Source organism: Achromobacter sp. Bel, assembly GCF_012928505.1.
Classification (GTDB): domain Bacteria; phylum Pseudomonadota; class Gammaproteobacteria; order Burkholderiales; family Burkholderiaceae_B; genus Achromobacter.
Genome location: NZ_JABBJN010000016.1, coordinates 57,672 through 113,458, shown reverse-complemented (window position 1 = coordinate 113,458; position 55,787 = coordinate 57,672). Strand labels below are relative to the sequence as shown.

General features: G+C 63.7%; 56 protein-coding genes and 1 pseudogene (2 of these 57 cut by a window edge). 26 read left to right on the top strand and 31 right to left on the bottom strand.

The features are described 5' to 3' along the window. From HG262_RS12690 to HG262_RS12660, 7 genes are all read right to left on the bottom strand, one after another. Positions 1-11: the 5' portion of a CYTH and CHAD domain-containing protein gene (locus tag HG262_RS12690; protein WP_169271366.1), read on the bottom strand. The gene continues 1,648 nt to the left of window position 1, outside the view; 11 of the gene's 1,659 nt are visible here — the first part of the coding sequence; its start codon is at positions 9-11; the stop codon falls past the left edge of the window. A gap of 217 nt (positions 12-228) precedes the next feature. Further along, complete coding sequence (phnE, locus tag HG262_RS12685; RefSeq protein ID WP_169271365.1) at positions 229-1,053, bottom strand: phosphonate ABC transporter, permease protein PhnE; 825 nt, start codon at positions 1,051-1,053, stop codon at positions 229-231. Beyond that, entirely contained in the window at positions 1,050-1,934 is an 885-nt protein-coding gene (gene phnE, locus HG262_RS12680) for a phosphonate ABC transporter, permease protein PhnE (RefSeq protein ID WP_169271364.1), read from the bottom strand. The genes phnE (HG262_RS12685) and phnE (HG262_RS12680) overlap by 4 nt, the downstream gene beginning before the upstream one ends. After that, on the bottom strand, positions 1,931-2,701 hold the full coding sequence (gene phnC / locus HG262_RS12675) for a phosphonate ABC transporter ATP-binding protein (protein WP_006227608.1): 771 nt from the start codon (positions 2,699-2,701) through the stop codon (positions 1,931-1,933). Before phnC ends, phnE (HG262_RS12680) begins: the two co-directional genes overlap by 4 nt. Positions 2,702-2,707: 6 nt before the next feature. Further along, positions 2,708-3,706 carry a phosphate/phosphite/phosphonate ABC transporter substrate-binding protein gene (gene phnD, locus HG262_RS12670; RefSeq protein ID WP_169271363.1) on the bottom strand — a complete coding sequence of 333 codons (999 nt, stop codon included), beginning with the start codon at positions 3,704-3,706 and terminating at the stop codon, positions 2,708-2,710. A gap of 183 nt (positions 3,707-3,889) precedes the next feature. Continuing rightward, on the bottom strand, positions 3,890-4,705 hold the full coding sequence (locus tag HG262_RS12665) for an IclR family transcriptional regulator (protein WP_169271362.1): 816 nt from the start codon (positions 4,703-4,705) through the stop codon (positions 3,890-3,892). 12 nt (positions 4,706-4,717) lie between these two features. Next, positions 4,718-5,545: an HAD-IIB family hydrolase gene (locus HG262_RS12660; protein ID WP_169271361.1), complete on the bottom strand. Its 828-nt coding sequence runs from the start codon at positions 5,543-5,545 to the stop codon at positions 4,718-4,720. Between the two features lie 157 nt (positions 5,546-5,702). On the opposite strand from HG262_RS12660, the gene ribBA reads away from it, so the two are divergent. The 6 genes from ribBA (at position 5,703) to HG262_RS12630 (ending at position 10,219) form a co-directional block, all read left to right on the top strand. After that, positions 5,703-6,881, top strand: coding sequence for a bifunctional 3,4-dihydroxy-2-butanone-4-phosphate synthase/GTP cyclohydrolase II (gene ribBA, locus HG262_RS12655; protein WP_169271360.1), 1,179 nt, complete (start codon positions 5,703-5,705; stop codon positions 6,879-6,881). A gap of 10 nt (positions 6,882-6,891) precedes the next feature. Continuing rightward, positions 6,892-7,422, top strand: a complete 531-nt coding sequence (ribH, locus tag HG262_RS12650; RefSeq protein WP_006227613.1) for a 6,7-dimethyl-8-ribityllumazine synthase — start codon at positions 6,892-6,894, stop codon at positions 7,420-7,422. Beyond that, positions 7,391-7,888 carry a transcription antitermination factor NusB gene (gene nusB, locus HG262_RS12645; RefSeq protein WP_169271359.1) on the top strand — a complete coding sequence of 166 codons (498 nt, stop codon included), beginning with the start codon at positions 7,391-7,393 and terminating at the stop codon, positions 7,886-7,888. The genes ribH and nusB overlap by 32 nt, the downstream gene beginning before the upstream one ends. Before the next feature lie 207 nt (positions 7,889-8,095). Next, a complete protein-coding gene (thiL, locus tag HG262_RS12640; protein WP_169271358.1) occupies positions 8,096-9,061 on the top strand; it encodes a thiamine-phosphate kinase in 966 nt (321 codons plus the stop codon). Positions 9,062-9,146: 85 nt separating this feature from the next. Next, complete coding sequence (locus HG262_RS12635) at positions 9,147-9,653, top strand: phosphatidylglycerophosphatase A (protein WP_169271371.1); 507 nt, start codon at positions 9,147-9,149, stop codon at positions 9,651-9,653. Beyond that, a complete protein-coding gene (locus HG262_RS12630; protein ID WP_169271357.1) occupies positions 9,650-10,219 on the top strand; it encodes a CinA family protein in 570 nt (189 codons plus the stop codon). The genes HG262_RS12635 and HG262_RS12630 overlap by 4 nt, the downstream gene beginning before the upstream one ends. 51 nt (positions 10,220-10,270) lie before the next feature. Here HG262_RS12630 and pyrF read toward each other — a convergent pair whose 3' ends face one another. From pyrF to HG262_RS12615, 3 genes are read right to left on the bottom strand one after another with little or no spacing between them, the layout of a single operon-like run. Then, positions 10,271-11,089: an orotidine-5'-phosphate decarboxylase gene (pyrF, locus tag HG262_RS12625; protein WP_169271356.1), complete on the bottom strand. Its 819-nt coding sequence runs from the start codon at positions 11,087-11,089 to the stop codon at positions 10,271-10,273. Positions 11,090-11,097: 8 nt separating this feature from the next. Further along, a complete protein-coding gene (locus HG262_RS12620; RefSeq protein WP_169271355.1) occupies positions 11,098-12,417 on the bottom strand; it encodes an FAD-dependent oxidoreductase in 1,320 nt (439 codons plus the stop codon). Positions 12,418-12,465: 48 nt separating this feature from the next. After that, positions 12,466-12,864, bottom strand: a complete 399-nt coding sequence (locus tag HG262_RS12615) for a diacylglycerol kinase (RefSeq protein WP_006227620.1) — start codon at positions 12,862-12,864, stop codon at positions 12,466-12,468. Between the two features lie 175 nt (positions 12,865-13,039). Here HG262_RS12615 and HG262_RS12610 point away from each other — a divergent pair, with 175 nt between their 5' ends. The 9 genes from HG262_RS12610 to HG262_RS12570 all read left to right on the top strand — a co-directional run bounded on the left by HG262_RS12610 (position 13,040) and on the right by HG262_RS12570 (position 23,012). After that, complete coding sequence (locus HG262_RS12610; protein WP_169271354.1) at positions 13,040-13,753, top strand: FadR/GntR family transcriptional regulator; 714 nt, start codon at positions 13,040-13,042, stop codon at positions 13,751-13,753. A gap of 150 nt (positions 13,754-13,903) precedes the next feature. After that, positions 13,904-14,878, top strand: coding sequence for a sialic acid TRAP transporter substrate-binding protein SiaP (locus HG262_RS12605; protein ID WP_169271353.1), 975 nt, complete (start codon positions 13,904-13,906; stop codon positions 14,876-14,878). A 61-nt stretch (positions 14,879-14,939) separates the two neighbouring features. After that, a complete protein-coding gene (locus HG262_RS12600) occupies positions 14,940-15,584 on the top strand; it encodes a TRAP transporter small permease (protein ID WP_169271352.1) in 645 nt (214 codons plus the stop codon). 56 nt (positions 15,585-15,640) lie between these two features. After that, entirely contained in the window at positions 15,641-17,050 is a 1,410-nt protein-coding gene (locus tag HG262_RS12595; RefSeq protein ID WP_169271351.1) for a TRAP transporter large permease, read from the top strand. A 13-nt stretch (positions 17,051-17,063) separates the two neighbouring features. Then, positions 17,064-17,810, top strand: coding sequence for an SDR family oxidoreductase (locus HG262_RS12590; RefSeq protein ID WP_169271350.1), 747 nt, complete (start codon positions 17,064-17,066; stop codon positions 17,808-17,810). 33 nt (positions 17,811-17,843) lie between these two features. Next, on the top strand, positions 17,844-18,710 hold the full coding sequence (locus HG262_RS12585) for a fumarylacetoacetate hydrolase family protein (protein ID WP_169271349.1): 867 nt from the start codon (positions 17,844-17,846) through the stop codon (positions 18,708-18,710). Between the two features lie 40 nt (positions 18,711-18,750). Further along, positions 18,751-20,286: an altronate dehydratase family protein gene (locus HG262_RS12580; RefSeq protein ID WP_169271348.1), complete on the top strand. Its 1,536-nt coding sequence runs from the start codon at positions 18,751-18,753 to the stop codon at positions 20,284-20,286. Between the two features lie 142 nt (positions 20,287-20,428). Then, a complete protein-coding gene (locus tag HG262_RS12575) occupies positions 20,429-21,949 on the top strand; it encodes a mannitol dehydrogenase family protein (RefSeq protein ID WP_169271347.1) in 1,521 nt (506 codons plus the stop codon). A 10-nt stretch (positions 21,950-21,959) separates the two neighbouring features. Continuing rightward, complete coding sequence (locus tag HG262_RS12570) at positions 21,960-23,012, top strand: Ldh family oxidoreductase (RefSeq protein WP_169271346.1); 1,053 nt, start codon at positions 21,960-21,962, stop codon at positions 23,010-23,012. A 59-nt stretch (positions 23,013-23,071) separates the two neighbouring features. On the opposite strand, the gene HG262_RS12565 is transcribed toward HG262_RS12570, so the two are convergent. The 10 genes from HG262_RS12565 to HG262_RS12520 all read right to left on the bottom strand — a co-directional run bounded on the left by HG262_RS12565 (position 23,072) and on the right by HG262_RS12520 (position 32,754). After that, the gene (locus HG262_RS12565) at positions 23,072-23,782 is read right to left on the bottom strand and encodes an ABC transporter ATP-binding protein (RefSeq protein WP_169271345.1); all 711 of its coding nucleotides are present in this window, start codon (positions 23,780-23,782) and stop codon (positions 23,072-23,074) included. Beyond that, positions 23,779-24,567 (bottom strand): ABC transporter ATP-binding protein, encoded by a 789-nt coding sequence (locus HG262_RS12560; protein WP_169271344.1) that lies wholly within the window; start codon positions 24,565-24,567, stop codon positions 23,779-23,781. Before HG262_RS12560 ends, HG262_RS12565 begins: the two co-directional genes overlap by 4 nt. Next, on the bottom strand, positions 24,564-25,550 hold the full coding sequence (locus HG262_RS12555; RefSeq protein ID WP_169271343.1) for a branched-chain amino acid ABC transporter permease: 987 nt from the start codon (positions 25,548-25,550) through the stop codon (positions 24,564-24,566). The genes HG262_RS12560 and HG262_RS12555 overlap by 4 nt, the downstream gene beginning before the upstream one ends. A gap of 11 nt (positions 25,551-25,561) precedes the next feature. Beyond that, positions 25,562-26,482 (bottom strand): branched-chain amino acid ABC transporter permease, encoded by a 921-nt coding sequence (locus HG262_RS12550; protein ID WP_169271342.1) that lies wholly within the window; start codon positions 26,480-26,482, stop codon positions 25,562-25,564. A gap of 49 nt (positions 26,483-26,531) precedes the next feature. Further along, positions 26,532-27,707 carry an ABC transporter substrate-binding protein gene (locus HG262_RS12545; protein ID WP_169271341.1) on the bottom strand — a complete coding sequence of 392 codons (1,176 nt, stop codon included), beginning with the start codon at positions 27,705-27,707 and terminating at the stop codon, positions 26,532-26,534. A gap of 61 nt (positions 27,708-27,768) precedes the next feature. Then, positions 27,769-28,770, bottom strand: a complete 1,002-nt coding sequence (locus tag HG262_RS12540) for an amidohydrolase family protein (RefSeq protein ID WP_169271340.1) — start codon at positions 28,768-28,770, stop codon at positions 27,769-27,771. Between the two features lie 10 nt (positions 28,771-28,780). Continuing rightward, on the bottom strand, positions 28,781-29,332 hold the full coding sequence (locus HG262_RS12535; protein ID WP_169271339.1) for a 3-hydroxyanthranilate 3,4-dioxygenase: 552 nt from the start codon (positions 29,330-29,332) through the stop codon (positions 28,781-28,783). A gap of 453 nt (positions 29,333-29,785) precedes the next feature. After that, complete coding sequence (locus tag HG262_RS12530) at positions 29,786-30,742, bottom strand: LysR substrate-binding domain-containing protein (RefSeq protein WP_348984384.1); 957 nt, start codon at positions 30,740-30,742, stop codon at positions 29,786-29,788. A 99-nt stretch (positions 30,743-30,841) separates the two neighbouring features. Further along, positions 30,842-31,273: a RidA family protein gene (locus HG262_RS12525; RefSeq protein WP_105560377.1), complete on the bottom strand. Its 432-nt coding sequence runs from the start codon at positions 31,271-31,273 to the stop codon at positions 30,842-30,844. Positions 31,274-31,296: 23 nt separating this feature from the next. After that, positions 31,297-32,754 carry a 2-hydroxymuconic semialdehyde dehydrogenase gene (locus HG262_RS12520; RefSeq protein WP_169271337.1) on the bottom strand — a complete coding sequence of 486 codons (1,458 nt, stop codon included), beginning with the start codon at positions 32,752-32,754 and terminating at the stop codon, positions 31,297-31,299. 153 nt (positions 32,755-32,907) lie between these two features. Between HG262_RS12520 and HG262_RS12515 the strand changes: the two genes are divergently transcribed. After that, entirely contained in the window at positions 32,908-33,390 is a 483-nt protein-coding gene (locus HG262_RS12515) for a MarR family winged helix-turn-helix transcriptional regulator (RefSeq protein WP_169271336.1), read from the top strand. 7 nt (positions 33,391-33,397) lie between these two features. On the opposite strand, the gene HG262_RS12510 is transcribed toward HG262_RS12515, so the two are convergent. The 5 genes and pseudogenes from HG262_RS12510 to HG262_RS12490 form a co-directional block, all read right to left on the bottom strand. After that, complete coding sequence (locus HG262_RS12510) at positions 33,398-34,330, bottom strand: YihY/virulence factor BrkB family protein (protein ID WP_169271335.1); 933 nt, start codon at positions 34,328-34,330, stop codon at positions 33,398-33,400. A 221-nt stretch (positions 34,331-34,551) separates the two neighbouring features. Beyond that, positions 34,552-36,192, bottom strand: a complete 1,641-nt coding sequence (groL, locus tag HG262_RS12505) for a chaperonin GroEL (RefSeq protein WP_169271334.1) — start codon at positions 36,190-36,192, stop codon at positions 34,552-34,554. Positions 36,193-36,229: 37 nt separating this feature from the next. Next, positions 36,230-36,517, bottom strand: coding sequence for a co-chaperone GroES (gene groES / locus HG262_RS12500; RefSeq protein ID WP_054423089.1), 288 nt, complete (start codon positions 36,515-36,517; stop codon positions 36,230-36,232). 473 nt (positions 36,518-36,990) lie between these two features. Continuing rightward, positions 36,991-37,506, bottom strand: a pseudogene (locus HG262_RS12495) (nucleotidyltransferase family protein). Positions 37,507-37,726: 220 nt separating this feature from the next. After that, the gene (locus HG262_RS12490; protein WP_169271333.1) at positions 37,727-38,119 is read right to left on the bottom strand and encodes a uracil-DNA glycosylase; all 393 of its coding nucleotides are present in this window, start codon (positions 38,117-38,119) and stop codon (positions 37,727-37,729) included. Between the two features lie 669 nt (positions 38,120-38,788). Here HG262_RS12490 and HG262_RS12485 point away from each other — a divergent pair. Next, complete coding sequence (locus HG262_RS12485) at positions 38,789-39,325, top strand: dihydrofolate reductase family protein (protein WP_169271332.1); 537 nt, start codon at positions 38,789-38,791, stop codon at positions 39,323-39,325. Continuing rightward, entirely contained in the window at positions 39,322-39,882 is a 561-nt protein-coding gene (locus tag HG262_RS12480; protein ID WP_169271331.1) for a TetR/AcrR family transcriptional regulator, read from the top strand. Before HG262_RS12485 ends, HG262_RS12480 begins: the two co-directional genes overlap by 4 nt. Before the next feature lie 304 nt (positions 39,883-40,186). Here the strand turns inward: HG262_RS12480 and HG262_RS12475 are convergent, their stop codons facing one another. Beyond that, a complete protein-coding gene (locus HG262_RS12475) occupies positions 40,187-41,056 on the bottom strand; it encodes a LysR family transcriptional regulator (RefSeq protein WP_169271330.1) in 870 nt (289 codons plus the stop codon). Between the two features lie 110 nt (positions 41,057-41,166). On the opposite strand from HG262_RS12475, the gene HG262_RS12470 reads away from it, so the two are divergent. Next, positions 41,167-42,153 (top strand): zinc-dependent alcohol dehydrogenase family protein, encoded by a 987-nt coding sequence (locus HG262_RS12470; RefSeq protein WP_169271329.1) that lies wholly within the window; start codon positions 41,167-41,169, stop codon positions 42,151-42,153. A 264-nt stretch (positions 42,154-42,417) separates the two neighbouring features. Here HG262_RS12470 and HG262_RS12465 read toward each other — a convergent pair whose 3' ends face one another. After that, complete coding sequence (locus HG262_RS12465; protein WP_169271328.1) at positions 42,418-43,377, bottom strand: AraC family transcriptional regulator; 960 nt, start codon at positions 43,375-43,377, stop codon at positions 42,418-42,420. A 177-nt stretch (positions 43,378-43,554) separates the two neighbouring features. Between HG262_RS12465 and HG262_RS12460 the strand changes: the two genes are divergently transcribed. After that, complete coding sequence (locus tag HG262_RS12460; protein ID WP_169271327.1) at positions 43,555-44,934, top strand: NAD-dependent succinate-semialdehyde dehydrogenase; 1,380 nt, start codon at positions 43,555-43,557, stop codon at positions 44,932-44,934. A gap of 926 nt (positions 44,935-45,860) precedes the next feature. Here the strand turns inward: HG262_RS12460 and HG262_RS12455 are convergent. Continuing rightward, complete coding sequence (locus tag HG262_RS12455; protein WP_169271326.1) at positions 45,861-46,802, bottom strand: LysR family transcriptional regulator; 942 nt, start codon at positions 46,800-46,802, stop codon at positions 45,861-45,863. A gap of 125 nt (positions 46,803-46,927) precedes the next feature. On the opposite strand from HG262_RS12455, the gene HG262_RS12450 reads away from it, so the two are divergent. The 6 genes from HG262_RS12450 (at position 46,928) to HG262_RS12425 (ending at position 51,766) form a co-directional block, all read left to right on the top strand. Further along, positions 46,928-47,845 carry an alpha/beta hydrolase gene (locus HG262_RS12450; protein ID WP_169271325.1) on the top strand — a complete coding sequence of 306 codons (918 nt, stop codon included), beginning with the start codon at positions 46,928-46,930 and terminating at the stop codon, positions 47,843-47,845. A 59-nt stretch (positions 47,846-47,904) separates the two neighbouring features. After that, complete coding sequence (locus HG262_RS12445; RefSeq protein WP_169271324.1) at positions 47,905-48,834, top strand: alpha/beta hydrolase; 930 nt, start codon at positions 47,905-47,907, stop codon at positions 48,832-48,834. Next, entirely contained in the window at positions 48,834-49,472 is a 639-nt protein-coding gene (locus tag HG262_RS12440; RefSeq protein ID WP_169271323.1) for an SDR family oxidoreductase, read from the top strand. The genes HG262_RS12445 and HG262_RS12440 overlap by 1 nt, the downstream gene beginning before the upstream one ends. Before the next feature lie 13 nt (positions 49,473-49,485). Beyond that, the gene (locus HG262_RS12435; RefSeq protein ID WP_169271322.1) at positions 49,486-50,136 is read left to right on the top strand and encodes a hypothetical protein; all 651 of its coding nucleotides are present in this window, start codon (positions 49,486-49,488) and stop codon (positions 50,134-50,136) included. Between the two features lie 61 nt (positions 50,137-50,197). After that, positions 50,198-51,352, top strand: a complete 1,155-nt coding sequence (locus tag HG262_RS12430; protein WP_169271321.1) for an NADH-dependent flavin oxidoreductase — start codon at positions 50,198-50,200, stop codon at positions 51,350-51,352. 132 nt (positions 51,353-51,484) lie between these two features. Further along, entirely contained in the window at positions 51,485-51,766 is a 282-nt protein-coding gene (locus HG262_RS12425; RefSeq protein WP_169271320.1) for a hypothetical protein, read from the top strand. 352 nt (positions 51,767-52,118) lie between these two features. On the opposite strand, the gene HG262_RS12420 is transcribed toward HG262_RS12425, so the two are convergent. From HG262_RS12420 to HG262_RS12410, 3 genes are all read right to left on the bottom strand, one after another. Next, positions 52,119-53,651, bottom strand: coding sequence for an EAL domain-containing protein (locus HG262_RS12420; protein WP_169271319.1), 1,533 nt, complete (start codon positions 53,649-53,651; stop codon positions 52,119-52,121). Between the two features lie 605 nt (positions 53,652-54,256). Then, positions 54,257-55,006 (bottom strand): aspartate/glutamate racemase family protein, encoded by a 750-nt coding sequence (locus HG262_RS12415; protein WP_169271318.1) that lies wholly within the window; start codon positions 55,004-55,006, stop codon positions 54,257-54,259. Between the two features lie 17 nt (positions 55,007-55,023). Continuing rightward, positions 55,024-55,787 carry the 3' portion of a tripartite tricarboxylate transporter substrate binding protein gene (locus tag HG262_RS12410; RefSeq protein ID WP_169271317.1) on the bottom strand. The gene runs 226 nt beyond the window's last position, so the window shows 764 of its 990 coding nt (coding positions 227-990); the start codon falls outside the window, past its right edge; it ends in the stop codon at positions 55,024-55,026.

Below are 55,787 nucleotides of genomic sequence, written 5' to 3'. Positions count from 1 at the left end.
TGTTCCGACATGGCGGTGGGTGTCCAACGGCAAAAGCCGAGATCTTAATCAACCAGGAGGCGGGATTTGATGACCGTTCATATTTTGTTCACATTGAGCATAGACGTGAACGCAAGCTGTGGACAAGCCAGCGCGATGTGGCAAGCAAGAAAAAACGCCGCCCTGTTTCGAAGGCGGCGCCAAGGAGCGCTGGTCAGGGGAAACCGACAAGCGTAAACGGGGACGCGGCTAAAGGATGCGTTTGCGCGCCTGGGTGATGATGATTTCGGCCAGTACCACCACGACGAAGATCGCGGCCAGCACCAGCGCCACGCGGTCCCACTGGAACAGGTTCAGCGCGGTGTCCAGCGCCATGCCAATGCCGCCGGCGCCCACCAGCCCCAGCACGGCCGATTCGCGCACGTTGATGTCCCAGCGCAGCAGCACGATGGACCAGAACGCGGGGCGGATCTGCGGCCAATAGGCGTACCACAACACCGATGCCTTGCTGGCGCCGGTGGCGGTCACGGCTTCGATAGGGCCGCGCTGCGCCTCTTCGATGGCTTCGCCGACCAGTTTGCCCACGAAGCCGATGGAACGGAACGCGATGGCCAGCGTGCCGGCCAGGGCGCCAGGCCCAAAGATGGCGATGAACAGCAGCGCCCAGACCAGCGAATTGACCGAACGGCTGGATACCAGGATCAGCCGGGCCAGCATGTTGATGGTTTTGCTGGGCGTCAGGTTGTTGGCCGCCAAGAGGCCCACCGGCACCGCCATGAAAACGGACAGGATGGTGCCCAGCGTGGCGATGTGCAGCGTTTCGATCAGCGCGTTGTGCACGCCGTCCGGGTAGTAGGCCCAGTCGATCGGCCACATGCGGCGGAACAGGTCGGCCATCTGCTCGGGGGCGTCATACAGGAACTCCGGTATGACTTCCACGCCGCGGATGGCCTGGACGATGGCCGCGACGACCAGCAGGTATAGCGCGAAGCGCAGCAGCCGCTGGCCCATGCTGTAGCGCTGCCACACGCGCGGCGACCCCGCCGGATTCAACGTGGAGGTATGGACGTTCATTCTTCCACCTCCGCTTTGCGGGCCGCGGGGGGCTTGCTGGCACTGATGCCGCGCGCACCCGCGAAGCGGCCTTGCAGAATACGGTCGAAACCCAGGTTGTCCAGGAACACGGCGCGCACGAAGCCTGCGATGATTTCGCCCAGCATGATGATGGCGATCAGCGTCAGCAGGATGGCGCTGACGAAGTCATAGTCAAAGCGCTGGAAGGCCGAGAAGAGCGTGCCGCCCACGCCGCCCGCGCCCACGATGCCCACCATGGTGGAGTTGCGCAGGTTGGAGTCGAACTGGTAGGTCGCGAAGCCGATGAAGCGCGCGAACACCTGCGGCAGCACGCCGAAGATGATCACGTTGGCGAACGAGGCGCCGCTTGCGCGCACGGCTTCTACCTGCTTGAGCGAGATCTCTTCGATGGCTTCGGTGAACAGCTTGCCGATGAAGCCGATGGAGGCTACCGTCAGCGCCAGGATGCCGGCCAGCGCGCCGAACCCCACGGCCTTGACGAACAGGATGGCGACGATGACCGGGTGCAGGGCGCGGCACAGGGCCACCAGCGAACGCGCGGGCCACGACACCCAGGCGGGCATCATGTTGCGGGCGCCCAGAAGGCCGACCGGCAGCGCGAACAGGATGCCCAACACCGAGGCCAGCACCGCGATTTCCAGGCTTTCCGCGATGCCTTTCCACAAGGTCGCGGGCTTTTCGAAATTGGGCGGGAACATGCGCGAAAGAAACGTCGACGCGTGTCCCATGCCGGTTTCAAAGCGCGCCCAGCTGAAATCCAGCTGCGCGCCGGCGTAGATCGTGTAGATCACCAGCAACACCAGGCCCGCCTTGGCGCGCCCGGACATGGCGAAGGGGCGGTTGCCCCGGGGATGCGTCATTCCAGCCAAGACTCGCCTCCGTAGATCGTCTTGAGCATGGTCGCATCCAGGCCCTGGCCGTCACCGTCATACACCACGTGTCCGCCGGACATGCCGACGATGCGGGTGGCGTAGCGGCGGGCCAGTTCCACGTCGTGGATGTTCACGATGACGGGAATGCCGGTGGCGCTGCCCTGCACGGACAGCAGCTCCATGATTTCAACCGAAGTTTTCGGGTCCAGCGACGAGGTCGGTTCGTCCGCCAGCAGCAGCTGCGGGCGTTGCATCAGCGCGCGGGCGATGCCCACGCGCTGGCGCTGGCCGCCCGACAGCGCATCGGCGCGCTGGTCGGCAAAGCCGGCCAGGCCCACGGTATCCAGCAGCTTGTAGGCGTGCTCGATGTCTTCGGGTTCGAAGCGGCGCATCCAGGCCTTCAGGGCGGAGGTGTAGCCCAGCCGTCCGGTCAGCAGGTTTTCCATCACGGTCAGGCGTTCGACCAGGTTGTATTCCTGGAACACCATGCCGATGCGCCGGCGCGCGCGGCGCAGCGACGCGCCACGCACGCGGGCCAGGTCCACGGAACCATCCTTGGACTGCAGCACGATCTCGCCCTGGGTGGGTTCGATCAGCCGGTTGATGCAGCGCAGAAGCGTGCTCTTGCCGGTGCCTGAAGGGCCGATGATGGCGGTCAGGCCTTGGCCGGCGATTTCAAGGTTGATGCCATTGAGAACCGGCCGGCCGGCCCGGTATTCCTTGACCAGGCCGGAAATGCGTAGCGACGTCGTCATGCTGGATTACTTCTTGCTCTTGGCGGATTCGCGGTCGTAGGCGGCGCGGTTGAAGCTCTCGCCACCTGATTCAGCCACCTGGCGGACGATGGCCCAGTCTTTCTGGTAGGTCACCGGATAGAAGCGGTCGGCGCCGTCGAAGGCCTTGGACATTTCCGCCGGGAAGCGGTAGTCGTAGAAGCACTTGAGCATCTGGTCGCGGAACTTCGGCTCCAGGTCATGCGCGTAGGCGAAGGACGAGGTGGGGAATTTTTCGCTTCTGTAGATCACGCGGAAGTCGGCTTCCTTGACCTGGCCGCGTTCGACCATGCGCTTGAACACGTCCGAGGCCACGGCGGCGGCGTCATAGTCGCCCGAGTTCACGCCCATGACGGACTGGTCGTGCTTGCCCGAGAAGACCACCTTGTAGTCCTTATCCGGCGTCAGGCCTTCCTTGGGGAACAGCGCCACGGGTGCCATGTGGCCCGAGTTCGACGACGGCGCGGTGTGCGCCAGCTTCTTGCCCTTCAGGTCGGTCAGCTTCTGGTAGGGGCTGTCTTTCTTGACGATGACGATCAGGTTGTAGCCCTGGAAGCCGTCGGCATAGCCCTTGACGGCGAACGGCACGGCGCCGGCGATGTTCACGGCGAAGGCGGTGGGGCCGGTGGAGAAGCCGCCCACGTGCAGGCGGCCCGAGCGCATGGCTTCGATTTCCGCGGCGTTGCTTTGCACCTGGTAGAACACCACGCGCTTGCCGGTGCATTCCGACAGGTGCTTGGTGAAGGGCTTGAAGATGTCTTCGTAGACCGCCGGGTCTTCGACCGGCGTGTAGGTGAACACCAGGGTCGACGGCGTCTTCAATTTGGACGCGTCGGTGGGCGTATCGGCCACCAGGTCCTTGTTGTCGTCGCAATACATCTGGTCCAGGTCGCCCCGGTTCGAGCAGGTGTCGGCGGCCTGGGCGGTGGCGCCGCCAACGGCGAATGCGGCCAGGGCGGCCGCTTGCAATAGACGCATCGCGTGCATGGTTTGTCTCCTCTTGTGGGATGAATTTGAATATTTGCTGAATTCAACCACACAAGCGGGGACGGGCACACTTGGGAAAGTCCCTGCCTTTCTTTTCGTGTTTTGTTCGAATTGTTCGCTTTATGTTCGTTTGTTTGCGATCAATCGAACGGGTCCGACGCCGGACCCGAGCCAGACTCCGTGTCAGGCCCGGTAGCCGAGCTTGCGCGAGATCTCCTGCGCGCAGGCCAGCAGCGGCCGGGCAATGGCGCCGTCCCAGCTCACGTCGAACAGGCCCGTGGGCCCCAGGCTGGTCAAGCCCAGGACGATGTTGCCGGTGTTGTCGAACACGGGCACCGACAACGCGTCCACGCCGGGCAGCGGATTGCCCAGCGCGCGGGCCATGCCGTGTACGCGGATATCGGCCAGTTGGGCTTCGATGTTGGCCCGCGACGCCTTGCGCGGGGGCGGCACGCTGGCGATGACGGCCGTGTCGCCCTCTTCGCGGGCGATGTAGTGCTCGCTGACTTTCGGCGGCAGCCAGGCCGCGAATACCAGGCCGGTGGCCGTGTGCAGCATGGACATCACGGTGCCCTTGCGCATGTTCACGTGCACCGGGTAGCTGGCTTCGGTCATGTGGATCATGGTGGGCCCGTGCGAGCCCAGCACCGCGATGCCCAGCGTGTGGCCGATTTCGGATTGCAGCTTGGCGATCTCGGGCATGGCGATGCGCACCGGGTCCAGCCGTTGCAGGCTGACAAGCCCCATCTGCAGGGCGAAGGGGCCCAGTTCGTACTGGCCGGTGATGGTGTCTTGCTGCACCAGGCCGACACGGATGAAGCTGACCAGGTAGGGGTGGGCCTTGGCGGAGGTCATGCCGGCGCCCGCGGCCAGGTCGCGCAGCGTAAGGGGCTTGGCGGCGTCCACCAGGGCGGCCAGCAACGGCACGCCCACTTCGATGGACTGGATGCTGCGACGGCCGTCGTTGGCGGCGGGGGCGGGGGTCTTGGTGGTGGCCACGGTATGCGGACCTCAGGCCGATTGTGCTTGGGACGGCTTTGCGGCCTGGCGTGCCGCCAGCAGCCGGTCCGCCATTTCAACGAAGCCCGCGCCGCCATGGAAGGCCGCGACGAAGGCGGGGCGGTGGGTCAGGCGGTGCAGTTGGGCCTGGATGTTCGCCACGCCGACCGAAATAGGGAAGTACGCGAACATGGGCTCGTCGTTGGGCGAATCGCCGATGAATAGCGTGCTGTCCAAGGCAGTGGCCACGTCCGCGCCGAATTCGCGCTGGAACATCGTGCGGGTCATGGTCAGCTTGTCGTAGTCGCCGAACCAGCCGTTGACGTGGATCGAGCTGACCTTGGCCTGGGCTCCGGCGTCGTGGAAGATCTGGACGATCTTGCTGATGGCCGAGTCGGGCAGGGCGGGCACGTCTTCACAGAAGTCGATGGCCAGGTCGGCCACGCGGTAGTCCTGGTCGCTGGCGACGGCCGAGCCCGGCACCTCGGCCAGCACGCGGTCGCGGATGGCGTCCAGCTGCTTGCGGCTGGCCTGGCGCGAGGCGGCGTCCGTCCAGTAGTGGGTGGTCATGCGGCGGGCCTGGCGGTCATAGGCATAGTAGAACGCGCCGTTCTCCCCCACCACGGCGCGCACCGGCCACATGCGGGCGATGTGGTCGCACCAGCCGGCCGGGCGGCCGGTGATCGGCACGACCTGGATGCCCGCCTGTTCCAGGCGCTCCAGCGCGGCGTAGGCGTCGGCCGGCAAGCGGCCCTCGGTGGTCAGCGTGTCGTCGATATCGGTCAGGACGACGCGAACCGCCGCCGCGACGGTCAAAGGCATGGCCGCAAGGGCTTGCATGGTTTTTTTCCTCGATGGGGTGTAATTTTCAGGGCGATCTCCGGGCGAAAGTTTAACCGGACGCCCCCTGCGGCCAGCCGTTCTGGCGGCCCGATAGGGGATCTGCCGCCAGGGGCGCTAAAATCCGGGCTTTCCCGCCCTGGTTTGCGTGCCCGCCATGTCCGTCCAGTTGTCCTCTTTGCCCGGCTCCGAGCCGGAATCCTTCGGTATCGCTTCGGTTGCCGAGATCATCGCCGAGCTGCGCGCCGGCCGCATCGTCATCCTGGTTGACGAAGAAGACCGTGAAAATGAAGGCGACCTTGTCATGGCCGCCGAATTCGTCACGCCTGAAGCCATCAACTTCATGGTCACGCACGGCCGCGGCCTGGTGTGCCTGACGCTGACCGAAGAGCGCTGCCGCCAGCTGGAGCTGCCGATGATGGCGGCCCGCAATGGCACGCGATACGGCACCAATTTCACGCAGTCTATCGAGGCCGCAGTAGGGGTGGAAACCGGCATTTCGGCCGCCGACCGCGCCCGCACCATCCAGGTGGCGGTGGCGCGCGACGCCAAGCCGGCCGACCTGGTGCAGCCCGGCCACATCTTTCCGGTGCGCGCGGTGCCCGGCGGCGTGCTGGTGCGCGCCGGCCACACCGAAGCCGGCTGCGACCTGACCGCCATGGCCGGCCTGACGCCCGCCGCGGTCATCTGCGAGATCCTCAAGCCGGACGGCACCATGGCCCGCCTGCCGGACCTGGTGGAATTCGGCCGCCAGCACAACTTGAAGATCGGCACGATCGCCGACCTGATCCAGTACCGCAGCGAACACGAATCCATCGTCAAGCGCGTGGGCAAGCGCCCCATGCAGACGGCCTGGGGCACTTTCGAGGCGGTGGCCTATGAAGACGCGGCCACCGGCTCCGCCCATTTGGCGCTGGTGCATGGTAACGTGAGCCCCGACGTCGAAACGCTGGTGCGCGTGCACGAGCCGGCCTCGGTGCTGGACGTGCTGGACACCGGCGCCAGCCCGCACAGCTGGGGCGTGGCGCAAGCCCTGCAGGCCATTGCGGCGGCGCCGGCAGGGGTGCTGGTGTTGATGAACTGCCAATCGTCCACCGAGCACCTGTTCGGCCAGATCGCCGGCTGGAACGACCCGAAGGCCCAGGCCGACGCAGCCGCCAGCACCGACCGTTTCGGTCTGCGCACCTACGGCATCGGCGCCCAGATCCTGCGCGACCTGAATGTGGGCCAGATGAAGCTGTTGGCCCGGCCGCGCAAGATGCCCAGCATGGCGGGCTTTTCGCTGACGATTACGGGTTACGATTGCGACCCGCTGAATACTCCCGCAACACACTGAAGGCCGACACATGAACCCTTACATCCTTACCCCCGACCTGAACGGCGAAGGGCTGCACATCGGCATCGTACGCGCCCGCTTCAATGAAGAAATCGGTCAAGCCGAACTCGAAGCGTGCCTGAAGGAATTGGCCGAACTGGGCGTGGACGAACGCGACGTGATGGTCGCCACCGTTCCCGGCGCCCTGGAACTGGGCGTGGCCCTGTCCCACATGGCCGAAACGTTTGAATTCGACGCCTTGATCGCGCTGGGCGCCGTCATCCGTGGCGAGACCTATCACTTTGAAGTGGTCAGCAATGAAATGGCCATGGCAATCACCCGTATCTCCCTGGAAACCGGCATCCCCGTCGCAAACGGCGTGTTGACCGTCGACACCGACGAGCAGGCGCAAGCCCGCGCCGCCGGCAAGGGCCGCGATTGCGCTCAGGTGGCCGTTGAAATGGCCAACCTGGTGGCGGCGCTGGAACCCGAGGAAGAAGACGAAGACGACGAAGACGAGGACGAAGATTTTGACGACGAAGAAGACGACGACCAGCGCTGATAGCGCGGCGCAAGCCCGCGCCAATGCGCGCAGCGCCCGCCGCCGTGCACGCGAATTCGCGCTGCAGGGCGTGTACGCGTGGCTGCTGCGCGGTGGCGAAGGCACGCAAGACGCCGGCGAGATCGATGCCCACCTGCGCGACACCGAGGATTTTTCCGAGGCCGACGCGCAGTGGTTCAAGACCTTGCTGCACGGCGTCCTGCGCGAAGCGCCCGCGCTGCGCGAGCGGTTCACGCCTTACGTCGACCGCCCGCTGGCCGAGCTGTCGCCCGTTGAACATGGCATCCTGCTGATCGGCAGCTTCGAACTGATTCATCATGTCGAAGTGCCGTACAAGGTCGCCATCAATGAAGCCGTCGAGCTTGCCAAATCGTTTGGCGGCACCGACGGTTTCAAGTTCGTCAACGGCGTGCTCGACAAGCTGGCTGCCGACGTGCGCGCGACCGAGGTCCAGGCGAAGAGGTAGCCCCCCGAAGCGCTGCGCGCCCTCCCCCCAGGGGGGCGCGTCTGCGGCCCAGCGGAGCCGGCTCCACGCCGCCCGGATGGGGGCACCTGTTTCTTTCGACGCGTGGCTGGGGGGCTCCCTCTTCACGCGTGCGACGCATGATTTTGGGGACTGTGCGCCCCGTGTGGGCGTTAATGCCGGCCACTTGCGCCGGATAGCGGAGTCGCCGTGGCGTCCGAATTTGATCTGATCGCGCGCTATTTCACCCGAACCGCACCGGCGGGCCTGCTGGGCGTGGGCGACGATTGCGCGTTGTTTCCCGTGCCGCCTGGCGAACAGGTCGCCACCAGCACCGACCTGCTACTGGAAGGTCGCCATTTCTTTCCCGACGTAGACCCCCGTGCTCTGGGCCACAAGGCGTTGGCCGTCAACCTGTCCGACCTGGCTGCCATGGGCGCCCGGCCGATCGGTTGCGTCCTGGGATTGGCCTTGCCGCGCCTGGATGAGCCTTGGCTGGCCGCGTTCGCGGACGGTTTTCACGCGTTGGCCGATGCCCATGGCTGCCCGCTGATCGGCGGCGACACCACGCGTAGCGCGCACGACCTGGCGATCAGCGTCACCGTGTTCGGCGCCGTGCCCGCCGGGCAGGCGCTGCGCCGCGACGGCGCCCAAGCTGGCGACGACATCTGGGTGTCGGGCGAACTGGGCGCGGCCGACGTGGCCTACCGCTTGCTGGACGGCCAGTATCCGGCCGACGCGGCCTTGCTGGCCGCGACCCGTGGCGCGCTGGAATGGCCGCAGCCGCAGGTCGCGCTGGGGCTGGCGCTGCGGGGTATCGCGCACGCCGCCATCGACCTCTCCGACGGGCTGCTGCAAGACCTGGGCCACATCCTGGCCGCCAGCCGGGTGGGCGCTTGCCTGGAGTACGCCCGGATGCCGGCGGCCACGGCCCTGGCGGGCATGGACGAGGCACCGTTGAGCCGCGCAGTGCTGGGCGGGGGCGACGTCTATCAGTTGTGCTTTACCGCGCCTGCTGCCCGCCGCGACGCCGTGGAAGCCGTCGGCCGCCTGGCCAATGCCCGCGTGACCCGCATCGGCCAGACGCTGCCCCAAACGGGCCTGACCGTGCTGGACGGGCAGGGCCGGACGATGTCCGCGCTGCCGGCCGGCTTCGATCACTTTCCCGCAGCCTGATCCGCTGCGGATCTGCTTCCACCGATACCCCCTCTACCCACGGCCCAGGAACGCCATGTCCCTTACCGATAAGCCATCCCCGTCCATGCGTGAACGCTCGCGGGCCGTGTATCCGCCGCTGTCCTGGATATGCCGCGATCCGGGGCGGCTGATCGCCTTCGGCCTGGGCAGCGGCCTGATCCGTCCGGCGTCGGGCACCTGGGGCACCCTGCTGGCGTGGGGCATCTGGGTCGCGGCTGCGCCCGCCGCGTCGGACCTGGCCATTGGCGTATTCCTGGCGCTGGCGTTCGTGTACGGTTGCTGGGCCTGCCACCGCGTCGGCCGTGAACTTGGGCAGCCGGATCATGTCGGAATGGTCTGGGACGAGATGGTGGCGTTCTGGCTGGTGCTTTGGTTGACGCCCGCAGGCTGGCTGTCGCAGCTGCTGGCGTTCGGGCTGTTCCGCCTGTTCGACATCGTCAAGCCGCCTCCCATCAAGTTCTTCGACGCTCATATCAAGGGCGGCTTCGGGGTAATGTGGGACGATATCGTGGCGGCCGGCTACGCCTTGCTGGTGATGGCGCTGGTCGCGCGCACAGGAGTCTTGGGATGAGCGAGCAACAAGAAGTGGGATTGCGGTCGAATTTGTCGGCCGCGCAGTTGACCGAGGCGACGACCGTCGGCTTGGCCGAGCGGCTGGGCGACGCGATGCGGCGCCACGGCTGGATGCTTGGCACCGCGGAGTCCTGCACGGGCGGCTTGCTGGCCGGCGCGATGACGTCGGTGGCCGGTTCCAGCGAATGGTTCGAGCGCGGATTCGTCACCTACAGCAACGAGGCCAAGGTGGCCGAGCTGGACGTCTCTCCCGACGCGCTGCATCACTTCGGCGCCGTGAGCGAACCCGTTGCGCTGGAGATGGCCAATGGCGTGCTGCTGGTGTCCCCCGCCGCGCACGTGGGGGTATCCACGACCGGCATTGCCGGGCCGGGCGGTGCCACGCCGGGCAAGCCGGTGGGGATGGTGTGCTTCGGCTTTGCGATGCGGGTGGGCGACGGCATCACCAGCCGCGCCGTGACGCACGTGTTTCCCGGCGATCGGACGCAAGTGCGCCAGGCCGCGGTGGAATTCGCATTGCGGGGATTGCTGGAGTTCGTGGGGGCACCGGTCAACCGCCGGTAAGGTCGAAAAAAAACGAGTTGCCTGTTCGCAACCCGTCTTTTTTTGCCTGATTCAACGCACCCCGTTGATCGCGTCGCGCAGGCCCATGGCCGCGCGGCCGGCGGCCTCGCGCCAGTCGTCGCCGCCGCTGGCGTAGATGATGGCGCGCGAGGAGTTGATCATCATGCCGCTGCGGGCGGCGTTGGCGCCGGCATTCACCGTGGCGGTGATGTCGCCGCCCTGGGCGCCGATGCCGGGCACCAACAGGGGCAGGGCGTCGCCGATGCGCTGGCGCACGGCGGCCAGTTCATTCGGGAACGTGGCGCCCACCACCAGGCCGCACTGGCCGTTGGCATTCCATTTGTCGGCCACCAGGCCTGCGACGTGCAGGTACAGGGGTTCGCCGTTATCCATCTTCAGGAATTGCAGGTCGGAGCCGCCGGGGTTGGACGTGCGGCACAGCACGATCACGCCACGGTCGCGCCAGGCCAGGTAGGGCTCGACGGAATCCAGGCCCATGTAGGGGCTGACGGTGAGCGCGTGCGCCTGATAGCGCTCGTAGGCTTCGCGGGCGTAGTTTTCAGCGGTGGAGCCGATGTCGCCGCGCTTGGCGTCCAGCACGATGGGCAGGTCGGGGTGCTTGTCGCGAATGTGCTGGCACAGCGCTTCCAGCTGGTCTTCGGCGCGGTGCGCCGCGAAGTACGCGATCTGCGGCTTGAAGCTGCAGGCGTAGGGCGCGGTGGCGTCGACGATGTCGCGGCAGAATTGGAAGATGGCGTCCGGCTTGTCCTGCAATTCGCGCGGAAAGCGTTGGGGGTCGGGATCCAGCCCGACTTGCAGGAGCGAGTTGCTGGTGGTCCAGGCGTGTTCGAGTTTTTGCAGGAAATTCATGGGGGAGTTCAGTGCAGTTTGACCCGGGGGCGCGTGCGCCGCATAAGCAGGCGGGCCAGGGCCAGGGAGGCGGTGCGAGAGATGCCCAGCACCGCTTTGTGGTGCATCAGGTGCAGGCTCATGTACATCAAGCGCGCCAGTGTACCGCTTACGAACAGTCCCCGTCCGGCCAGCTTGCCCATCAGGCTGCCGACCCCCGCGTCCTGGCCCAGCGACACCAGCGAACCGTGGTCCTGATAGATGTAAGGGCCGGCGGGCTCGGCTGAACCGCGCAGACGCGCCGTCAGCTTCTTGGCCAGGTAATCTGCCTGCTGGTGGGCGGCCTGGGCGCGGGCCGGCACGGTGCGCCCCTCGCGCCAAGGCACCGAGCAGCAGTCGCCCAGCGCCAGGATGTGCGGATCCGCCGTTTCCAGCCGCTCGTTCACTTCCAGCTGGCCCAGCTTGTTCAGCGGCAGGTCCAGGTCGGCCAGCAGGGCCGGGCCCTTGATGCCGGCCGCCCACATGCACAGTTGGGCGGGGAATTCGCGCCCGTCGGCGGTCTTGACGCTGCTGCCCGTCACTTCCGACACGCGGCAAGACGTTTCGACGCCAATGCCCAGTTCTTTCAGCCGATTGGTGGCGGCTTCCGAGATTTTCTCGGGCAGGGCGGACAGGATGCGCGGGGCGCCTTCGACCAGCGTGATGGCCAGATCGCGTTCAGCGCGGAAGTTCGGCAAGCCGTAGGCGCTGACGACGTGGCTGGCTTCGGTGAGTTCGACAGCCAGTTCGACGCCGGTGGCGCCACCGCCCACGATGACGAGGTCCAGCCGGGCGGACGGATCGCGCACTTTGGCCAGGTCGACCTGCGCCATGGCCTTCAGCATGGTCAGGCGGAATTGCTCGGCGTTTTCGGTGGTGTCCAGCGTCACGGCGTGTTCGGCCGCGCCGGGCGTATTGAAGAAATTGGAGGTGCTGCCCAGCGCCAGCACCAGCGTGTCGTATCCGAGGTCGCGGCGCGGCAGGACTTCCTGGCCCTGCGCGTCGTTGACGGCGTCCACCACGATCTGGCGGCGTTCGCGGTCCACGCTCAGCAAACGGCCCTGCGCGAACGAAAAGCCGTTCATGTGGGCCAGCATCAGGTAGGACAGGCCTTCCTGGTGGATGTCCAGCGTGCCCGCGGCCGCTTCATGCAGCGAGGGCTTCCAGATGTGGAAGGGGCGGCTGTCGACCAGCGTGATGTGTTGCCGGCCATGGATCCGGCCCAACTTGGCGGCCAGTTCCAGGCCGCCGGCACCGCCGCCGACGATGACGATGCGTTGAGAGGGGGCTGACGTCGATTTAGGCATCATGGCTCCCAGTATAAAGACAGGCGCGTCCCCCGTGGGAGGCCGCCCGTGTCAATGCATGACGAAACGGCTGATGGCCACGCCGATCCAGACGGCCCCGGCGAAGATCAGCAGCAGCATGACCGCCGCGCTGCCCAGGTCCTTGGCGCGCCCCAGCAGCGGGTGGCGTTCGACGGACAGCGCATCGGCCAGCGCCTCGATGGCGGAGTTCAGCAATTCCGCCGCCAGCACCATGATCACCGTGCCCACCAGGAAAAAGACCTCGACCGTGGTCCGGCCCAGGAAGAACGCGGCGGGGATCATCAGCACGGCCAGCGCCAGTTCCTGACGGAAGGCGGCTTCGTACTTGACGGCCGCTTTCAGGCCCTGCCAGGAGTAGCGCAGCGCATTCAGGATGCGGCGCAAGCCGCCGGTGCTTTTAAAGGGCGAGTGTTGCGGGTCGTAGGTCATGGATGCGGAAGATTGCCGGGTGTGGCGGCTTTTTAACAGATAAGGGTTGCTCGCGTGGTGCAGCGCCGGGCTATGGGCAAACCCTAATTGTGACGGATCGACGGCAGGCGCAGGATTCTGGTCAATTGGTAAGGCCACTTTACCTTTTCGTCGTTGTTGCCACCCACCGACTCCCATGCCGATCCAGACCATCGAGCCGCGCCGCTTGTATCGCCAGATCGCCGACCAGCTCAGGTTGCTGATCGAGGCTGGGGAATTTCCGGTCGGCGCCCGACTGCCGCCGGAGCGCGACCTGGCATTGAAGCTGGGTGTGTCCCGCCCGTCGGTGCGCGAAGCGCTGATTGCGCTGGAGGTCGAAGGCTGGGTGGAAGTGCGCATGGGGTCGGGCGTCTATGTGCAAAGCCTGGCCGGCGCGCCGCGCGCCAGCCTGACCGCTGAAAGCCCCCTTGAAACCATCCGCGCCCGCTGGACGATCGAAGGTGAACTCGCCGCGCAGGCGGCGCGCCACCCCGTGCCCGCGCTGGTCGACGGCCTGCTGGAAGCGATGGGCGCGATGGAAGACGAGGCCCAAGCGGGCAGCGTGCCCATTCGCGGAGACCGCCTGTTCCACCTGCGCGTGGCCGAAATGGCCGGCAATGCCGTCCTGGTGCGCGTGGTGGGCGAACTGTTCGACGAACGCCACAACCCCTTGTCGGTGAAGTTGGGCGACTACTTCGAGAACCCGGACAGCTGGGCCGTGGCCATCACCGAGCACCGCCGTGTCATCGCCGCCATCGCGGCCGGCGACGAGGCCGGCGCGCGCGCCGCCATGCATCACCATCTTTCCTGCTCGTTCGAGCGCTTGACGGCCAGTTGGCCGGCGGCCGCCGACGCGCTGCGAGCCGAATAGCAAAGAACCGGCGGCGTCTTGACGCCGCCGGGCAAGCCGTAGTCGCTGTACGAAGGTGCAACCTGTATGTGAAATCCCATGTGAAACATAAAGCGGGCCGAGCGCGTGACGACATTCGCCGGACTCGCTACCTCAGAGAGAGGAGACATCATGAATCGAGGCAACGCTATCAAAGTGCTGTTTGCCGCCGCGCTGCTTGCCGCAAGTGGCAGCGCGCTGGCGCAAACCAAGCTGAAGTGGGCGCATGTGTACGAGACCTCTGAACCGTTCCACACCTCGTCGGTGTGGGCGGCCCAGGAGATCGAGAAACGCACCAATGGCCGCTATCACATCGATGTCTATCCCGCCTCTCAGCTGGGCAAGGAAAACGACATCAACCAGGGCCTGACGCTCGGCACGGTGGACATAATCATTTCCGGGTCCAGCTTCGCCGCCAAGAGCTTCCCGCGCATCGGCGTTACGTATTACCCCTACACCTTCCGCAATCCCGAACACCTGATCGCCTACACCAAGAGCGACATCTACAAAGAGTTGACCCGGGGCTACGACGAGAAAAGCGGCAACCACATCGTCGCCACCACCTATTACGGCACGCGCCAGACGACGTCCAACCGCGCCTTTACCAAGTGCTCGGAAATGAAGGGCATGAAGATCCGCGTGCCGGACGTGGCGGCCTACCTGGCGATGCCGCGCGCCTGTGGCGCCAACACCGCGCCCATCGCGTTCGCCGAGGTCTACCTGGCCTTGCAGAACGGCACGGTCGAAGCGCAGGAGAACCCGCTGACCACCATCGAAGCGAAGAAGTTCTACGAGGTGCAGAAGAACATCGTCCTGACGGGCCACATCGTCGACCACTTGAACACGGTGATTTCGGGCAAGCTGTGGAAGAGCCTGTCCGACGAGGACAAGAAGATCTTCTCCGAAGTCGCCCAGCAGGCGTCGGAAAAGGCGTCGTCCGAAGTGGCCGACAGCGAGAAGAAGATGGTCGAGGTATTCAAGAAGCGCGGGCTGAACGTGGCCGAGGTCAATGTCGAAGACTTCCGCAAGACCGTGCTTGAGAAGGTGCCGTTCGAGCAATACGGCTACCTGAAATCGGATTGGGAAAAGATCCAGGCGGTGAAGTAAGCCGCGCGGGCGGGCCCAGGCGGCCCGCCGGTCCACACCCGATTCCGACCAGGGGAATTCCATGCACTTGAACGCGAAAGCGGCGCCGATGGCGGCCGTCAACGATGGACCGGGCCCGACGCCCGGCCACGTTTCACCGAAGCCGGGCACGCACCAGGCGTCCGTGGACGAGATCGTCCACAGCTTTGAAGAGGCCGACCACCATCAAGTCAGCCTTGCCGGCTACCAGCCCGAAGACTGGATTTGCCTGGGGATATTCTGGACGATGGCGATGCTGGTCTTTCTGCAGTTCTTTTCCCGCTACGTGCTGAACGATTCCTATGCGTGGACCGAGGAGCTGGCGGTGTATTGCCTGATCGGCGTGGTGTTCCTGGGCGCCGCGATGTGCGTGCGCGCCTGCCGCCACATCCAGGTGGATTTTCTGTACCGCTACCTGCCCAAGCCGGTGGGCCGCGTGCTGTCCACCATGATCGACATCTTGCGCACGGCGTTCTTCGGCTATGCCGTGTGGCTGACGTACCGCTACATCGTGCTGGTGGGCGACGAGCCCATGACTACGCTGTTCTGGAACAAGTCCTATGTCTACTGGGTCGCCCTGGCGGGTTTCGTCATGATGTGTGTGCGGTCGCTGCAAGTGTCCGTGCAGAACTGGCGGCAAGGCTACTCGATCCTGGAGAACCCGGCGGCCTACGAGTCGCTGGACTGAACGGCGCGCTGCGTCGCAATGCTTACGAATCCGCAGAGCCTTTCCAGGAGCAAGACATGGGCACACTGATAGGAACCTTTTTGCTGTTGATGATCCTGGGCCTGCCGGTGGCGGTGTCCATGGCGGGCGCGTCGCTGCTGTTCGTGCTGATCTCCGGCAGCGTGCCGGACGTGGTCGTCGCGCAGCGCATGATCGCAGGCGTGGAGTCCTTCCCGCTGCTGGCTGTGCCGTTCTTCATCCTGGCCGGCAACCTGATGAACATCGCCGGGATCACCGGCCGCATCTACAACTTCGCGGTGGCGCTGGTGGGCTGGATGCGCGGCGGGCTGGGGCAGGTGAACATCATCGGGTCGGTGGTGTTCGCCGGCATGTCGGGCACCGCCATCGCCGATGCCGCGGGCCTGGGTACCATCGAGATCAAGGCGATGAAAGACCATGGCTACCAGACCGAATTCGCCGTGGGCGTCACCGCCGCGTCAGCGACGTTGGGCCCGATCATTCCGCCGTCGCTGCCGTTCGTGATCTACGGCATGATGGCCAATGTGTCGATCGGGTCGCTGTTCCTGGCGGGCCTGTTGCCAGGCGCCGTGTTGACGATCCTGATGATGCTGACCGTGGCCTACTACGCCCGCCGCAACAACTGGGGCGGCGACGTGGCCTTCAATTGGAAGCGGCTGGGCGGCGCGGGCCTGGAAGTGCTGATCGTGCTGTCCTTTCCCTTGTCCATCTGGCTGATGACGCTGGCCGGCGTGTCGCCCAACGTGGCGACGGGCATCGCGTTCGTCGCCTTGCTGGCGTTGGATTGGCGCTTCAATTTTTCGGCCGTCATGGCGCTGATGGCGCCAGTCATCCTGATCGGGGGCATGACGCTGGGCTGGTTCACGCCCACCGAGGCGGCCGTGGCCGCCGTGATCTGGGCGTTGTTCCTGGGGCTGGTGCGATACCGCTCGATGACGTTCAAGACCTTGGCCAAGGCATCGTTCGATACCATCGAAACCACGGCGTCGGTGTTGTTCATCGTGACGGCGGCATCCGTTTTCGCCTGGTTGCTGACCACCACGCAAGCGGCGCAGACGCTGACCGACGCCATCCTGAGCGTGACGCAGAACAAGTGGGTATTCCTGCTGATGGCCAACGTGCTGATCCTGATCGTCGGCTGCTTCATCGACACCATCGCCGCCATCACCATCCTGGTGCCGATCCTGCTGCCCATCGTGCTCAAGCTGGGCATCGACCCGATCCACTTCGGGCTGATCATGACCTTGAACCTGATGATCGGCTTGCTGCATCCACCCATGGGCATGGTGCTGTTCGTGCTGGCCCGCGTGGCGCGGTTGTCGGTGGAGCGCACCACGATGGCCATTCTGCCCTGGTTGGTACCGCTGTTCGTGGCGCTGATCGCCATCACCTACATTCCCCAGATCACGCTGTGGCTGCCTACCGCAATGGGCATGGCCGGCAAATAACAGGAGCACATCCATGTCGGGAAGACTGCAAGGCAAGACCGCCCTTGTCACGGCCGCAGGCCAGGGCATCGGCCGCGCCGTGGCCGAGGCGTATGCGCGCGAAGGCGCCAATGTATTGGCCGTGGACATCAACGCGCAGGCGCTGCAGACGTTGTCCGGCTGCCGCACCCAGGTGCTGGACGTGACGGACGGGCGCGCCATCCTGGCGCTGGCGCAAGGCGCGGGCCCGTTCGATGTGCTGTTCAACGGCGCGGGCTTCGTGCACGCCGGCACCATCCTGGATTGCGACGAAGACGCCTGGGACTTTTCCTTCAACCTGAACGTGCGGTCGATGTATCGCCTGATCCGCGCCTGCCTGCCCGGGATGCTGGCGCGCGGGGCGGGGTCCATCGTCAACATGGCGTCGGTGGCGGGCAGCATCAAAGGAGCGCCGAACCGCTGCGCCTACGGTGCGACCAAGGCGGCGGTGATCGGCTTGACCAAGGCCGTCGCGGCCGACTTCGTGGCCCAGGGCATCCGCTGCAATGCGATCTGCCCGGGCACAGTGGAGTCGCCGTCGTTGCGGCAGCGGATCGAAGCGCAGGCGCAGGCCAGCGGCCAGTCGATCGCGGCGGTGGAAGCCGCGTTCACGGCGCGCCAGCCGATGGGCCGCATCGGCCGCAGCACTGAAATCGCCGCGCTGGCGGTGTATCTTGCCAGCGACGAATCCGCCTTCACGACCGGCACCGCACAGGTGATCGACGGCGGCTGGTCCAATTGAACGCTTAACCCTTTCTGCAACAAGGATCCTGCTATGAAACTGATGCGCTATGGCGCCAAAGGCGCCGAGAAACCCGGCCTGATCGATGCCCAGGGCAAGGTGCGCGACCTGTCCGGCGTCTTGCCTGACATTACCGCGCAGACGCTTGGACGCGCCAGGCTTGCCGAACTGCGCGCGCTGGACCCGTCCGCGCTGCCGCTGGTGGCCAACCCCGGCCGCTTGGCGCCGCCCTGGAGCGGCATGGGCAAGTTCATCTGCATTGGCCTGAACTATGCCGACCATGCCGCCGAGTCCGGCTTGGCCGTGCCCGCCGAGCCGGTCATCTTCATGAAGCCCACATCGGCCGTCGTGGGCCCCAACGACCCCGTCGTGCTGCCGCAGGACTCGGTCAAGACCGACTGGGAAGTCGAGCTGGGCGTGGTAATCGGCGAAAAGGCGCGTTACGTCAGCGAAGCCGACGCCATGCAGCACGTGGCGGGCTACTGCGTGGTGAACGACGTGTCTGAACGCGAATACCAGATCGAACGCGGCGGTACGTGGGACAAGGGCAAGGGCTGCGACACGTTCGGCCCGGTTGGCCCGTGGCTGGCAACCGCCGACGAAGTTCCCCATCCGCAAGACCTGGAGATGTGGCTGGAAGTGAACGGCAAGCGCTATCAGAACGGCAGTACGCGCACGATGGTGTTCGGTGTGGCGCAACTGGTGGCCTATGTCAGCCGCTTCATGACGCTGTACCCGGGCGACCTGATCAGCACCGGCACGCCGCCGGGCGTGGGCATGGGCCAGAAGCCCGCGCCCGTCTACCTGAAGGCGGGCGACGAGATGAAGCTGGGCATCGCCGGCCTGGGCGAACAGCGCCAGCGTGTCCATGCCTGGGATCCGGCATTGATCGACGGGTAGGCTCCCGCTGAATCCGCACCCCTTACTTTCCGGAGTCCTCATGTCCCAGAACGACACGGCAGTGATACGCATCCACCCGGCGGACAACGTCGTGATCGCCCGGCGCCAACTGGTCAGCGGCACGCGGCTGGAAAGCGAAGGGGTGACGGTGCAGGGCCTGGTGCCGCCCGGCCACAAGGTGGCCGTGCGGGCCATCGCAGCGGGTGAGCCGGTGCGCCGCTACAACCAGATCATCGGCGTGGCGCGGCAGGACATCGCACCCGGCCAGCACGTGCACACGCAGAACCTGGAGTTTTCCGAGTTTGAGCGCGATTACGCGGTGGGGCAGGGCGCGCACGCGACCGACTACGTGGCGCAACCGGCCACCTTCGACGGCATCGTGCGCGCCGACGGCCGCGTGGCCACGCGCAACTACATCGGCATCCTGACCAGCGTGAATTGCTCGGCCACGGTCGCGCGCGCCATCGCCGACCATTTTCGGCGCGACATTCATCCTGATGCGCTGGCGTCCTGTCCGAACGTGGACGGCGTGGTGGCGCTGACCCACGGCGCGGGCTGTGCCACCGGCAGCGAAGGCGAACCGTTGCGGGTGCTGCGGCGCACATTGGGCGGCTATGCGCGCCATGCCAATTTCGGCGGCCTGATGATGGTGGGGCTGGGATGCGAAACCAACCAGATCGGCGGCCTGATGGAGCAGGAGGGACTGCGCGAAAGCGGCCTGCTGCACACCTTCAACATCCAGGACACCGGCGGCACGCGCAAGACGGTGGCGCGCGGCATCGAACTGGTGGAGAAGATGCTTGAGCACGCCAACCAAGTGCACCGCCAGCCCGTGCCGGCCAGCCACCTGACGGTAGGGCTGCAATGCGGCGGGTCCGACGGCTATTCGGGCATCAGCGCCAACCCGGCGCTGGGTGCGGCGGTGGACCTGCTGGTGCGCCACGGCGGCACCGCCATCCTGTCCGAAACGCCCGAAATCTATGGCGGCGAGCATCTGCTGACGCGCCGCGCCGAGACGCCGGCCGTGGCCGACAAGCTGCTGGCCCGAGTGCGATGGTGGGAAGACTACTGCGCCCGCAACGACGCTGAAATGGATAACAACCCGTCGGCCGGTAATAAGGCGGGCGGGCTGACCACCATCCTGGAAAAATCGCTGGGCGCCATCGCCAAGAGCGGCACCACCAACCTGACCGACGTGTTCGAATACGCCGAACCCGTGCGCACGCGCGGCCTGGTATTCATGGACACGCCGGGCTATGACCCCGTGTCGGCCACCGGGCAGGTGGCGGGCGGCGCCAACCTGATCTGCTTCACGACAGGACGCGGTTCCGCCTATGGCTGCGCGCCCGCGCCGTCCCTGAAACTGTCGACCAATACGGCGTTGTGGCAGCGGCAGTCGGACGACATCGACATCAATTGCGGCGAGGTCGTGGACGGCGCGCAAAGCGTGGCGCAGATGGGCGAACGGATCTTCCAGCTGATGCTGCAGACCGCCTCGGGCCGGCGCACGCGCAGTGAAGAGCACGGCTACGGGCAGAACGAATTCGTGCCGTGGGCACTGGGCGCGGTGATGTAGCGGCGGCGGCATGGAGGGCGTCGGCGTTGCAATAGGTCACGCTGCCGATATCGACGAAATCGGCGTCAGCGGATATCCTCATCCGCGCGCCGACTGGCCGGTCATCCGACAGGTGCATGGCGCCTTACGCCATTGGTCAACCATGCTTGAACGTTTGAATACGGAGTCGTTGCCGCGCCTGCCCGCAGACGTGGAAAAACCCATCTACGACCGCAGCCGCCTGACGCCGGGCATCGTGCATCTGGGGCTGGGCGCCTTTCACCGCGCGCATCAGGCGGTTGCGACGGATTTGGCGATGCAGGCCAGCGGCGACCTGAGTTGGGGCATATTGGGCGTGTCGTTGCGCAGCGCCGCCACCCGCGATGCGCTGACACCGCAAGACGGCCTGTACACCCTGGCGCTGCGCGACGGCGGGCCCGGCGGAGAGCCCCGCGAACAGTTGCGCGTGGTGGGTTCGGTGCTGCGGGTGATGGTGGCGGCCGAAGATCCCAACGCGGTCCTGGAGCGCATCGCCTATCCGCAGACGCGGATCGTCAGCCTGACCGTGACGGAAAAGGGCTATAGCCACGAGCCCGCCACCGGCCATCTGCGCTGGGACGATCCCGACATCCTGCACGACCTTGAGAACCCGCTCCGACCGCGCAGCACGATCGGCATCCTGGTGTACGGGCTGGCGCTGCGCCGCGAGCGCGGCCTGCCGCCGGTCACGCTGCTGTCCTGCGACAACCTGCGTGGCAACGGCGATACCTTGCGCAGCCTGGTGCTGGCCTTCGCCTTGCGGGTGGACGTGGGGCTGACCCACTGGATCGACACGCATTGCACGTTCCCGAATTCGATGGTCGACCGCATCGTGCCGGGCACCGGCGAAGAAGATCGGCTACGGATCGCCGGGCGCCTGGGCGTGCAGGACGCCTGGCCCGTCGTCGGCGAACCCTATATGAACTGGGTCATCGAAGACAAGTTCGCCGCGGGCCGGCCCGCTTGGGACAGCCACGGCGGGGCGACGTTCGTACGTAATGCCGCGCCCTACGAACGGCTGAAGCTGCGCATGGTGAACGGCCCGCATTCCACCTTCGCCTATCTGGGGGCGTTGCTGGGGCACCAGACGATCAGCCAGTCGGTGCAGGTACCGGCTTTGCGCGAATTCGTCGACGCCATGATGCGGTGGGAGATCGGCCCCACGTTGAAGGGCATCCCCGATAGCGGGCTGGAGGAATACCGCCGCCGATTCCTGGTTCGGGTCGCCAACCCGGCGCTGCCGCACCCGACCTCGCAAGTGGCGATGGACGGGTCGCAAAAGGTCCCGCAGCGCCTCCTGGACTCGATCCGAGACCGCTTGCGGACGGGCGACGACATCCGGCGCCTGACGCTGGCGGTTGCGGCGTGGCTGCACTACCTGCACGGCGAAGACGAGCTGGGTGGCCGCTACAAGATCCAGGATCCGATGGCGGCGCGCCTGGCCAAGCTGGTGGCGCGCTCGGAGGTCGCCGCGCGCGCGTCCGCCCCGTCGCAGGCCGCCCACCGCCGCGCGATCGTGCTGGCGGAATTCAAGCCGGTGTTCGGCGATCTGGGCCGCATGTCAGAGTTCGTTTCGACGTTGGCCACGCATCTGGAAGCCTTGCGCCTGCATGGCGTGATGCACGCCGTGGAGGCCGCAACCTGAGGAGTGCCGCATGAATGTGGAATGCCGAGTGGATGCCATTGAATGGGAACGCTGGGGCCAGGACTGCCTGCGCATCCAGGGCTTTAGTGCGGAAGACGCGCGGTGCCTGGCGGAAAGCCTGGCGCGGACGAGCCTGTGGGGCATCGATTCCCACGGCATCGCGCGCTTGCCGCACTATTTGAACCGCGTGGCGCACGGCTCCATCCTGGCCCGCCCGGATATCCGCATCGAACGCACCGGACCGGGCACGGCGCAACTGCATGGCGGCCGAGGGCAGGGCATCGTGGTGGCGCATCGCGCCAACACGCTGGCGATCGAGCTGGCTCGCGAGGCTGGCATCGCCGCGGTGGGCGTCAGCGATTCATCGCACTGCGGCGCAATCGGCTTGTACAGCCGCGCAGCCGCCGCGCAAGGCCTGATCGGCATCGCGTTCACGCATTCCGATTCGATCGCTGCGCCGCATGGCGGCCACCAGCCGTTCTTCGGCACCAATCCCATTTCACTGGCGTTCCCGCGCACCCAGGCGGAGCCTCTGTGCCTGGACATGGCCACCACGGCCATTCCCTGGAACCGCGTCATGAACGCCCGGCGCGACGGCGTGGCGCTGCCGCCCGGCGTGGCGTTGGATGGGCAAGGGCACGACTGCACTGATGCGGACGAGGTCCGCGCGTTGCGGCCCTTGGGCGGCGAGGGCTATGGCTACAAGGGCTATGGCCTGGCGATGATGATCGAGCTGTTGTGCGGGCCGTTGAACGGCAATCCCTTCGGGCCGCATATTTCCCCCATGTACGACGCGCTGGAGCGCCCGCGCGAACTGGGCGCGTTCTTCATCGTGATCGATCCGCTGCGCTTCGCCGGTGGCGCGGCGCTAGCGGGCGTGGTCGCCGGGATGGCGATGGAGTTGGCTCAGGCGCCTGGTGTGCCGCGCATGCCGGGGGACCCGGAGGCCGCCGCGCAGGCGCAGCGCCAGCAACATGGTATTCCCGTTCCGCCCGCGTTGTGGGACGAGATGGCGCACTGGAGCGTGCGCCTGGGCGTGGCGCCGCCCGTGCGCCGGACCTAGCCGGCCGTGCAGCGCCTGGCCTGTCGCGCCCCGTCACCCCGGCCCTGGACGTCCAGGGCCTAGACCCCCAGATACTGCAACAGTCGGGGTTCATCGTCCAGGAAGGCCTGCGACGAACCGGTCCAGGCCACGCGCCCCTTTTCGACGATGGCGTGATGGTCCGCCGTGGCCAGCAGCGGCTCCAGGTTCTTGTCGATGCACAGCACCGCAAGGCCGGTTTGCTTCAGCGTGTCCAGCGCGGACCAGATCTCTTCGCGCACCACGGGCGCCAGGCCTTCGGTGGCTTCGTCCAGGATCAACAGTCTGGGGTTGGTCAAGAGCGCGCGCCCGATCGCCAGCATTTGCTGTTCGCCGCCCGACAGATGGCTGCCCAGGTGGCGGGCGCGTTCGGACAGGCGGGGAAATAGTGCGTATACCCGGTCCAGTGTCCAGGGGTGTGCCGCGCCCTGGCGGTTGTGGGCGGTGGCGACCAGGTTTTCGCGCACGGACAGGTTGGGGAAGATGTGTCGTCCTTCCGGCACCAGGCCGATGCCGCATTGCGCCACCTTGTACGACGGCAACCGGCTGATGTCGCGGCCGTCGAAAATGATGCTGCCCTGGGTGGCGGGGTTCAGCCCCATCACCGTTTTTACGGTCGTGGACTTGCCCATGCCGTTGCGTCCCAGCAAGGTCACGAATTCGCCGGGGCCGATATCCAGGTCGATGCCGAACAGCGCCTGGCTGGCGCCGTAGTGCGCGGTCACGCCGCGCAGCGACAGCAGGGCGCTCATGCTGGCACCGCCGGACGTTGCGGGCGGCCGGCGCGCCGGCCGTCGCGTTCGCTGCCGAGGTAGCATTCGCGCACCTGCGGGTTATTGCGGATGTCGTCGGCCGTGCCACACGCCAGCGCGCGGCCGTAGACCAGGACCGTGATGCGGTCCGACAACGCGAAGACGGCTTGCATATCGTGTTCCACCAGCAGGATCGTGTAGTGCCCGCGCAACTGCAGCAGCAGACGCGTCATGGCTTCGGATTCGTGCTGGCTCATGCCCGCCATGGGCTCGTCCAGCAACAGCAGGGACGGCTGGCAGGCCAGCACCATCGCCAGTTCCAGCTGCCGCAGCTCGCCGTGCGCTAGCTCGCCCGCCGGCGTATGGGCGCGGGCGGACAGGCCGGCCAGCGCCAAGGCGTCCTGCGCGGGCGCCGTCAACGCGGGGGTCGACAACACGGGGCGCCAGAAGCGGAAGCTGTGTCCGCGCCGCGCCTGCACGGCCATCACGACGTTCTCCAGCGCCGTGAACGGCTTGAAGACCGAGGTGATCTGGTAGGAACGGGCCAGACCATGACGCACGCGCTTTTCGACGGGCATGCGGGTGATGTCCCGGCCGTCGAGCAGCACGCGGCCGCCGTCGGGCCGCAGTTCGCCGCTCAACTGGCCGATCAGGGTGCTCTTGCCCGCGCCGTTCGGCCCGATCACGGCATGCAGTTCGCCGGCGTGCACGTCCAGTGACAGGTCGTCGGTAACCGTCAACCCGCCGTAGCGCTTCAGCAGGTTTTCCACGCGCAGCGCGCTCATAGCGGCTCTCCGGAAGGTTGGCGCAGCGGCCGCGCCCCGCGCCGGCGCCAGGGCGTATCGCGCAGGCTGCCGTATACGCCGCGCCGCGACAGCAGTACCACGCCGACGATCAGCAGGCCCATGATCAGCATCCAATGCCCCGTCAGCAGCTTCAGGCCTTCTTCCAGCAGCAGAAAGGCCAGCGCACCCACGACGGGGCCGAACAGCGTGCCGATGCCGCCCAGCACGACCATTACGATCAATTCGCCCGACGTGGTCCAGGCCAGATAGGACGGTGACACGTACATGGTCAGGTTGGCCAGCAGCACGCCGGCGACGCCGCAGATCATCGCGGAGATCACATAGGCGGCCAGCCGGTAGCGCAACGTTGGAAACCCCAGCGCGCGCATCCGGCGTTCGTTGGCCTGGCAGCCGCGCAACGCCATGCCGAAGGGCGCATGGACCAGGCGATGCATCACCCCCAACACGGCCAGCAGCACGCCGAAGGCCGCGTAATACAGCGCCAGTGGCGTGTCCAGCCGGAACGCGCCGAAGTCGCTGCCCGCGAACAGCGACATACCGTCGTCGCCGCCAAAGCCGTCCAGGCCCGTCGCCAGGAAATAGAACATCTGGGCAAACGCCAGCGTGATCATGATGAAGGCGATGCCCGAGGTGCGCATCACCACATAGCCGCTGATGAGCCCCACCACCGCGCAGGCGCCGAGCGCGCCCAGCAGGTGCAGCCAGCCGTTTTCGATGCCGTAATGCGACATCACGCCAACCGAATACGCGCCCAGCCCCAGGTACAGCGCATGGCCGAAGCTGACCATGCCGCCATACCCCAGCAGCAGGTTCAGGGCCAGCGCGGCCACGCCGTAGACGAGCACGCGGCCGAACAGCGCCAGCAGGAAGGGTTCGCCCTGCCATTGCGCGTAGACAGGAACCAGCGCCAGCAACAGCAGCAGGGCGCCGGCCACCAGGGATCGAGGAGAAAGCCTGTGCATGGAATTCCCCTTTATCCGTGCTTGACGGGAAACAGGCCCTGCGGCCGCAAGGCCAGCACCAGCGCCATCACGACGTAGATCAGCATTGATGCGATGGCCGGCCCGGCCGCGTTGGCGGCGGCCGGCGGCAGCGCGGCGCGCAGCAGCGTCGGCAGCAGCGCGCGTCCCAGCGTATCGATCAGCCCCACCATCAGCGCGGCCAGGAACGCGCCGCGCACCGAGCCGATGCCGCCGATCACGATCACCACCAGCGTCAGGATCAGGATGGGCTCGCCCATGCCGGTCTGCGCGGACAGGATGGGGCCGGCCATCAGCCCGGCCAGACCCGCCAGCACCGCGCCCAGTACGAACAGCAGCGTGTTCAGCCGCGCGATGTTCACGCCCAGCGCGCCCACCATCATGCGGTCTGTTGCGCCTGCGCGGATCAGCATGCCCAGGCGCGTGCGGTGGATCAGCACATAGCAGCCCGCCGCCACCAGCAAGCCCACCACGATGATCAGGAAACGGTACAGCGGATACGTCACGCCCAGAATGTCGATGGTGCCCGACAGCCACGAGGGCAGCCCCATGCTGATGGGCGCCGGCCCCCAGATGATGCGGGTCAGTTCGTTGAAAAACAGGATGAGGCCGAAGGTGGCCAGCACCTGGTCCAGGTGTTCACGCGGATACAGGCGCGCCAGCGCGATGCGGTCCAGCAGCAGGCCCAGCGCCGCCATGCCCGCGACGACAGCGGCCGCGGCCAGCAGGAACGACCCGGTGTGGCGGAACACGGTGGCCGCGATGAAAGCGCCCATCATGTAGAGCGAACCGTGCGCCAGGTTGATGAAATTCATGATGCCGAACACCAGCGTCAGGCCGGCGGCCAGCAGGAACAGCAGAATGCCAAGTTGCAGGCCGTTCAAGGCCTGCACCAGCAGCAGCGACATGGACATGGGGATCACCTCTTGCCGGTGGCCGCGACGGATGTCTTGGCCGCCCGCCTTACTTCATGGCGCACTGGGCGGCGTACTGGTCGGCGACTTTGGACAGATCCGGGAAGATGGGGCCTTTGTTCACGAAGGCCACCTTGCCATCCGCGCCCGCTTCGACGTCGGCGCGGAAGAACCCAGCCACCGGGAAGTGATTGGGTTGATAGCGGAATTCGCCGCGCACGGATTGGAAATCGGCGGCTTCCAGCGCTTTGCGCAACGCGTCCTTGTCATCCGTCTTGCCGCCCGTCTTCTTCAATGCCGAGCCGATCAGCTGGGCGGCGTCGAACGACTGCGCCGCATAGCTGGAGGGCTCGCGTCCGTACTTCTGGCGGAACGCCGCGGCGAAGGCCTTGTTGGCAGCGTTGTCCAGGTCGGGCGAATAGGGCACGTTGGTCACGGCGCCCAGCGCGTCCTTCTGCAGCGCTGGCAGGGTCGCGCCGTCGATGGTGTCCACCGACAGCAACGGGATCTTGCCGAAGAGGCCCGCCTGGCGGTATTGCTTGATGAAGTTCACGCCCATGCCGCCGGGGAAGAACACGTAGGCGGCGTCCGGCTTGGCGTCAGCCAGCGCGGCCAGCTCCACCGAATAATCCGGCTGGTTCACCTGGGTAAAGACTTCGTTGGCCACTTCGCCTTTGTAGAAGCGCTTGAAGCCGGCCATCGCGTCCTTGCCCGCCTGGTAGTTTGGCGCCAGCAGGTACACCTTCTTGAACCCCATCTGGTTGGCCATTTCGCCGCTGCCTTCGTGGCGCTGCGTATTGTTCCAGGACGTGGAGAAGAAGTAGGGCGAACAGTCCTTGCCGGCCAGGTTGGTGGGCCCGGCGTTGGATCCCACCAGGAACACGCTGGCGGTCGTGACCGGGCGCACCACGGCCAGCATCACGTTGGAATACACCACGCCGGTAATGATCGGCACTTTGTCGCTTTGCACCAGCTTGCGCGCGGCCTGCACGCCGACTTCGGGCTTGAACTGGTCGTCTTCCTTGATGACCTGCACGGCGACGCCGCCCAGCTTGCCGCCGCCTTGTTCCACGGCAAGCATGAAGCCGTCCAGTTGATCCTGGCCCAGCACGGATCCGGGGCCGGTCAAGGTGGTCAGCACGCCGATTTTCACGTCGGCCATCGCGGTGGCCGATAAGGCTAGTCCCATGACCGCAGCGGCGGCCAGCGTGGTGGTGCGTTTCATGGTGTTTTCCCTTGAGTTGCCGTGTGGCACGGTCGTGGTGTTGTGAAGTGCGGAAAGCGCGTTACGCGTTCAGGCCGAAGAACGTCAATGTGTTGCGCAGCAGGATCTTCTGCTGCACCGTGGGGCTCAGGTCTGCATGCGCCACCAGGCGGCCGACTTCCTGCTCGCCCAGCGGGTACGGATAGTCGGATCCCAGCAGCACGCGGTCTTCGCCCATCACATCGACCAGCAGGCGCAGCGCGCGGGGATCGAACACCGCGCTGTCGGTATAAAAGCGGTCGGTGTAGGACGACGGCAACTGCGGACAGTCTTCGCGGATGATGTCGCGATGGCGCCAGGCGTTGTCCACACGGCCCAGCAGATAGGCGAAGCTGCCGCCGCCATGCGCGAAGCACAGCTTCAGGCTGCGGGGGATGCGTTCGAACGCGCCGGACAGGATCAGCGACAGGATGCCCAGCTGCGTTTCGGCGGGCATGGCCACCAGCCACGGCAGCATCCACTTCTTCATGCGGCCGTCGGTCATCATGTCCCACGGGTGCACCAGCACCGGGATGTCGTTGCCCGCGCAATGGATCAGGAACTGCACCAGCGTGTCGTCGTCCAGGTCGCGGGGGCCTACGTGGTTGCCGATCTGCACGCCCAGGTGGCCGGCGGCGCGTGCACGCGACGCTTCCTTGCAGGCCAGATCCAGGTCTTGCAGCGGCACTTGCGCCAGCGCCTTCAGGCGCGACGGCGCATGGGCGCAGTGCTCAAGCGCCAGGTCGTTCATGCGGGCCGCCCAGTCGGCCGCGGCCTGGCCCGGGTAGGTGTAGCCGAACATGATGGGGGTGGCGCACAGGATTTGCACGTCGACGCCGTGCCGGTCCATCTGGGCGATGCGCAGCGCCGGGTCCCACAAGGTCGCGTCGACGGGACGGAACGGCCGGTCGCCGGCCATGATCTGGCCGGTGGCGCCATCGCCGTCGGGCCGCAGCCACGGGGCGTTGACGGGGTCCAGCGCGGCCGCTTCCTGCCGCGTGATCGGCGGAAAGAAGTGGGCGTGCATGTCGATTTTCTGGATCATGGAACAGGCCCTAGGCGGGGGTAGCTTGGGGCGAGGGCGCGTGGCCTTTGCCGGGATGGAGTTCTCCGCAGCCGGGGCAGGTGCGCTTTTCGGTGCTGGCGTAGAAGCCCTGGAACAGGGGCGGCAAGTCGGTGACGATGCTTTTCAACTGCACTTCCACGCGATGCACCAGGTGGCCGCAATGCGGGCAATACCACTCGAAGCCGTCGAGCAGGCCCAGGGGGCGCTGGCGTTCGATGACCAGACAGGCGCTGTCGGTCTCGGGGCGTTGCGGGGAGTGCCTGACGTGGGGGGGAAGCAGGAAGATGTCGCCTTCCTTCAGGTCCACGCGTTCGGGTTTACCGTCTACCCACAACGACAACCAGGCGTTGCCTTTGATCTGGTAGAAAAACTCTTCCAGCGGGTCGTCGTGATAGTCGGTGCGGTGGTTCGGACCGCCGACGACGGTGACGATGAAGTCCGCGTCCTGCCAGATCTGCTGGTTGCCGACCGGCGGCTTCAGAAGATGCGCGTGGTCTTGGATCCAGCGCTGGAAGTTCAACGGCGGGCCGTAGGCGGGCATGAGGGTCTCCGGAGAGGACGTTGTTGATGCAGTCTAGGCGGGGGGAGGGGGGCTGCATAATAGAAATTGTCGGGGTGGACATTCGGGTTATCTATCGCGGGGTTTCCCTATGGGGCGGTTGTTGGTTCTTGAGACGCGCGGCGTGGCGCGTGCCCGGGCTGCGCGGGTCAACGATTGCGGTCCGGAGCCTTCGCTCCGGACTGCCCCTGCGTCATCCTCGTACGCCTTCGGCTCCCTACGGATTCCCTTGGGCTTATCGACTCCCCGCGCACTCCGGGCACGCGCCACGCCGCGCTGCGTCAGCGGCAATCTGTCGTCATTGGGGAGCAAGGCGTGCTTGGGGTGCTCGCCGCGGGCGGGGTGGTGGTGGAGGATCTTGCGGGGCTTGCCCCAGGCCGGCCGCGCGGGCGGCCTTTTGGGGCTTTGGCGGGGTCTTGCGTCGTGATGCCGTTACTAGGGCCGTTGTGCGGCGATGGTTTTCAGGTAGTCCACCAGGCGTTGGCACGCGGGGGTCAGTGGGCGGTCGGCGCGGATGGAGTAGCCGACGTCGCCGAAGTCGCCGAAGGCGTTCGTGGGCAGGCGGGCGAGCAGGCCCATGGACAGGAATTGCGCGGCGGCGTCGTAGGGGATCAGGGCCAGGGCGTCGCTGTGCATCAGGATGCCGATGTTCGTCAGCAGCGAAAGCGATTCAACGTGGCGGGCGGGCAGGCGCAGGCCAGCGTCGAAGAAGGTGCGTTCGATTGAAGCGCGTAGCGGCGAGGTGGGCGCGGGCAGGATCCAGATGTGGTCGATCAGGTCGGGCAGCGACACCGATTGCGCGTTGGCCATCGGATGCTGGGCGCCCACCACCAGGCATAGCGATTCGCGGTAGAGCTTGTGGTGGTCAACCGCCACGCCTGAAATCGAGGCCATGTCGGCGCCGGGCAGGCGGCCCACGACGATGTCGACGTCGCCGGTGGCCAACGCGGGCAGCAGTTGGGCGGACGGGCCTTCGCGTACCGTGACCTGGATGCCGGGGTGCTCCGTCATCAAGCGTGCGATGGCTTCGGGCAGCAGCTTGGCGGACGCCGCGATCAGCGTGCCCACGACGACGTGGCCGCTGGCGCCGCCCAGCACCGCGTCGATGTCGTCGGCCATGTAGCGGACTTCGGCCAACATGGCGTGGACGCGGCGGCCCAGCACCAGGGCCAGTTCGGTGGGCGTGACGCCCCGGTTCGACCGTTCGAAGAGCGTGGCGCCGAAGAAGGCTTCCAGGTCGTGGATGGCTTTGGTGACGGTGGGCTGGGTCAGGTGCAGTTCGCTGGCTGCGCGCGACAGCGAACGGCGCGCCAGCACGCGTTCGAAGATCTGCAGCTGGTGCAGTTTCAGCTTGTGGCTGAGCGCGTTGGGCGTGATGCGGAAGTTCGACATGCGTGGGCCGGCCCGGGCGCTGCGCCGCGAGCCGTCATCCTGTTCCCTGTGTGAACGCGAAACGCCGTCGCCCATTATTTGCCCGCCGCGCAGCCGAGGCTAGCGCGCAAGCGGCTTGTAGGCGACCGCCTTGATCTCAATCAGCAATTGCGGGTGCGGCAGCTGATGCACCGCGACGGTGGTGCGCGCCGGGCCATCGGCGTCGAAGAACTCGCCATAGACTTGATTGTATCCACCGAAGTCGTTCATGTTGACCAGGAAAGTACTGATCTCGACCACATCGGCCAGCGTGGCGCCGGCAGTCGCGAGGATGTCCCCGATGTTCTCGATGACGGCGCGCGTCTGCACGCGGATGTCCAGCGTGGTGGTGCCCATGGCGTCGACCTCGGCGCCCGCGATGCGGTTGTCGGGCAGGCGCGAGCTGGTGCCGGAGACGAACAGGAAGTCGCCCGCGCGTTTGATGTGGGGATACTTGCCGCGTGGCGTGGCTTTGCCGGCGACGACGGTGGCGCTGACGTTGGGCTGGGTCATCGTGCGTTCCTTGGTGGACGGGGTCAGAGTTTGATGCAGACGTTGGTGGGTTCAGTATAGAAATGCAGCGAGTGGCGGCCGCCTTCGCGGCCGATGCCGGACAGCCCGCTGCCGCCGAAGGGCGTGCGCAGGTCGCGCAGGAACCAGCAGTTCACCCAGGCAAGACCGACCTTCATGGCTTGGGCCACGCGGTGCCCGCGGGTCAGGTTCTGCGTCCAGACCGCGGCGGCCAGGCCGTAGCGCGTGTCGTTGGCCAGGCGGATGGCCTCGTCTTCGGTGTCGAAAGGCGCCACGTGGCAGACCGGGCCGAACACTTCTTCCTTGATGCAGCGGGCGTCCTCTTTCAGGCCGGTCCAGATGGTGGGTTGCACGTAGGCGCCCGCGTCGCGGGCGTCGCCGAATGCCGGTATGCCGCCGCCCGCCACCACGGTAGCGCCTTCTTCGCGCGCCAGCGCAAAGTACGACAGCACCTTTTCGCGGTGTTCGCGCGATACCAGCGGGCCCATTTCGGTGGCCGGGTCCAGGGGCCAGCCGATGCGCATGTCGCGCGCGCGGGCCGCGAGCGCGTCGACGAAGCGTTCGTAGATGGGGCGTTCCACATAGACGCGTTCGGTGCACAGGCAGACCTGCCCGCAATTGGCGAAGACCGACCGCGTCACGCCGTCGACCGCGGCGTCGAAATCGGCGTCCGCGAACACCAGCGCCGCATTCTTGCCGCCCAATTCGAACGACACCGGTTTCACGCCCGGCGCCACGGCCCGCATGATGGTCGCGCCCGTGGCGGATTCGCCGGTGAAGGTGATGCCGTCGATGTCCGGGTGCGTGGTCAGGAATTCGCCCGCGGAAGCCGGCCCGAAACCGTGCGCCAGGTTCAGCACGCCGGCGGGCAGCCCCGCCTGATCGGCGACCTCGGCCAGCAGCGTGGCCGTGCTGGGCGTGACTTCCGACGGCTTCATGATCACCGTGTTGCCGAACGCCAGCGCGGGCGCGACCTTCCAGGTCAACAGCAGCAGCGGCAGGTTCCAGGGCGAGATCACGCCGACCACGCCCAGCGGCTTGCGGTACGCGTAGTTCAGCGCCTGCCGGCCGTCCGGCGTGTCCGTCATGTAGCTTTCCATGTCCAGCGTGCGGGCCAGTTCCGCGAAGGCGCGGAAGTTGGCGGCGCCGCGCGGAATGTCGATCTTGCCGGCCCAGCCGACCGGCTTGCCGGTGTCGCCGATCTCGGCTTGCAGGAAGTCGTCGAACCGCCGGCTGATGCCGTCGGCCAGTGCCAGCAGGTGGTCCGTGCGTGCTTCGACCGACAAGCCGGCCCAGGCCGGCAACGCCCGATGCGCGGCCGCGATGGCGCGGTTGACCTGGTCCTGGCTGGCTTCATGGACCTGGGCGATACGCTGCCCATCCACCGGACTGTGCTTGTCGAAGGTGGACACGCCGTCTTCAAAGCGGCCGTCGATGTAGTTGCGCAGCTGGCGGATCGTCACGATCTAGCCCCTTGGATAGTGTTTGGATGGCGGATTAATAAATACGTATACGTACTATATTTCCGGATCATAGGCAGGCGCCGCCGCCAAGTCAATGCGCATTTTCGAGGGAGCCAACGCCTACAATCGTCAGGCACAACCCATGGAAGCCCGATGACCGCCACCGCCCGTCCCACCGCGGCCCCGCTCCGCGACCTGCAAGCATTCGACCTGACCCAGGTCGCCTCGCACCTGTTGCGCCGGGCGCATTTTCGGGCCGAAGCCCTGTTTGCGCAGGCCTTTCCGGACGAAGACCTGACGCCGCGCCAGAAGGCCTTGCTGATCACCGTGTATCAGAACCCGGGCGCCACGCAGAACCGCATCGCCGAACTGATCGCGCTGGACCGCAATTCCTTTGCTGAAATGATGGCGCGCATGACGGCGAAGGGCTATGTGCGCCGCACGCGTTCGACGGAAGACGGCCGCGCCTATGCGCTGGAGATCACGGACGCGGGCGTGGCGCTGCTGGCGCGCATCTTGCCGCAGGACGCCGATGTGGAGGCGCAGGTGCTGGCGCCGATCCCGCCAGAACTGCGGCCGGTGTTCTTGAAGTGCCTGCGCCTGATGGCGGGGTTGGAGCAGCAGGAGCGAGGCTGAGGCCGAATCAGGCGTCGGGGGGTGACGGGGATTGCGCCGCGTGCTCGGCGGCCGTGGCAGGCTTTTCCGCCTTTCCGAACCGCAGCGCGAATTGCCGGGTAAACACGGCACCAAAGAAGAAGATTTGCGCGGAATAGTAGATCCACAACAGTAGCGCGATCAGCGAACCGGCGGCGCCGTACGCCGACACCGCTGCGCCGCGGCTCAGGTAGACGCCGATTCCCCACTTGCCCACCAGGAACAATGCGGCCGTCACGATGGCGCCCGGGATCACGTCCTTCCAGGAGATCTTCGCGCTGGGCAGCAGCTTGAAGATCACGGCGAACAGCGCCACCACCACTGAAAAAGAAAACAGGCTGGAAAGCCAGTCGGCCACCGTGGCGAAGGTGGACGCCATCCACAAGTCCCCGTAGAACTTGCGCGCGGCGCCCAGGCCGGCATTCACGGTCAGCGAGATCAGCAGGAACAGGGCAAGCACGAGCACCAGGCCGAATGACAGCATGCGGCTGCGCACCATGCCGTGGATGCCGCCCTTCTGGTTTGGCGGCACTTCCCATAAGTCGTCCAGACTGGCCTTCAGTTCGGCAAATGCCGTCGTGGCACTGAAGATCAGCACAAAAATCGAAATCAGCGCGGCGATCCAGCCGCCGCCCGATTCATGGGCGCTGGCCAGCACGGTCTGGATGACCTCGGCGCCGCGTTCGCCGGTCAGGTCGCGCAGGGACGAAAACAGCTCGGAGCGCACGGCGTCTTCGCCGAAGAACGCGCCCGCCACCGCGATCACCAGGATCAGCATGGGGGCCAGCGAGAACACCATGTACAACGCCAGCGCCGCGCCCTTGCTGGAGGCGCGATGGCTCGACCACTGGTTGGCGGAATCCATCAGCAATCCGCCGATTTCGGACGGACGCAGGGCTCGCAGGCTCTGAGGAAGGCGCATGGGTCTGGACTCGGTCTATGGACCCTTTATTGTAGGGACGCATGTTCCGGGGCGAAACCCACAGTTTGTGCGCAAACGTGTTCGGGCCGCACAGGGCGTGATGCGGTCCATGGGCGTCTGGCGACCCCAAAAGAAAAACCCCCGGGGCGAAGGTCCGGGGGTTTCTCAGGATACTGCGTTCCCCGGCGTGAGCCGGGGAGGCCTTGCAAGGGAAGCGGGACTTAGAAGTCCATGCCGCCCATGCCGCCCATGCCACCCGGCATGGCCGGGGCAGCGGGCTTGTCTTCGGCCAGTTCGACCACGGCGGCTTCAGCCGTCAGCAGCAGGCTGGCGACGGAGGCAGCGTTTTGCAGGGCGGTGCGGGTCACCTTGGTGGGATCCAGCACGCCTTGCTCAACCAGGTCGGTGTACTCGCCGGTTGCGGCGTTGTAGCCGTAGTTGCCCTTGCCTTGCAGCACGTTGCTGACCACGACGCTGGCTTCTTCGCCGGCGTTCGTGACGATGGTGCGCAGCGGTTCTTCCACAGCACGCAGGATCAGCTTGATACCGGCGTTCTGGTCAGGCGTGTCGCCCTTCAGGTCAGCGATGGCTTGCTTGGCACGCAGCAGCGCAACGCCGCCGCCAGCCACAACGCCTTCTTCCACTGCAGCGCGGGTAGCGTGCAGGGCATCTTCGACGCGAGCCTTCTTTTCCTTCATTTCGACTTCGGTGGCAGCGCCAACGCGAATCACGGCAACGCCGCCGGCCAGCTTGGCCACGCGTTCTTGCAGCTTTTCACGGTCGTAGTCGGACGTGGCTTCTTCGATCTGGATACGGACTTGCTTGACGCGAGCCTCGATCGACTTGCTGTCGCCAGCGCCGTCGATGATCGTCGTGTTTTCCTTGCCCACTTCGATGCGCTTGGCTTGGCCCAGTTCAGCCAGGCCGGCCTTTTCCAGCGACATGCCGGTTTCTTCGGAGATCACGGTGCCGCCCGTCAGGATGGCGATGTCTTCCAGCATGGCCTTGCGGCGGTCGCCGAAGCCCGGAGCCTTGACGGCGGTGGTCTTCAGGATGCCACGGATGTTGTTCACAACCAGGGTGGCCAGCGCTTCGCCTTCGACGTCTTCCGCGATGATCAGCAGGGGACGGCTCGACTTGGCGACTTGTTCCAGCACGGGCAGCAGGTCACGGATGTTGCTGATCTTCTTGTCGAAAATCAGGACAAACGGGTCTTCCAGCACGGCAACTTGCTTTTCCGGGCTGTTGATGAAGTAGGGCGACAGGTAGCCGCGGTCGAATTGCATGCCTTCGACGACGTCCAGCTCGTTTTCCAGCGACTTGCCGTCTTCGACGGTGATGACGCCTTCCTTGCCGACCTTGTCCATCGCGTCAGCGATGATCTGGCCGATGGAGGAATCGCTGTTGGCCGAGATCGAACCGACTTGAGCGATTTCCTTGCTGGTCGTGACCGGCTTGGATTGCTTCTTCAGTTCAGCCACGGCGGCGGCGACAGCCTTGTCGATGCCGCGCTTCAGGTCGATCGGGTTGAAACCGGCGGCAACGTACTTCAGGCCTTCCATGACGATGGCTTGAGCCAGCACGGTGGCGGTCGTGGTGCCGTCACCGGCGTTGTCGGAGGTCTTGGAAGCAACGTCCTTGACCAGTTGTGCGCCGATGTTTTCGAACTTGTCCTTCAGTTCGATTTCCTTGGCGACGGACACGCCGTCCTTGGTCACGGTCGGGGCGCCGAACGAGCGCTCCAGCACGACGTTGCGACCCTTGGGGCCCAGGGTGGTCTTGACAGCGTTGGCGAGAACATTCACGCCGCGGACGATGCGCACGCGGGCGTCGTCACCGAACAATACTTGCTTGGCAGCCATTTCTTAGCTTCCTTCGAAAATTCGTTTGAGGCGGGGTTTACAGAACCACGGCGAGGATTTCGTCCTCGCGGATGACGAGCAGTTCCTCGCCATCAACCTTCACGGACTGGCCGGCGTACTTGCCGAACAGAACCTTATCGCCAGCCTTCAGGTCGACCGGCAGGATCTTGCCTTCTTCGGTCTTCTTGCCGGGGCCGACGGCCACGACTTCGCCTTGATCAGGCTTTTCAGCGGCGCTGTCGGGAATGACGATGCCCGAGGCAGTCTTGCGCTCGTTTTCGAGGCGTTTGACGATCACGCGATCGCCCAGGGGACGCAAGGCCATGTGGAACTCCTGTTTACTTGAAAAAAGTGAATGATCGGTTAGCCCCGGGGAGGGCTGTTAGCACTCACCGGTGTCGAGTGCTAATTATAGGGATGATGTTCCGGGCTTCAAGGGGGGGAGGCCTGGCTGTTACATATTTCATGGGCGGCCAACTGTTGTCGAAATTCATCTAACTTGGAATTTGCGTCATCCAGTTTGGAAATCGATAATTTTCGATATACAAGCGCTGGCGCGGCCTCCAGCCCGATTTCACCCCTGGAAGTCCGATTTCTTGTGTCAACAGTAGGGCGATCCGCCGTTCTCCCCGGTATGGTGCCTTTGCCTGCGGCTGGCGCTGCGACGTGTCACACGACGCCCGCCAGGACCTGCTTTGGCCGTGGACGCCAAATACGGCTGCCAGACCACGGTCGCTCTCTACCTGGTCTGCTATTGGACGTCGGGCCGCATCCGACCCACAGCAGCCCTATGTGCGGTCAGGGAGTACAGATCGAAAGCCGAGGCCATCGGTGGCTGAATCGCTTGGAATTCACACGGTGCATAAACGTTGAGACGCTCGCCCGGCGAGGGTTGTGCCGAACTCGCAGTTCAAACAGGTCATTCAATCCGTACGGCGCTATGACCTTCAATGATTCATCACCGTCCAGCTAAATGCCAACGCAGGTGGCGAACTCTGGCCAAGTGGCCAGCCCATCGTCCAAAGACGTTAGGGGTGAAACCACCTGGCCGAGGGCTTCTGCGAACCACTCGTGCACTCTGGCCTGGTTTGTCACTTCCCAAGTGAGCGAGGGAAGGAGAAGATGCAGCCGCTCTTGAAGTTCGGCATCCAGAGCTAGAGGCGCTTCGGCATCAAAGTACGCAACGTCCACGTCATCCACGTTCGAGGGCACCTGAAAGCCATGCAAGTTATCCCAAACCAAGGATCTGATGGCCCCTGCACCGATGCACCAGGAGGGTAAACCAAGGCAGCGAACCGCCCGCAGCGCGGCCATCAGTTGCTCAGAGGATTCGACGAGGTCGCATAGTCGTTGCTCATAGCCTGCTCGAACGTTCGCCATCATTTCGCCGGAAACTGGAATCTCGGGTTGGTTGATATGTGGAAATAGCATATCCGGAATCATCGGTCGTCCGCTTCTGGCCGAAAGGGGGCTATCGTTGACCTCGGCGGAGATCCATTACAGCCAATTTGAAGTGACGCTAAATTTATTGAACTCAGACGACTGCACGCAGTCCCTCTGCAAACTTTGCGGCCCCCCCATTGGCAGGGTGACGGACATACGGCGCTGCAATAATGTCGATATCCGCCAGTAGTCTTTCTGCTTTCTTGCCAATAGGAATAATGGTTGCCTGGGGAAATGCCTTACGTAACAGACGAAGTGCAGGAGCCCCCAGCGCAATTTCATGCGGTGTTGGTGGGCGGTTTGACCACGATACCCCCGGAAGATGTGGGTGAAGTTGCACTGCATTCCAGAGGATCGTCTCATTTTGAATGCCCAACTCCATTAAAACGCGCCACACAGTCGTCGCGGAAGGTTCAGAAAATGCACGGTGTCTGTCCGTCAGTCGCTTCTTGGGCGCCTGAATCCGAGGGATCTTGCCTTCCATGAGGAGGCGTTCACTCGTGAATGCTACCCCGCTATATCGGCAACCCTGATATCCAGGTGCCTCACCGACCAGGATCATCCTCGCCTTGCAGTCCAGGTGTTGCCTCAACCGGACAATGCGTTGCTTGTTCGCGTCATGCAGGACATCATGCGCGCACCGATCTGTCCAAGGGTTAAAGAGGCCGGGGCTGCCCTGCGGTAGCGTCCTTAGGAGAGAAGCGATCAGGTCGGGCATGGTTAATAATTCTGCGGCGAATAGCCTTTGTTGGCCGAGAGCCGTCCTTGTCGCCCGGCCAATGACGACCCAAATGGGTCGGCAGTATCAGGCAAAAACGGCCAAGAAGACGACGATGCGTGAGCGCCAGCAGGAAAGTGTATTGGCCCAACAGAACTTGCCTAGGTTAAGCGCCTAATGCAAATGCCTCGGCCGGGGTCTTCATGCCGAGCGCCTGGTACGGGTGCGGGCGGTTGTAAAAGCCTATCGTGTCCGCCACACCGCCACTGGCATGCTGGAGCTGGATATATTCAGTCTTGACGTCCAACGTATGTGCCCCCTGCTCGATAGCTGCACTCAGGTATCCATCGCGGTCCCTGCGGCGCTATCGGTTCATCGTCGGCGTACTGTGCTTGGCAGTTAATATACACTGTATATTTTATGGGATGCATATCCATGCCCACTGCACATGTATTCATTGCGACCAGCCTAGATGGCTTCATTGCGCGGCCCGATGGCGGGATTGATTGGCTTCTGCAACGTGACAGTCAGGCAGAGGACCACGGCTACGAGGACTTCATGGCCGATAAGGATGCCATCGTGATGGGGCGGGGCACTTTTGAAACCGTCGCGCATCTGGATCCCTGGCCATACGATGTTCCCGCGTATGTGCTGTCGAAGTCGCTGTCGGTGGCAGCCATCCCCAAAGGCCTGCAAAGCAAAGTCACTTGCCTAGGTCTGACGCCGAAGGAGCTTTTAACCGAGTTGGCGAGTGAGAATCTTAAAAAGATCTATGTCGATGGGGGGCAACTGGTGCAGTCTTTCTTGCGAGAGGGGCTGGTCGAAGACCTCGTGATCACTACTGTTCCTGTACTCATTGGAGCCGGCAGGCCACTGTTCGGAACCGTTCCGAAGGACATCGACTTGGAACTGCTATCCAGCCGGAGTTTTCCTTCAGGCATGGTGCAGTGTAAATTCCGGGTGCTAGCATGACGAGCCTTCGCGGCCGCCCCGTCCGGGGTACGGGGCTGTCGAGAGACGTCCTCATTGCCACAGCGCTCGCGCTCCTCGATGAGCGGTCGGGCACAGGGTTAACCATGCGCGCCCTTGCGTCGAAGTTGAACGTGACGCCTATGAGCCTTTATCACCACGTAGAGGATCGCGCGTCGCTACTCCGCGCGCTCGCAGACAGGGTGTACGGAGAGGTGCTGGAAGGAAAGGACACGTCATCAGACCATCTCCCGGAAGTACGGCGAGTCTTGCAGCGCTACTACGAGGCTGTGGCCAGGCATCCTCAACTGACTCTCGCAATTTTTTCCGAGCCACGGGCCTTCTCTGGAGTTACTAAGGAGATAACCGCCCATCTCACTGCGTTGCTATCGGCATTGAGCTCGACTCCCGAGATATGGCGCGATATCTTGATCGATCATGCACACGGTAGCGGTCTTGCCAGAGTATCTGCTTCAGGCAACCGGAAGGAGACTGCGGTTCTCAAGTCGCAGTATTCGCAAGCGCTGGATTGCCTGCTTGCAAGAATGGCAGAGGTTTGAGAGTCGCACTTGCTGTATCGGATCCGTTGTAAGTCGCCGATTTGTGCATTGCGCCGGCGTATCGCAACACCGGCTGTCGAATTTCATTCAACTTGAGATTTGGTTCATTGACTTTTGAGCTTTCCAAATGTGTAGACGCCCCATTCATGCCGGTCGCAGCGCATCTCGGCAGTTGAGGTCCGAAAAAAGTGGGCCGGCGAGCCTTAATTGAGTTCTGGCTGACCCTCAAATCCCCCAACGGATGCAAGATCAAGCAGTCTCTATCGGCGGCAAACCTGCAGCAGATCGAGGCAAGCCAGCCGGCTCAAGGCATGGCCAATGCATCGATCGTGACGTCCAGCAGGGCTCGCAGTCGAGCAACACGTCGCAGATCTCGGTGATAGCCTAGCCAGACATCGCGACCCGGCGGAGCCTCGCCCAAGTCGATTCTTCGAATGCCGGGCGTTATATCACCAAGCAGACATGGCAGCACTGCCAAGCCCGATTTCTCAGCACACATACGTGCTTGAACGCCGCGGTTATTACTGCCGAACACAATCCTTGCTCCAGGCAACATCCGCTTGATCCATTCAACATCGGGCAACGAACCGAATGCGCTGTCCATGCTGATCAGCGCATGGCCGACACCGTTGCCTGGTGACGGCGGGGCGATGTCAACGTGCCCGTATAGCGCATAGTCGATCCGCATCAGCTTACGTTGAATGATGTCGGACTCTTCGAAAGGGACGATCCGGAACAAGAGATCCGCCTCGTGCCGCGCCAGGTTGTACAGGCGTGAATCCGTGAGCAGCTCTATTGAGATGCCCGGGTGCTGTGCCAGAAAGCGCGCGAATACCGGCGTGAGTACGTGGATGCCGAACCAGTCGGATGAAGAGACCCGCAGCAGCCCGCTCAGTTGCGTTTCTTTTCCCGTCAGAGCGCGCGTGAAGCCCAGCGCCTCTTCCTCCATTCGTTCAGCGTAGGCGAGCACCGCCGCCCCATCATCGGTCAGGACAAATCCATCGCTCGTCCGCTGAAAGAGCGTATGCCCAAGCGCTTCTTCAAGCGCACGCAGCCTGCGACCCATGGTGGGCTGGGTTTGGCCTACCTGCTTTGCCGCACGGCCCAATGTGCCGCAACGGGCAATCGCCAAAAACACGCGGACATCGCTCCACTCCAGACGCATTTCATTCATTTATGTTTAGTGGCAGTGCAAAAATGTAGATTTACATGCGTTATAGCATAGCCAATGATGACTGCATTGATCGGTCATTTGACGGGCCAGATCCCCTTAAGGAGTTGATCATGACCATGCAGGCGCTCGTTCTAAACCGTCATAACGGTCCACTTGAGTTGACCGAAATTCCCATGCCGCAACCGGCCCACGGGCAAGTGCGCGTGCGCATCGTCGCAAGTGGCCTGAATCCGCTGGATACCAAGATTCGCGCCGGCAGCGCCGCGCACGCAAAGCATCCACTGCCGTTGGTGCTGGGCATAGACATGGCCGGCGTGGTCGATGCGGTCGGCCCCGGCGTGTCCAATTTTCGCGTCAGTGACGAGGTCTACGGCATGACGGGAGGAGTCGGCGGCATCCAGGGTTCTCTGGCCCAATATGCGGTCGTGGATGCGGACCTGCTTGCCATCAAGCCGGTAAACCTCTCGATGCGTGAAGCCGCGGCGCTGCCCCTTGCGTTTATCACGTCATACTCGGGCCTCGTCGACCGCGCGCGTTTGCAGGCCGGTCAAACTGTGTTGGTGCAAGGTGGCGCGGGGGGTGTCGGTCATGTGTCGGTGCAACTGGCGCGTGCGCTGGGCGCCCGCGTTTTCGCCACGGCTGGTTTGCGTGACCACGATCTTGTTGCGCGCCTCGGGGCAACGCCCATCGACTACCAATCCCAGTCAGTCGAAACGTATGTGGCTTCGTTCACGCAAGGCGCTGGCTTCGATCTTGTCGTTGACACCGTGGGCGGTCCATCGCTTGATGCTGCATTTGCCGCGGTGAAGCACTTTGGGCATGTCGTCAGCGCGCTGGGGTGGGGCACGCATGCGTTGGCGCCGCTGTCGTTCCGCGAGGCCACTTATTCTGGAATATTCACCCTGTATCCGCTGCTCACAGGCCAGTATCGCGCTCACCACGGCGCGATGCTCCGCGAGGCAACATGGCTGGTCGAAGCCGGCAAGCTCATGCCGAATCTCGATCCCCGGCGGTTCGACCTGCGTTCCGCGGAAGTTGCCTACGAAGCTATCTCGAATGCAACCGCGAGGGGGAAAATCGTGGTGGACGTGGCATGAGGCGTGAATTGGCAGTGTTCCGCGCCAGTCGCAACCCGCATTGCGGGTGGCGACATCGGTTGGCAATTGGCTGCGGACTTAACAGATCATTCCTTGCATATCCATACCTTGGCCAGCGCCTTCTTGAACATCGTGCCGAACGCGGTGACGCATGTGCATGGGCGCGCCATTCTGGAGTCGGCTCGCGCAGACCTACTTGCGCGATGCTACGGCGCTACTGTTCCGAGCTCCGGGACTTTCCACCTTCAATGAACTTCGACACCTTCAGTGCGACGAGACGTACGCCGAGGCGGCAAAGGGCGGTGGCACGGCAAAGTCCGCCCGCATCCGGTTCACCTCTTCGACCGGGCTGCGTCCGAACAGGCGTTTGAACTCCCTGCTGAACTGGGATGGGCTTTCATAACCGACGTCGGCGCTGGCTGCGGCGGCCGTTATTGAGTTGCGCACCATCAGGAGCCGCGCATGGTGTAGGCGCGTGGATTTCAGATATTGCATGGGCGAAGTGCTGGTCACTGCTTTGAAATGGACGTGGAACGCCGGCACGCTCATGCCGGCTTCCCGCGCCAGCTGGTCCACGGTCAGGTCTTCCTTGAACGCGGCGTGAATCCGGCGCAATGCCCGGACCACTTTGCCGAACTGGCCCTGCATGGCCAGAGCCGCCCGCATCGCCGGCCCCTGTGCCCCGGTCAGGATACGAAAATAGATTTCGCGCACCAGAGCCGGCCCCAGGATCTGCGCTTCCATAGGCTGGCCAAGTGCTTGCAACAGGCGCAACACGGAATCGGTCAATGGCGGATCCATGGGGCTGGAGATCATGCCTTTCGGCTCGGCCGCCACAAAACCGCCCAACTGGTCGATTTGCAGCATGAGGTCGGCCGCCAGTTTGAAGTCCAGATGCATGTATAGGGCCAGCAACGGCTCGGCTTCGCTTGCGTCCGTTTCCATCGTGAAAGGCACCGGCACCGATACGACCAAGCATTGCTGCGCATCGTACAGGTAGGTCTGCCCACCGAAAAAGCCCCGCTTCGTGCCCTGGCACACGATCACGATACCGGGGTCGTACAGCACGGGAACGGACTTCAGCGGGCGGTTGGAGCGCAGCAGCCGCACGTCTTCCAGCACCGTCAGGTTGTAGCCCTCGGTGGGCGCCAGTTCGCCAAGCAGACGGGCCATCTGCTGGCGCACGGAGGCCAGCGGGTCATCGGGTTCGGGGCGTTCGGACATGGTGTCGGTCTGATCGGGGTACAGGGTGAACAGATTGCCATGAATGGTCCATGAATATTCGGCCCAATAGTTTTAGGCAATAAACAAAGACCAGAGGCCATCGAACTATCGCTTCGGGAATCCTAGCATTACATCCATGCCTCAGGCATCCCTCAACCCGACAGGACGACACCTATCATGATCAAAGTATTCAACCCCGCTGACGGCGCCGTTGTAGGCGAAGCGCCCGAACTTGGCGCAGCCGATGTCCAGGCCGCCATTGATCGGACCTGCAACGCCTTCCCCCTGTGGTCACGCAAACTTGCCAAGGAGCGCGGCGACCTGCTGCGCCGCTGGTTTGAACTGATCCGCGCAGACAAGCGCGTGTTCGCCGAGATCATGGTCAGGGAAAACGGAAAATGCCTGTCCGAAGCCTTGGGCGAAATCGACTACGGGCTGGGTTTCATCGAATGGTATGCCGAAGAAGCCAAGCGCGTGTACGGCGACACGGTTCCGTCGCACGCCGCCGGCGCCGAAGTCCTTGTGTTCAAGGAGCCTGCCGGCCCGACCGCGGCCATTACGCCGTGGAATTTCCCGTTCATGATGATCGCCCGCAAGATCGCCACTGCGCTGGCGGCCGGTTGCACCATGATCATCAAACCGTCCGAACTGACGCCGTTGACGGCGTACAAAATGCTGGAGTACGCCCGCAAGGCCGGTATCCCGGAGGGCGTGTTCGAGATGGTGACCGGCAATCCGAAAGAGATCGGCGAACTGTTCATCGGCGAGTCGCGTATCCGCAAGATCTCGTTCACCGGCTCTACCGCCGTTGGCAAAATGCTGGCTGCCGCTTGCGGCAACGATCTGAAAAAGATGACGCTGGAACTGGGTGGCAATGCTCCCTTCATCGTCTTCGACGACGCCAGCATCGAAGCTGCGGCGACCAGCCTGGTCGCTGCCAAACTGCGTAATTCAGGCCAGGTCTGCATTTCGCCCAACCGCATCTATGTTCAGGATGCCATCCACGACCGCTTTGTCGCGGCGGTTGTCGAGAAAGTTGCCCGCATCCGGGTCGACCAAGGCATGCAGGAGGAGTTCGTTGTAGGGCCATTGATCAACCAGGCGGGCATCGATAAGGTGGCTGAACTCGTCGATGACGCCAAACGCGCCGGCGCGCAGGTGGTGCTGGGGGGGAAGCCCCATTCGAGAGGCGGGCTGTTCTACGAGCCGACGGTGCTGGTCGGCCTGACCGATGACATGCGCGTCGCGCATACCGAAATCTTCGGGCCGGTATTTGCGGTGTATCGGTTCCACACCGAAGACGATGTCGTCGCGCGCGCCAACCATTCTGAATATGGATTGGTGGCGTACGCTTTCACGCGCGATCTGGCGCGTGCGTTTCGGCTGTCCAGGAACATCGAAGCCGGCATGGTGATCCTGAACTCGGGCTCGGTCGGCACCGCATCGATTCCATTTGGAGGCATCAAGCACTCGGGCTACGGCCGCGAAGGCAGCTATTACGGGATCGAGGAGTACGTCGAGGTGAAGTACGTCTTGATGGCAGGGTTGGACAAGTAGGATCAAGACAAAGACGCGTCGCAGCATATGTTACCAACCTAGACTTGTCAGCGCCCGAGCTGTCGTCACCCGATCGGCTTTTAGGTGCCCGCGGCGACGAAGGCCCACCTGATGCCGAATAGGCGAAGTGGATATCGCTGCTGTTATCGTGGCGCGCCAAACATCCCGAATGCCCTCATGCGACTCGCTAGGCAACCATTCGAACGACCGTTTCTTCGGAGTGGCTGACACCTAAATGTCCTAGCAACGATTCGGCCGAGTGACACTTTGTGGCCGATAGCAGTCGGTGGCCAGTTGCTTGGCTTGTTGCTGTCCGAATGGTCTGTGATCAGGGAGGGAGGTCCGCTTTGGATGTGACGGAACAAAGCGGCACCTAAGTTCAATGAATTTTCTGAGAAAAAACACTAAGTTCAATGAACCAAGAACACCAAAGTGGATGAACCAATATCCGCAAAGTCTTTGTTTTAAATGACGTCAAGGTGTTCCTTCAATGAACTTCGACACCAGACGAGCTTTCGGATGGACTTTTGGTTCATTGAAGTCGGGGAAATGCCGATAACGATTCATTCAACTTGGAAATTGAACAAAATCGAGCCATAGCGGATGGTTCAAGTGGCAGTGGCGATGATCGGGAAGGCAGGCCTGGGTACGCCTTCCAATTAAGTCATGCCAGTGATTTCCGCACCATAGCCGGTGACTGACGGTCCTCCACTGGGTACCCCTAGGGGCCGAGGCGGCGCTATCCTGACCGTTTGCGATTCATTGCTGCCGTGACGTGGTGATATCGGACGCGTGATGGGCAACGTCCATGTGGCAAGAGCGAACCAAGACGAGCAAAGTGAATAAGCGAATCTAGCTGGATGTTTGATTTAAATGGCATCGACTTCGCTCCTTCACCGAGTTTCGACAGCAAAGAATGAGGCCTCTCATTTCGCAGCGCCCGTTTGCCGAGCAAACTGCTCCCGCTTCTCGACCAGGAAATTCATCAACGCCCGAATTTTGGCCGGCATCTGCGCCCGGGAGGGCACATAGAGGAAGAATCCCGGGAAAGGTTTGCACCAGGGGCCTAGCACCCGTATAAGCGAACCGTGCACCAAGTGCTGGCGCACACAAAGATCGATGTGTTGCACCAGCCCAACTCCTTGTAGCGCCGCGCGCAGCATGCTGTCGTCGTCGTTGAATACAGCATTTCCTTGTGGTTCGAATACCACCGTGCGTCTTTCGGCGCCCGGCGAGGTAAACGACCAGCGGTCGATGGTTCCACTGGAGGTAAAGCGGTAGGCCAGGCAGTTGTGCTGCATCAGGTCAGCCGGCGTCTCGGGCTTGCCATGACGCTCGAAGTACGCGGGCGAGCCGACGATGGCGTACTGAAGCTGCGGCGTGACCGGCACCGCCACCACCCCTTCGTCCAGGCTCTCACCCAAGCGTAAACCGGCATCCAACCCCTCGGCCACGATGTTGGTGAAACCGTCGTCCATTACCAATTCCAGTCGCAGCTTTGGGTAGCGCGCCAGAAGTTCGCCCAGGTGCGGTTCGATTAGAAGCCGCGCTGCGATGCGCGAAGAACTCATGCGGATCAATCCCGATGGTTCGGCATGCGCTTCGCCCAATTCCGCCACGGCCCGCTCGATGGCCGTAAGCGCAGGTTGCAGCACATCCAGCAGGCGCCGGCCTTCTTCCGTCAGCGACATATCCCGCGTCGTGCGGTTGAGCAGCCGCACGTTCAGGCGCTGTTCCAGCCCCTTGAGGTGCTGGGACAGCGCGGCGCGCGTCACTTCCATCTCCGTCGCAGCCTTAGTGAAGCTCCGATTTCTGGCGATGTGGGCGAACCAAGTGAGGGAAGAAATGAGGGAAGGCTCAATGGGCATTTGTTTAGTCTAACTAACCATTTATGTATTTGAAAGCCTGTTTATCTTACTCAATGACGTCCTTACCATTGATTCCAGTCGCTTGTCGTCTGACCACGATTTTTCATCCCTGACTGGAGAACCGCATGCCCAACGTCTCGTTCAAAAACCTCAACGGCCAAGGCATCACCATGGCCGCCATCATCAATTTCCCTGCCGGCTTCGATGACTCCAAAAAGTACCCGGCCGTCGTCGTTTCCCACCCCGGCGGCGGCGTGAAGGAGCAGACCGCAGGTCTCTATGCCAAGAAACTGGCCGAGAACGGCCTGATCGCCATCGCCTTTGACCGCTCCTACCAGGGTGAGAGCACCGGCGAGCCGCGCCAGCTGGAGAATCCCTACATCAGCACCGAGGACGTTAGTGCCGTCATCGACTACCTGACCACGCTGCCCTATGTGGATCAAGCCAACATCGGTGCCATGGGCATCTGCGCCGGCGCGGGCTATAGCGCCAACGCTGCCATCAACGATCGCCGCATCAAGGCCCTGGCCATGGTGAGCGCCGTGAATATTGGTCAGATGTTCCGCAACGGCTGGGAGAACACGGTCAAGGACGCCGATGCGCTGCCTTACCTTGACGCCGGCTCGGCGGCGCGCACAGCCGACGCCAGCAATGACGACATGGCCACCATACCGCTGGCCCCGTTAAAGGAAGAAGACGCGCCTAACCCCGAACTGCGTGGCGCCTGGGAGTATTACCACACCCCCCGTTGCGAACACCCCAACGCGCCCGGCTTCACCCTGGCACGCAACCTCACACAAATCATCACCTACGACGCCTACAACAAGGCCGAGGCTTTCCTGACCCAGCCCATCTTGGCCGTCGCCGGCAGCAAGGCCGGCAGCAAGTGGATGAGCGACGACCTGATCGCCCGCGCCGCCAGCACCGACAAAACGCTGCACGTTGTCGAAGGCGCCGACCACATGGATCTGTACGACGTGCCCCAGTACGTGGACGAGGCGGTCTCGAAGCTGGCTCCGTTCTTCCTGGCCAAGCTGAAGTAAGCCGCTGCACCCCACCTGGCAAGGGGCGGAGCCCGCCCCACCTTCAAGGAGTTTTCATCATGACTACCATCCGAACCGTTGCCTACCAGAACCTGGGCTGGCAAACTGCCGCCGACATCCACCTGCCTCCCGGCTTTGACGAGGGCAAGAAGTATCCCGCCATCGTCAGCACGCATCCCATTGGCAGCTGCAAGGAGCAGACTGCCGGCAACATCTACGCCAAGGGACTGGCCGATGCCGGCTTCGTCGTGCTGGTGCATGACGCCAGTTTCCAGGGTGCCAGCGGCGGCACGCCGCGCTTCATCGAAGACCCGGCCATCCGCGTTTCCGACATTCGCTTTGCGGTGGACTACCTGCAATCGTTGCCCTATGTGGATGCCGAGCGCATCGGCGCCATCGGTGTGTGCGGCGGCGGTGCCTACACGGTCCATGCCGGCATCACCGATCACCGCTTGAAGGCGCTGGTGTCGATCACGGGCGTGAACTACGGCCGTCTGATCCGTGAAGGCTTTGCACAGTTCAAGCCGCGCGAATTGGCCGCCAATATTGCGCAGATGCGCACGGCCCAGGCCCAGGGTGCCTCCCGGGATGCGGCGAACCTACTGCCGGATTCGGTGGGTGCCGCCCAGCAGGCCGGCATCACCGACATCGATGTGCTGGAGGCCACCGACTACTACAAGACCGCCCGCGGCCAGCAGCCCAATGGCGCCACCAGCCAGCTTATGTCGTTCAGCGGTGCGGCGATGGGTTGGGACGCTTTCTTGCACGCCGAAGTGCTGCTGACCCAGCCTCTGATGGTGGTGATCGGCGACAAGCCGGGTGGTTTCGGGGCATTCCGCGACGGCTGGGAAATCTACAGCCGTGCCGCCTCGACGGACAAGCACATCGTTGTCGCCGAAGGCTGGTCGCACTATGACCTGTACGACAAGCCCGAGCCAGTGGCCATCGCCATGGCCAAGGTGGTGCCGTTCTTCAAGGAGACGCTGTGATGCGAAACATCCTCATCCTCGGCGCCTCCGGCCAGATCGCGCAGTTGGTCATCCCCGAGCTGGCCAGTCGCCCGGATAGCGTGCTGACGCTGCTGCTGCGCGATCCCAAGAAACTGACCGGTAGGGAGCCCGCCAGCGCCCAGGTGGTGATAGGCAACGTGCTGGACAAAAAGCTGCTTAGGGACGCCATGGCGGGTCAGCAGATCGTCTATGCCAATCTCACTGGCGAAGACCTGGACAAACAGGCCCAAGCCGTCATCGCCGCTATGCAGGCGGCAGGCGTCAAACGTTTGGTCTTCGTGCTGTCGCTGGGCATCTACGACGAGGTGCCCGGCAAGTTCGGCGAGTGGAACAACGCCATCATTGGCGAAGACCTTAAGCCCTTCCGGCGGGCGGCTGACCTGATTGAGGCCTCGGGGCTGGACTACACCATCGTGCGCCCCGCCTGGCTGACAGACGAGGATGAGGTGGACTACGAGCTAACCGCCAAGGCCCAGCCCTTCCAGGGCACCGTGGTCTCGCGCATGAGCGTGGCCGATCTGATCGCCAAGGTGATCGCATCGCCCGAACTGCACCTTGGAGAGAGCCTCGGCGTGAACAAGCCGAACAGCGACGGCGACAAACCGTACTTCATGTGAATCGGTGATGGCAATGCTCAAGTACCTGGCCATTTTTCTCGCTGCGCTTCTGGCGGCAGCCTTGTTGGGGCTATTCGCCATCACCTGGATCGAAAGCCGGCAAGCCCGCCAGTTGGCGGGCAAGCAGCCCTATGTCTCCCCGCCCACGGCGTCCCGTGCAGCAGTGGTGTATTTCTCGCGTTCGGGCAACACGGCGCTGGCCGCGCGCCATGTAGCTCGACGGCTCAAAGCGCAACTGTTTACGCTGGAAGCACCCGACTACCAGCTTGGCACGGGCGGATTGGCCCATGCGCTCAAGGATGCCAATGCGCTCAAGGAGAAGCCTGAATCGCTACCGGGCATCATCCCGCGCACCATCGACCTGACGCCGTTCGATACCGTCTGGCTCGGCTCACCCGTGTGGCTCTACAGCCCAGCGCCGCCGATCTGGGCCTTCGTGGAGCACAACCGGTTCGACGGCCTGCATGTGGTGCTGTTCAACACGTTCAACAGCCACTTTGGCGATGAGCACATCGCGGCCCTCAAAACCAAGGTGATGGCGCATGGCGCGAAGTCGTTCGAGCACCGCTACGTGCTGCGTGGACGCATGACGCGGCAGCTCACGCCCGAGCAAATGCTCCTGGCCATTGACGACGAATGGTTTGGCCCGCAGGCCCATCCTTGACACTCAACAATTCATCCAGCCCTTGCGCCACCAGCGCGTTGGCCGTCGATCTTTCGAAATCATGACCGATTCCCTGTTCCAACCCTTTGCCTTCGCCAATGGTATTACCCTGCGTAACCGCGTAGTGATGGCACCGATGACCACCTGGTCGTCCAACCCTGACGAAACCGTCTCCGATGATGAGCTGGCTTACTACCGCGCCCGTGCCCAGGGCGTGGGCCTGGTACTGACTGGCTGCACCCATGTACAACCGAGCGGCATCGGATTCACTGATGAATTCGCAGCCTACGACGACCGCTTCATCTCCAGCTTGCGCAAGCTGGCCGAAGCTGGCAAGAGCGGCGGCGCCCCTGCCGTGTTGCAGATCTTCCATGCCGGCAACAAGGCCGTGCCTTCCCTCATCCCCAATGGCGAGCTCGTCAGCGCCAGCGCCATGGCCGCACCCAAAGGCCCATTCAACGACGGCAAGCTGGTCAGCCGCGCGCTCAGCCACGTAGAGATCCTGGCTGTGATCAGGGACTTTGGCGAAGCGACGCGCCGCGCCATCGAGGCAGGCTTCGATGGGGTGGAATTACACGGAGCCCACGGATTCCTGATCCAGAACTTCCTCTCGCCGCTGTTCAATCAGCGAGCCGACGAATGGGGGGGGGCGCTAGAAAGGCGCATGCGCTTTCCGCTGGAAGTGGTGCGCGAAGTGCGCCGCGTGATCGCAGCACATGCCGCGCGCCCCTTCCTGCTGGGCTACCGCATCTCGCCCGAAGAGCCGGGCGAAGGCGCGCTTCGTATCGACGACGCGCTGGCTCTGGTGGACGAGCTGATCGACGAAGGCCAGATCGACTACCTGCATGCCTCGCTTTACAACTTGCTCAATGGCAAGCCGCAGAACGAGGCTTTTGGGAAAAGCACGGCCGAGCGATTCGTCGAGCGCGTGGGCAGCCGCGTGCCGCTGATGGCAGCCGGTGAAGTGCGCACGCCCCGAGATGCGCGCGCGGCGCTGGCGCTGGGAATACAGATGGTGAATGTCGGGCGTAGCTTGGTGATGAACCGGCACTGGGTACAACTGGCCCATGCTGGACGTGAAGCAGAGATCGAAACCGCCTTGGATCTTTCGCGCAAGCCGAGCGAATTGGTGATTCCCGCCAAGCTCTGGGGCAAGATTGCATCGACCCCAGGCTGGTTTCCCGTTCGCGACCCCTCAGATAAGGGGTGCACCTAAGCCATCTATTTCACAGGTCTCATCCGATTGCATCAACCCCGGGCAAATCCCTAACGTGGGGCGGGGTTCCGAGCGAGTCGCCTTTGCTAAGCTGATTCCACGATCGACTTCATATAGGGGTGAGCACCATCGATGCAAATTGATAATTTTGCTGTTCCGTCGGGCAACGAAGACTTTCACACTGTTATTGTGGAAATGCGCGACGTGATTCGCCTTGTGTTTCCTAGCGGCGCTTTGCTGACGATAGCCGCCAGCGCCGATGCAGCAATCTTTCAACGCTTCGAGCGCGATCACGACAGCATGGTCGCAATAAACGCACCAATGGCACGGGCCGATAAAAGTAGGCCAACAGTAGTGATGAGTGCCCCCAATGTAATTTCGCAGCAGCTGGGACCTTGGGGTTTTGAAATGTAGGCAATGCGCCTATCCGCCGCTCCCGGCGTAGCATGTTGTGGGTCAAAATAGAGCAGCGCTACTCGCCGGGAGTATTCCTCTTCGGAACTGAAACCGCTCCGGATCAGAAGCGCGGAGTGACGGATCGCTTCATGCCATATGGTTCCGCTGCCCGGAGCAGATTCCGGACCGTCAAAATGCCTACCCGAATGGACACGGCACAGGTGTGCGCCAGCTTGTCCCTCACAGTTCTGGGAGAGGGCGTTCAGCGTTGGCATTGCACCGTTCTGCGTGAAAACGCGGCCGCGGGCGTCGTTTGAATAGCAGTTCCTCGAGCTGACGTGAATTCACGCTTATTTCAAAGCTGACAGCCTTATATAGCGTCAAGCGCAGATCCAGGACGACCAGTCAACCAACCTTGTCCCACAGCATGGGGCATCCGGTCGAGAATGTAGTCTGCCTGTGCCTGGGTCTCTATTCCCTCTACGATCACTTGAACGTCAAGCTGTCTAGCCATTTCAATGATCTTCTCCATTACAGGTGCAGCGCGCTGGGTCTCACCGATTGATTGGATGAAAACTCGATCCAGTTTTATCCCATCAAGCTTCCAACTCACGACGTTTCCAAAATTGGAATAGCCAACTCCAAAGTCATCCAGGAAAATCCTAAACCCTCTGGCTCGGAATAGTTGCAAGATATCATTTGGGGTGGGAGTGGAAAATTGAGCGGATTCAGATATTTCGAGGACGACACGAGCAGGATCGATGCCACGCCGCGCCGTCTCGTCTGTCATGAAGTCCAAAAACGAAGCGTCCTCCAGATCACCAGGAAAGACGTTGATGCTGACATAGAAATTCTCCCTACCGCGAAGGCGGCCGAGGGCCCCGTCGAGTGCAGCTACTACGACATATCTTGTGAACTCTGCGCGTAGTCCTAATTTCTCAATCCACCCAATGAACGTAGTCGGCGGAATGGGTCCTACTTCCTGGTGCGTCCAGCGAGCCAAGGCCTCCGCCCCGACGACTTCGTTCGTCTCTAGGACTCGTAGCGGCTGATAGACGACATGAATCCTTCGTTTCTGCAGCGCTTCCAATAGACCTGCCCGCAAGCCATGCGACCCTTTCCACCATAGAAGAAGGATCATGCCGAAAACGGCGCCGATTAAAGCCCCGAGCAGGCCATATTGAGCAATCGGACTTCGCATGTCGGTGACAATCGTGGATTCTGCACAGATATCCAAATTGTCAGGAGCGTCGCAGGTAACAACGGTCTGAGAACGTAAGAACCAGTTGTTCCACCATGAAGACATGTTGGGCAGCTGTAAAGACGATTGAGTATCTCCGAAGTCTTGGTAGACGTACTTTCGGTCCGTGGTATAGATTCGCCCGTGCAACTTACCACTAGGACCGCCAAGCTCTTCGAATGATGAGATGCTGGTAAAGACCGCCACCGTATTGCTGGCTGCGAGGTCGCCCGTGAGTTCCGACAGTATTGGATTCTTAATATTCTTCCATACGGAGATGCCGGAGTTCCCCACACTAATCCCTGCAGATAGCGTATGGGGCATTTCCCATACTCCCCACACTGCGGAGCAGCGTACCCTTCCGTCTACAACCCGTGCGATGTCAGCAACATAGTTGGCCAAGTAAAACCGGTGGCGGAGCGCCGAGATATCCCCAGCAGAACAAGGTTCACTCGCCTCCTTCAAGGACTGCATTATGTCGACCTGTTCTCTTCCAATCGCTAATGCCCGTTGAAGCAGGTGCTCATTGTGATGCCTAACTATTGCATCAGACTGGGATGCGACAGAGCGAAATTCCAGTCCCGCCGCAAGCAGGCTCACTATTACTATTGGGGTCCCAAACAAGGCCAGTCGGTGTTGGGTGGGAAGATGCGTGATTTCCATGGTTCTAATTTGCGGCTGACCAAGGTTCGTCTTAAGGAGGTATCAACCTCGCCGATCGTCTTCTTGTTGGTGCGTTAGGACCAAAGCCAGGGCCGTCGCGGAGCTTTTGTCCTGCATTGTGATGCCTCCCCAAGACGGAGGGCGTATCCTGAGGTGCCAATCCGTGTCAACTGTTTGGACCGCTGGTTTCTGATCGCGCCGCAGGGGGATCTCGGTAAAGCACCTTCGTTTCGCGCTTTGTGAGGTTCGAGGACCGGGGTCTGCAGGAAGGTGAACCTAACCCAGTTCCGCACTTTTGGCCTGCCTACCCGAGTGGCCACGGCGCAGGTATGCAGCCAGTTTGGCCTTCGCACTTCTGCGAGAGGCCGTCCGGGTCCTGTGGCGACAAGTGGCGCGTAGGCTTCCTAACGCGGCCACAGGTCGCGAGTACGCCGCGCGCAGCGAAGTTCTCTCCAGGTTTTGGACTGACCTGGCGATGGTGGGCGGTTTGCAGGCGCTAGCGGGGAGCAGGGAAATAAGGCGCCGCTCAAGTTCAATGAACCTTTGCGGCAAACTGCCTCTACCGGCGCCAACGCCAAGGCGGCATTCAGCCGCCCCGCACCTTCCTATCTGAGGGACAGCAGTGCCCCTGCGCCAGAGGTGACGGGCTCCAGGCCCAAATGTTCCAGCATGCGCCAAACCGTGCACGCAGCCGTCGACACGACAGGAATGTCCATCGTGTCCTGCACGGACTGGAGTGCGGGTAGCGATGGCATCTGCACGCAGGCCGAAAGCACAACGGCATCGACGCCGCGCGTATCCAGGCGTTTGACGTCTTCGATCAGTTGCATGGGGTCCCGCCGGCCCACTTCGAGGTTGTCCGGAATCTCGAAGCTGAGGGCGTCCACCACCTCGATGCCCTCGTTTTCGATATAGCTCACCACCTGGTCGGTCAGCGGCCGCATATACGGCGCCATCAAGGAGATCTTGCGCGCGCCCAGGTGGCGCAAGCCGTCTATCAGTGCGCCTGCGGAGGTCATCACAGGCGCCTGGCAGTGGTTGGCGCGGGCGACCGCGCCGAGCTCGTCCTCCGTTTGGCGATGATAGCCGGGCCCCATGGCCATGATGGCCACGAGGCAGGCGGTGCTAATGACGTCCATGCGCGCGTCGGCCAGTTCCGCGGCGCAGCGTAGTCCTTCGCGGTTCATGGCCTGCAGCTCGGCCGGGGTGACCTTATGCATCCGCATGCGGCTGCTGTGGAACGTGAAGCGCTCCGGCCGCATGGCCTCGCGCGCTCGCAGCATGGCCGGGATTTCCGTTTCCATGGTGGTATTGGAACTGGGGACGATCTGGCCGATGCGATATAGACGGCTCATGGTGTTTCCTTTGCGGTTCAATCCAGGGAAAGGTTGGCTTGCTTGACGACGTCGGCGAAGCGGGCCCAGTCCTGCTCCTGGGCTTGGGTGACCGTTGCGGCATCGCCGGCCCAGGGTTCAAAGCCGAACGTACGGAAACGCTCGCGCACGGCGGGGGCTGCCAAGGCGGTGGCGATGTCGCTGTTCAGGCGCCGGACCACGTCGGCCGATGTGCCTTTGGGCGCAAAGGCGGCCACCCAGGTCTTGAGTTCGAAATCACTGGGGCCGCCGGCTTCCGACACCGTCGGCACGTCGGAATACAGCGCCAGGCGGGCGGGCGCCGCAAGCGCCAGCAGCCTGACCCGCTTGGCCTGGTACAGGTTCTGCACCGTCGCGGCCGTGCCGAAGGCCCAGTCCACCTCGCCATTGGCCACGGCCGTGTACAGCTGCGGCAGCTCTTTGAAGGGCACGTGCGTCATGGTCGTGCCGGTCTTGCGTTCGAACTGGGTCGACCCCAGGTGGGCCACGCTGCCCATTCCCCAGCTTCCGTACGTCAGCAATCCCGGTTTCCGCCGCGCGGCATCGATCAGGTCGGACACGCTGCGCCATGGCGAATTGGCCGAAACGACGATGAAGAAGTTGGTGGTGTAAATAGGGGCGACGGGGGTGAAGTCACGCACGGGGTCGAAGGGCAGCTTGCTATACAGATGTGGCTGCAGCGTCATGTGGGTGTTGTCCACCACCGCCAGGGAATAGCCGTCCGGCGCGGATCGCTTGATTTCGCCGATGGCCAGCCAGCCGT

Bases quoted from the DNA above. Each gene is read 5' to 3' on its own strand.
- phnE (WP_169271365.1), bottom strand. From the start codon at position 1,053: ATGAACGTCCATACCTCCACGTTGAATCCGGCGGGGTCGCCGCGCGTG.
- phnE (WP_169271364.1), bottom strand. From the start codon at position 1,934: ATGACGCATCCCCGGGGCAACCGCCCCTTCGCCATGTCCGGGCGCGCC.
- phnC (WP_006227608.1), bottom strand. From the start codon at position 2,701: ATGACGACGTCGCTACGCATTTCCGGCCTGGTCAAGGAATACCGGGCC.
- phnD (WP_169271363.1), bottom strand. From the start codon at position 3,706: ATGCACGCGATGCGTCTATTGCAAGCGGCCGCCCTGGCCGCATTCGCC.
- HG262_RS12660 (WP_169271361.1), bottom strand. From the start codon at position 5,545: ATGCAAGCCCTTGCGGCCATGCCTTTGACCGTCGCGGCGGCGGTTCGC.
- ribBA (WP_169271360.1), top strand. From the start codon at position 5,703: ATGTCCGTCCAGTTGTCCTCTTTGCCCGGCTCCGAGCCGGAATCCTTC.
- ribH (WP_006227613.1), top strand. From the start codon at position 6,892: ATGAACCCTTACATCCTTACCCCCGACCTGAACGGCGAAGGGCTGCAC.
- HG262_RS12635 (WP_169271371.1), top strand. From the start codon at position 9,147: ATGCGTGAACGCTCGCGGGCCGTGTATCCGCCGCTGTCCTGGATATGC.
- HG262_RS12630 (WP_169271357.1), top strand. From the start codon at position 9,650: ATGAGCGAGCAACAAGAAGTGGGATTGCGGTCGAATTTGTCGGCCGCG.
- pyrF (WP_169271356.1), bottom strand. From the start codon at position 11,089: ATGAATTTCCTGCAAAAACTCGAACACGCCTGGACCACCAGCAACTCG.
- HG262_RS12620 (WP_169271355.1), bottom strand. From the start codon at position 12,417: ATGATGCCTAAATCGACGTCAGCCCCCTCTCAACGCATCGTCATCGTC.
- HG262_RS12615 (WP_006227620.1), bottom strand. From the start codon at position 12,864: ATGACCTACGACCCGCAACACTCGCCCTTTAAAAGCACCGGCGGCTTG.
- HG262_RS12610 (WP_169271354.1), top strand. From the start codon at position 13,040: ATGCCGATCCAGACCATCGAGCCGCGCCGCTTGTATCGCCAGATCGCC.
- HG262_RS12605 (WP_169271353.1), top strand. From the start codon at position 13,904: ATGAATCGAGGCAACGCTATCAAAGTGCTGTTTGCCGCCGCGCTGCTT.
- HG262_RS12600 (WP_169271352.1), top strand. From the start codon at position 14,940: ATGCACTTGAACGCGAAAGCGGCGCCGATGGCGGCCGTCAACGATGGA.
- HG262_RS12595 (WP_169271351.1), top strand. From the start codon at position 15,641: ATGGGCACACTGATAGGAACCTTTTTGCTGTTGATGATCCTGGGCCTG.
- HG262_RS12590 (WP_169271350.1), top strand. From the start codon at position 17,064: ATGTCGGGAAGACTGCAAGGCAAGACCGCCCTTGTCACGGCCGCAGGC.
- HG262_RS12585 (WP_169271349.1), top strand. From the start codon at position 17,844: ATGAAACTGATGCGCTATGGCGCCAAAGGCGCCGAGAAACCCGGCCTG.
- HG262_RS12580 (WP_169271348.1), top strand. From the start codon at position 18,751: ATGTCCCAGAACGACACGGCAGTGATACGCATCCACCCGGCGGACAAC.
- HG262_RS12575 (WP_169271347.1), top strand. From the start codon at position 20,429: ATGCTTGAACGTTTGAATACGGAGTCGTTGCCGCGCCTGCCCGCAGAC.
- HG262_RS12570 (WP_169271346.1), top strand. From the start codon at position 21,960: ATGAATGTGGAATGCCGAGTGGATGCCATTGAATGGGAACGCTGGGGC.
- HG262_RS12565 (WP_169271345.1), bottom strand. From the start codon at position 23,782: ATGAGCGCCCTGCTGTCGCTGCGCGGCGTGACCGCGCACTACGGCGCC.
- HG262_RS12560 (WP_169271344.1), bottom strand. From the start codon at position 24,567: ATGAGCGCGCTGCGCGTGGAAAACCTGCTGAAGCGCTACGGCGGGTTG.
- HG262_RS12555 (WP_169271343.1), bottom strand. From the start codon at position 25,550: ATGCACAGGCTTTCTCCTCGATCCCTGGTGGCCGGCGCCCTGCTGCTG.
- HG262_RS12550 (WP_169271342.1), bottom strand. From the start codon at position 26,482: ATGTCCATGTCGCTGCTGCTGGTGCAGGCCTTGAACGGCCTGCAACTT.
- HG262_RS12545 (WP_169271341.1), bottom strand. From the start codon at position 27,707: ATGAAACGCACCACCACGCTGGCCGCCGCTGCGGTCATGGGACTAGCC.
- HG262_RS12540 (WP_169271340.1), bottom strand. From the start codon at position 28,770: ATGATCCAGAAAATCGACATGCACGCCCACTTCTTTCCGCCGATCACG.
- HG262_RS12535 (WP_169271339.1), bottom strand. From the start codon at position 29,332: ATGCCCGCCTACGGCCCGCCGTTGAACTTCCAGCGCTGGATCCAAGAC.
- HG262_RS12530 (WP_348984384.1), bottom strand. From the start codon at position 30,742: ATGTCGAACTTCCGCATCACGCCCAACGCGCTCAGCCACAAGCTGAAA.
- HG262_RS12525 (WP_105560377.1), bottom strand. From the start codon at position 31,273: ATGACCCAGCCCAACGTCAGCGCCACCGTCGTCGCCGGCAAAGCCACG.
- HG262_RS12515 (WP_169271336.1), top strand. From the start codon at position 32,908: ATGACCGCCACCGCCCGTCCCACCGCGGCCCCGCTCCGCGACCTGCAA.
- HG262_RS12510 (WP_169271335.1), bottom strand. From the start codon at position 34,330: ATGCGCCTTCCTCAGAGCCTGCGAGCCCTGCGTCCGTCCGAAATCGGC.
- groL (WP_169271334.1), bottom strand. From the start codon at position 36,192: ATGGCTGCCAAGCAAGTATTGTTCGGTGACGACGCCCGCGTGCGCATC.
- groES (WP_054423089.1), bottom strand. From the start codon at position 36,517: ATGGCCTTGCGTCCCCTGGGCGATCGCGTGATCGTCAAACGCCTCGAA.
- HG262_RS12490 (WP_169271333.1), bottom strand. From the start codon at position 38,119: ATGGAAGGCAAGATCCCTCGGATTCAGGCGCCCAAGAAGCGACTGACG.
- HG262_RS12485 (WP_169271332.1), top strand. From the start codon at position 38,789: ATGCCCACTGCACATGTATTCATTGCGACCAGCCTAGATGGCTTCATT.
- HG262_RS12480 (WP_169271331.1), top strand. From the start codon at position 39,322: ATGACGAGCCTTCGCGGCCGCCCCGTCCGGGGTACGGGGCTGTCGAGA.
- HG262_RS12475 (WP_169271330.1), bottom strand. From the start codon at position 41,056: ATGAATGAAATGCGTCTGGAGTGGAGCGATGTCCGCGTGTTTTTGGCG.
- HG262_RS12470 (WP_169271329.1), top strand. From the start codon at position 41,167: ATGACCATGCAGGCGCTCGTTCTAAACCGTCATAACGGTCCACTTGAG.
- HG262_RS12465 (WP_169271328.1), bottom strand. From the start codon at position 43,377: ATGTCCGAACGCCCCGAACCCGATGACCCGCTGGCCTCCGTGCGCCAG.
- HG262_RS12460 (WP_169271327.1), top strand. From the start codon at position 43,555: ATGATCAAAGTATTCAACCCCGCTGACGGCGCCGTTGTAGGCGAAGCG.
- HG262_RS12455 (WP_169271326.1), bottom strand. From the start codon at position 46,802: ATGCCCATTGAGCCTTCCCTCATTTCTTCCCTCACTTGGTTCGCCCAC.
- HG262_RS12450 (WP_169271325.1), top strand. From the start codon at position 46,928: ATGCCCAACGTCTCGTTCAAAAACCTCAACGGCCAAGGCATCACCATG.
- HG262_RS12445 (WP_169271324.1), top strand. From the start codon at position 47,905: ATGACTACCATCCGAACCGTTGCCTACCAGAACCTGGGCTGGCAAACT.
- HG262_RS12440 (WP_169271323.1), top strand. From the start codon at position 48,834: ATGCGAAACATCCTCATCCTCGGCGCCTCCGGCCAGATCGCGCAGTTG.
- HG262_RS12435 (WP_169271322.1), top strand. From the start codon at position 49,486: ATGCTCAAGTACCTGGCCATTTTTCTCGCTGCGCTTCTGGCGGCAGCC.
- HG262_RS12430 (WP_169271321.1), top strand. From the start codon at position 50,198: ATGACCGATTCCCTGTTCCAACCCTTTGCCTTCGCCAATGGTATTACC.
- HG262_RS12425 (WP_169271320.1), top strand. From the start codon at position 51,485: ATGCAAATTGATAATTTTGCTGTTCCGTCGGGCAACGAAGACTTTCAC.
- HG262_RS12420 (WP_169271319.1), bottom strand. From the start codon at position 53,651: ATGGAAATCACGCATCTTCCCACCCAACACCGACTGGCCTTGTTTGGG.
- HG262_RS12415 (WP_169271318.1), bottom strand. From the start codon at position 55,006: ATGAGCCGTCTATATCGCATCGGCCAGATCGTCCCCAGTTCCAATACC.